40 protein-coding genes, 2 tRNA genes and 2 riboswitches (1 of these 44 running past the window's edge) are annotated in these 48,640 nt (G+C 47.7%); of the genes, 16 read left to right on the plus strand and 26 right to left on the minus strand.

Annotated elements, in window-relative coordinates; genetic code table 11:
* From JIE71_RS09870 to queC, 4 genes are all read right to left on the minus strand, one after another.
* Positions 1 to 892 carry the 5' portion of a dihydrolipoyl dehydrogenase gene (locus tag JIE71_RS09870; protein ID WP_199508545.1) on the minus strand. Its footprint begins 611 nt before the window's first position, so only the first 892 of its 1,503 coding nucleotides appear in the window; the start codon lies at positions 890 to 892; its stop codon lies beyond the left edge, outside the window.
* Between the two features lie 87 nt (positions 893 to 979).
* Entirely contained in the window at positions 980 to 1,477 is a 498-nt protein-coding gene (locus tag JIE71_RS09875; protein WP_199508546.1) for a peroxiredoxin, read from the minus strand.
* A gap of 201 nt (positions 1,478 to 1,678) precedes the next feature.
* Positions 1,679 to 2,008 carry a hypothetical protein gene (locus JIE71_RS09880; protein ID WP_199508547.1) on the minus strand — a complete coding sequence of 110 codons (330 nt, stop codon included), beginning with the start codon at positions 2,006 to 2,008 and terminating at the stop codon, positions 1,679 to 1,681.
* A gap of 220 nt (positions 2,009 to 2,228) precedes the next feature.
* Complete coding sequence (queC, locus tag JIE71_RS09885; protein WP_199508548.1) at positions 2,229 to 3,005, minus strand: 7-cyano-7-deazaguanine synthase QueC; 777 nt, start codon at positions 3,003 to 3,005, stop codon at positions 2,229 to 2,231.
* 214 nt (positions 3,006 to 3,219) lie between these two features.
* Here queC and ttcA point away from each other — a divergent pair, with 214 nt between their 5' ends.
* Entirely contained in the window at positions 3,220 to 4,296 is a 1,077-nt protein-coding gene (gene ttcA, locus JIE71_RS09890; protein ID WP_199508549.1) for a tRNA 2-thiocytidine(32) synthetase TtcA, read from the plus strand.
* Between the two features lie 105 nt (positions 4,297 to 4,401).
* On the opposite strand, the gene JIE71_RS09895 is transcribed toward ttcA, so the two are convergent.
* From JIE71_RS09895 to ccoN, 6 genes are all read right to left on the minus strand, one after another.
* Positions 4,402 to 5,004: a FixH family protein gene (locus tag JIE71_RS09895; protein WP_199508550.1), complete on the minus strand. Its 603-nt coding sequence runs from the start codon at positions 5,002 to 5,004 to the stop codon at positions 4,402 to 4,404.
* A gap of 151 nt (positions 5,005 to 5,155) precedes the next feature.
* Positions 5,156 to 6,562, minus strand: coding sequence for a cytochrome c oxidase accessory protein CcoG (gene ccoG / locus JIE71_RS09900; RefSeq protein ID WP_199508551.1), 1,407 nt, complete (start codon positions 6,560 to 6,562; stop codon positions 5,156 to 5,158).
* A gap of 311 nt (positions 6,563 to 6,873) precedes the next feature.
* The gene (gene ccoP / locus JIE71_RS09905) at positions 6,874 to 8,037 is read right to left on the minus strand and encodes a cytochrome-c oxidase, cbb3-type subunit III (protein WP_199508552.1); all 1,164 of its coding nucleotides are present in this window, start codon (positions 8,035 to 8,037) and stop codon (positions 6,874 to 6,876) included.
* Positions 8,034 to 8,213: a cbb3-type cytochrome oxidase subunit 3 gene (locus JIE71_RS09910; protein WP_199508553.1), complete on the minus strand. Its 180-nt coding sequence runs from the start codon at positions 8,211 to 8,213 to the stop codon at positions 8,034 to 8,036. The genes ccoP and JIE71_RS09910 overlap by 4 nt, the downstream gene beginning before the upstream one ends.
* Positions 8,213 to 8,851 (minus strand): cytochrome-c oxidase, cbb3-type subunit II, encoded by a 639-nt coding sequence (gene ccoO / locus JIE71_RS09915; RefSeq protein WP_199508554.1) that lies wholly within the window; start codon positions 8,849 to 8,851, stop codon positions 8,213 to 8,215. The genes JIE71_RS09910 and ccoO overlap by 1 nt, the downstream gene beginning before the upstream one ends.
* A gap of 9 nt (positions 8,852 to 8,860) precedes the next feature.
* A complete protein-coding gene (gene ccoN, locus JIE71_RS09920; RefSeq protein ID WP_199508555.1) occupies positions 8,861 to 10,336 on the minus strand; it encodes a cytochrome-c oxidase, cbb3-type subunit I in 1,476 nt (491 codons plus the stop codon).
* A 934-nt stretch (positions 10,337 to 11,270) separates the two neighbouring features.
* On the opposite strand from ccoN, the gene JIE71_RS09925 reads away from it, so the two are divergent.
* Complete coding sequence (locus tag JIE71_RS09925) at positions 11,271 to 11,660, plus strand: SCP2 sterol-binding domain-containing protein (RefSeq protein WP_199508556.1); 390 nt, start codon at positions 11,271 to 11,273, stop codon at positions 11,658 to 11,660.
* A 94-nt stretch (positions 11,661 to 11,754) separates the two neighbouring features.
* On the opposite strand, the gene JIE71_RS09930 is transcribed toward JIE71_RS09925, so the two are convergent.
* Positions 11,755 to 12,720 (minus strand): hypothetical protein, encoded by a 966-nt coding sequence (locus JIE71_RS09930; protein ID WP_199508557.1) that lies wholly within the window; start codon positions 12,718 to 12,720, stop codon positions 11,755 to 11,757.
* A gap of 437 nt (positions 12,721 to 13,157) precedes the next feature.
* Between JIE71_RS09930 and JIE71_RS09935 the strand changes: the two genes are divergently transcribed.
* Complete coding sequence (locus JIE71_RS09935) at positions 13,158 to 14,393, plus strand: lipoprotein-releasing ABC transporter permease subunit (protein WP_199508558.1); 1,236 nt, start codon at positions 13,158 to 13,160, stop codon at positions 14,391 to 14,393.
* 57 nt (positions 14,394 to 14,450) lie between these two features.
* The gene (gene lolD / locus JIE71_RS09940) at positions 14,451 to 15,137 is read left to right on the plus strand and encodes a lipoprotein-releasing ABC transporter ATP-binding protein LolD (protein ID WP_199508559.1); all 687 of its coding nucleotides are present in this window, start codon (positions 14,451 to 14,453) and stop codon (positions 15,135 to 15,137) included.
* 92 nt (positions 15,138 to 15,229) lie between these two features.
* Here lolD and JIE71_RS09945 read toward each other — a convergent pair whose 3' ends face one another.
* Positions 15,230 to 15,805 (minus strand): DUF2062 domain-containing protein, encoded by a 576-nt coding sequence (locus JIE71_RS09945; RefSeq protein ID WP_323126930.1) that lies wholly within the window; start codon positions 15,803 to 15,805, stop codon positions 15,230 to 15,232.
* A gap of 223 nt (positions 15,806 to 16,028) precedes the next feature.
* On the opposite strand from JIE71_RS09945, the gene JIE71_RS09950 reads away from it, so the two are divergent.
* The 4 genes from JIE71_RS09950 (at position 16,029) to JIE71_RS09965 (ending at position 22,097) form a co-directional block, all read left to right on the plus strand.
* Entirely contained in the window at positions 16,029 to 18,746 is a 2,718-nt protein-coding gene (locus tag JIE71_RS09950; protein WP_199508560.1) for a ComEC/Rec2 family competence protein, read from the plus strand.
* Between the two features lie 295 nt (positions 18,747 to 19,041).
* Positions 19,042 to 20,097 (plus strand): signal peptide peptidase SppA, encoded by a 1,056-nt coding sequence (gene sppA, locus JIE71_RS09955; RefSeq protein WP_199508561.1) that lies wholly within the window; start codon positions 19,042 to 19,044, stop codon positions 20,095 to 20,097.
* 230 nt (positions 20,098 to 20,327) lie between these two features.
* A complete protein-coding gene (locus JIE71_RS09960; RefSeq protein ID WP_199508562.1) occupies positions 20,328 to 21,221 on the plus strand; it encodes an alpha/beta fold hydrolase in 894 nt (297 codons plus the stop codon).
* A gap of 111 nt (positions 21,222 to 21,332) precedes the next feature.
* Complete coding sequence (locus tag JIE71_RS09965; RefSeq protein WP_228284635.1) at positions 21,333 to 22,097, plus strand: CPBP family intramembrane glutamic endopeptidase; 765 nt, start codon at positions 21,333 to 21,335, stop codon at positions 22,095 to 22,097.
* A gap of 96 nt (positions 22,098 to 22,193) precedes the next feature.
* Here the strand turns inward: JIE71_RS09965 and dusA are convergent, their stop codons facing one another.
* The 3 genes from dusA to JIE71_RS09980 all read right to left on the minus strand — a co-directional run bounded on the left by dusA (position 22,194) and on the right by JIE71_RS09980 (position 26,482).
* Entirely contained in the window at positions 22,194 to 23,168 is a 975-nt protein-coding gene (dusA, locus tag JIE71_RS09970; protein ID WP_199508563.1) for a tRNA dihydrouridine(20/20a) synthase DusA, read from the minus strand.
* A 223-nt stretch (positions 23,169 to 23,391) separates the two neighbouring features.
* Positions 23,392 to 24,696: an MFS transporter gene (locus JIE71_RS09975; RefSeq protein ID WP_199508564.1), complete on the minus strand. Its 1,305-nt coding sequence runs from the start codon at positions 24,694 to 24,696 to the stop codon at positions 23,392 to 23,394.
* A 136-nt stretch (positions 24,697 to 24,832) separates the two neighbouring features.
* Complete coding sequence (locus JIE71_RS09980) at positions 24,833 to 26,482, minus strand: phospholipase D family protein (protein ID WP_199508565.1); 1,650 nt, start codon at positions 26,480 to 26,482, stop codon at positions 24,833 to 24,835.
* 603 nt (positions 26,483 to 27,085) lie between these two features.
* On the opposite strand from JIE71_RS09980, the gene JIE71_RS09985 reads away from it, so the two are divergent.
* From JIE71_RS09985 to JIE71_RS10000, 4 genes are all read left to right on the plus strand, one after another.
* A complete protein-coding gene (locus JIE71_RS09985; RefSeq protein WP_199508566.1) occupies positions 27,086 to 28,348 on the plus strand; it encodes an O-succinylhomoserine sulfhydrylase in 1,263 nt (420 codons plus the stop codon).
* A 101-nt stretch (positions 28,349 to 28,449) separates the two neighbouring features.
* Positions 28,450 to 28,779, plus strand: coding sequence for a YbaB/EbfC family nucleoid-associated protein (locus JIE71_RS09990; protein WP_199508567.1), 330 nt, complete (start codon positions 28,450 to 28,452; stop codon positions 28,777 to 28,779).
* Positions 28,780 to 29,014: 235 nt separating this feature from the next.
* Complete coding sequence (recR, locus tag JIE71_RS09995; protein ID WP_199508568.1) at positions 29,015 to 29,608, plus strand: recombination mediator RecR; 594 nt, start codon at positions 29,015 to 29,017, stop codon at positions 29,606 to 29,608.
* Between the two features lie 182 nt (positions 29,609 to 29,790).
* On the plus strand, positions 29,791 to 31,041 hold the full coding sequence (locus JIE71_RS10000; RefSeq protein WP_323126931.1) for a ribonuclease D: 1,251 nt from the start codon (positions 29,791 to 29,793) through the stop codon (positions 31,039 to 31,041).
* A 60-nt stretch (positions 31,042 to 31,101) separates the two neighbouring features.
* On the opposite strand, the gene JIE71_RS10005 is transcribed toward JIE71_RS10000, so the two are convergent.
* The 6 genes from JIE71_RS10005 to gcvT form a co-directional block, all read right to left on the minus strand.
* Entirely contained in the window at positions 31,102 to 31,812 is a 711-nt protein-coding gene (locus JIE71_RS10005; protein ID WP_199508570.1) for an esterase/lipase family protein, read from the minus strand.
* Between the two features lie 315 nt (positions 31,813 to 32,127).
* Entirely contained in the window at positions 32,128 to 35,019 is a 2,892-nt protein-coding gene (gene gcvP, locus JIE71_RS10010) for an aminomethyl-transferring glycine dehydrogenase (RefSeq protein WP_199508571.1), read from the minus strand.
* A 92-nt stretch (positions 35,020 to 35,111) separates the two neighbouring features.
* Positions 35,112 to 35,855, minus strand: a complete 744-nt coding sequence (locus JIE71_RS10015; RefSeq protein ID WP_199508572.1) for a nitroreductase family protein — start codon at positions 35,853 to 35,855, stop codon at positions 35,112 to 35,114.
* A 161-nt stretch (positions 35,856 to 36,016) separates the two neighbouring features.
* Positions 36,017 to 36,397 carry a glycine cleavage system protein GcvH gene (gcvH, locus tag JIE71_RS10020; protein WP_199508573.1) on the minus strand — a complete coding sequence of 127 codons (381 nt, stop codon included), beginning with the start codon at positions 36,395 to 36,397 and terminating at the stop codon, positions 36,017 to 36,019.
* Between the two features lie 89 nt (positions 36,398 to 36,486).
* Positions 36,487 to 37,077, minus strand: coding sequence for a hypothetical protein (locus JIE71_RS10025; protein WP_199508574.1), 591 nt, complete (start codon positions 37,075 to 37,077; stop codon positions 36,487 to 36,489).
* A gap of 28 nt (positions 37,078 to 37,105) precedes the next feature.
* Positions 37,106 to 38,266, minus strand: a complete 1,161-nt coding sequence (gcvT, locus tag JIE71_RS10030) for a glycine cleavage system aminomethyltransferase GcvT (protein ID WP_199508575.1) — start codon at positions 38,264 to 38,266, stop codon at positions 37,106 to 37,108.
* An 83-nt stretch (positions 38,267 to 38,349) separates the two neighbouring features.
* A riboswitch (glycine riboswitch) is annotated at positions 38,350 to 38,469 on the minus strand.
* Between the two features lie 23 nt (positions 38,470 to 38,492).
* Positions 38,493 to 38,587, minus strand: a riboswitch (glycine riboswitch).
* Between the two features lie 231 nt (positions 38,588 to 38,818).
* Here gcvT and JIE71_RS10035 point away from each other — a divergent pair.
* The 3 genes from JIE71_RS10035 to JIE71_RS10045 all read left to right on the plus strand — a co-directional run bounded on the left by JIE71_RS10035 (position 38,819) and on the right by JIE71_RS10045 (position 41,626).
* Positions 38,819 to 39,139, plus strand: a complete 321-nt coding sequence (locus JIE71_RS10035) for a YcgL domain-containing protein (RefSeq protein WP_199508576.1) — start codon at positions 38,819 to 38,821, stop codon at positions 39,137 to 39,139.
* 209 nt (positions 39,140 to 39,348) lie between these two features.
* Positions 39,349 to 40,002: a hypothetical protein gene (locus JIE71_RS10040; protein ID WP_199508577.1), complete on the plus strand. Its 654-nt coding sequence runs from the start codon at positions 39,349 to 39,351 to the stop codon at positions 40,000 to 40,002.
* Between the two features lie 313 nt (positions 40,003 to 40,315).
* Complete coding sequence (locus tag JIE71_RS10045) at positions 40,316 to 41,626, plus strand: lytic murein transglycosylase (RefSeq protein ID WP_199508578.1); 1,311 nt, start codon at positions 40,316 to 40,318, stop codon at positions 41,624 to 41,626.
* A 206-nt stretch (positions 41,627 to 41,832) separates the two neighbouring features.
* On the opposite strand, the gene JIE71_RS10050 is transcribed toward JIE71_RS10045, so the two are convergent.
* From JIE71_RS10050 to JIE71_RS10060, 3 genes are all read right to left on the minus strand, one after another.
* Complete coding sequence (locus JIE71_RS10050) at positions 41,833 to 43,131, minus strand: serpin family protein (protein ID WP_199508579.1); 1,299 nt, start codon at positions 43,129 to 43,131, stop codon at positions 41,833 to 41,835.
* Between the two features lie 139 nt (positions 43,132 to 43,270).
* Complete coding sequence (gene ppc / locus JIE71_RS10055; protein ID WP_199508580.1) at positions 43,271 to 46,048, minus strand: phosphoenolpyruvate carboxylase; 2,778 nt, start codon at positions 46,046 to 46,048, stop codon at positions 43,271 to 43,273.
* 296 nt (positions 46,049 to 46,344) lie between these two features.
* Complete coding sequence (locus tag JIE71_RS10060; RefSeq protein ID WP_228284636.1) at positions 46,345 to 47,004, minus strand: GntR family transcriptional regulator; 660 nt, start codon at positions 47,002 to 47,004, stop codon at positions 46,345 to 46,347.
* A gap of 281 nt (positions 47,005 to 47,285) precedes the next feature.
* On the opposite strand from JIE71_RS10060, the gene JIE71_RS10065 reads away from it, so the two are divergent.
* Positions 47,286 to 48,203 (plus strand): DMT family transporter, encoded by a 918-nt coding sequence (locus tag JIE71_RS10065; protein ID WP_323126932.1) that lies wholly within the window; start codon positions 47,286 to 47,288, stop codon positions 48,201 to 48,203.
* A gap of 185 nt (positions 48,204 to 48,388) precedes the next feature.
* Here the strand turns inward: JIE71_RS10065 and JIE71_RS10070 are convergent.
* Positions 48,389 to 48,465, minus strand: a tRNA-Asp gene (locus JIE71_RS10070).
* Between the two features lie 38 nt (positions 48,466 to 48,503).
* A tRNA-Val gene (locus JIE71_RS10075) sits at positions 48,504 to 48,579 on the minus strand.
* Positions 48,580 to 48,640 lie beyond the last annotated feature (61 nt).

Below are 48,640 nucleotides of genomic sequence, written 5' to 3' on the forward strand. Positions count from 1 at the left end.
CTGTGGCGACCAATACGCGCTCGCCTTGCCATTGTTTTTGATTGCCGTGATGATCACTATAATCAAGCGTTGCTTGCGATATACCGTCTTTGGTACTGCACGCCACCTTATTGATTTTACTGTCTAATTTTAAAGTCATCTCATTAGACAAACAGCTGATGGCTTGATGGTTAATTTCTTTATCTTTTAAACCGCCGATGCGCCCCACACGGTTGAATAAAGTTACTTCAACACCAAGGCGAGTAAAGGCTTGCGCCAGCTCCAAACCAATAGCGCCTGCACCGACCACAGCCAGTGAGGCAGGCAGGTCATTAAGCTCAAACACGGTATCTGAGGTAATCAAACTATCGCCCAATGCCTCGGCCCAACCCTCAGGAATAAAAGGCGAGCTGCCAGTCGCAATGATAATATGCTCCGCCTCAATGCATTCATCACTGACTTCAATATTGCCATCGCTATTGATGTGGGCGCGCCCTGAGATTTTTTTATCGTCATCCCAACCATCGACCTGTCGTTGTGAGAAGCTAGTAAAGTGGTCACGCTCTGATTGTACGCGCTGCATCACAGCCTTACCGTCTATACTGGCAGTCGCTTGAATGCCAAATGTGTCCGCGCTCTTTACCGCGTGCGCACGTTGAGCGGCGGCAATCAGTAGTTTGCTTGGCATACAGCCAACGGTCGCACACGTCGTCGTCCAAAAGCCATCATTGATAATAACGATATTGTCGGTTTGCTTGCTGGCTTGGCGAAAGGCGTTTTGTCCTGCTGTACCCGCGCCGATGATGGCGACGGCAACTTTGCGTGTGACTTGACGCAGTGCAGTGTTGGTTTGATCGTTATTCTTACTGCTGTTTTCGCTGTTGCTGTTATTTTCGTTATTTTTATCAGTCATAAAAAGTCCGGACCTTACATTCAGTACGATATAAAAAGTGATATAAAAGAAAACCCCAGTCTTTATTAAAATGTGTTGACTAAGGGGTTATCGAGCAAGTGTTTCTAGCAAGCGTTGGACATAGCCTTTGGCGCGTAGGTTACGCTGCGCGTGGGTCAAGTTGCCATCGGCATCAAAAATAAAGGTTGAGCGTACCAAGCCAAGCGTGGTCTTACCGTACATATTCTTTTCACGAATCACATCAAAATGTTTGCACAGCGCTTCGTCTTCATCGCTAATCAGTGCAATCTGTAAATCGTGCTTGTCCATAAACTTTTTATGCGACTCAATACTGTCACGCGATACGCCCACCACACGGTAACCAAGCGTATCAAAGTCTTGCAAATGCGCCGTAAAATCAATCGCTTGTGTGGTGCAACCTGACGTATTGTCTTTGGGATAAAAATATAAGATAAGGCCGCGCTGGGTGTTTTTAATCATATCCGCGAGTATGACTTCATCCGTAATAAAATTGTCGTCTAGCTTGCGCACCATGGCGACAGGAAAGGTAGGTAGGTCAATGGTTTCATCGGTAGGCTTTGCCATTATAGAGTCCTCAAATATGGTTTTATAATAGTAAAAAGGATAAGTGCTGAATAAATATTTTAATTAGAGTAGCAGGTTCTATAGAAGCGTGCTAGCGGGGATACCAAGCAACAAAAAAAGACCAACCAAGGTCAGTCTTTTTGTAAAAAGGGTGTGTCGTTTTGTAGCACCTATGAGGAAAAGGCGCAGAAAATAAACGACTTACGCAGGCTTTTGTGGCTGCTTTAAATCCAAACCTTGCGTGCATTGCTGCAAGTCTTTTTGCATAGTTTTTACATATGGTAGGCCTGATGGGTCTTTTTTGTTCTGCGCGTAGCTTTCGATTTCCCACATTTGACCAATAGTCATTTTGCTGCGTACACCGATAGTGCACGTACACAATTTATTAGCCGTGCTTTTATCCGCGACTTTATATTTAACCGCGCCATTGACACACTTATTAATATTGTCTTGCTTGATATCGACAGCATTCGCTTGAGTGACGCCCATCAAACCAACGATAGCGAATGGGATTAACTTTAACAGCTTCATAATTATCCTCTACAATAAACAATCTGGATCAGGCATCTCAGAGCCGTACAAACGGCCGTTCATAGAGATGAAAATCGTCATTACGATAGCAAGTCTACTTACCAAAGCCAACAAATAACATGCTGTGCCTATGCAAGCAAATGTTACGCATTTGTGTAACGGCACTTCATAGGCTGTTTAGTGTGCGGCGCGTGGCTTTGATGAGTCGCTGAGTTTGTGCTTATGCCACTTGATAACGGGTTGGATCAGGGGTGCCTGCTTGTTCAAAGCCTTGACGACGTAGGGTGCAGCTGTCGCACACGCCGCAAGCACGACCATTGGCATCGGCTTTGTAGCACGAGATAGTTTGGCTATAATCGACGCCGAGCGATACCCCAAGCGCGATGGTTTGCGCTTTTGATAAGGTTTGTAGCGGGGTCTGAATGTGCAGTTTGTGCCCCGTTACGCCCGCTTTGGTCGCAAGGTTCGCCATGGTTTCAAAGGCCTCAATATATTCAGGGCGGCAGTCAGGATAGCCTGAATAGTCAACTGAGCTGACGCCAATCACGATGTGCTTGGCTTCGGTGACTTCGGCCACGGCGAGCGCATAAGACAAAAAGATAGTATTGCGCGCAGGCACGTAAGTGTTTGGAATGGCGCTATTATCAGGCGCGCTGTCACCATCGGTCGTGAACTTATCGGCATCGCCATCAGGGACAATCATGCTGTGGTCGGTCAGCGATGAGCCGCCGAGCTGGGCAATATCAATATCAATAATGCGGTGACTGACGCCTGCACGCTCAGCGATGGCTTTTGCTGCGACCAGCTCGCTGTTGTGGCGCTGACCGTAGTTAAAGCTGACCGCAGTGACCGACTGATAGCGCGCCTTTGCCCAATACAGACAGGTGACCGAGTCCAAACCGCCCGAGAGCAATACCACCGCATTGTCGCAGGCGGTGCTGTCTGTTGCGGCGTTTAAGTCAGAAAGGTTTTGGGTGCTGGGGCTGGCGTGCGTCATGGTTGGCTCTATTTTACTCAGAAAAGCCGCTATTTTACCAAACTTGCCGCCAGCACAAAACCATCGGCAGTGTACCCGTGCGCACAGAGCGTATCGCGCGCCCGATTGCGGCAGACATGCGCACACTATTTTTCAAAAAAGGCATTATTTTTGTTATAATCTCAAGCGCTTAGCCCCTTTGATTTGTCTTTTTTATCGTTATATTGAGTAGTTTATGACCTCAGCCAGCCTTTTTGTTCCTCAGCCTGACACCACCGATGCCCCTGTAGCGACCCCCACTGACAGCGCTCAAGCGGCTACCGATACCACGAGCGAAACCGCTGCCGCCGCGACCGAGCTAAAAAAGCTACAAAAAAAGCTGCGCAAACAGGTTTCGTGGGCGATACGCGACTTTAATATGATTGAAGATGGCGATGTGGTGATGGTCTGCGTCTCAGGTGGCAAAGACAGCTACACCTTGCTCGATATTTTGCTACTGCTCAAACGCATTGCGCCGATTAACTTTGATGTGGTTGCGGTCAACCTTGACCAAAAGCAGCCAGGCTATCCTGAAGACATCTTGCCCAACTATCTTAATGAGCAAGGCATCGCGCACTATATCTTAGAAAAAGACACGTATAGCATTGTCAAAAGTGTCGTCCCTGAAGGCAAAACCTACTGCTCAGCCTGCTCACGTTTGCGCCGCGGCTCACTATACGGCTTTGCCAAGCAAATTGGCGCAACCAAGATTGCGCTAGGGCATCATCGCGATGATATTTTGGCGACGTTTTTCTTAAACTTATTCCACGGTGGCGCACTCAAAGCCATGCCGCCCAAGCTATTAAGCGATGACAAACAAAACGTCTTGATTCGTCCGCTGGCCTATGTGGAAGAAAAAGACATCATCGAATACGCGCGTCTGCGTGAGTTTCCGATTATTCCGTGCAACCTGTGCGGCAGCCAGACCAATCTACAGCGCGCCATTATTAACGACATGCTGCGCGAATGGGATGGGGCGCATCCACAGCGTTTGGCCTCGATTTTTAAAGCCATTCAAAATGTCGCACCTTCACAGCTGGCTGACCGCGAATTGTTCGACTTTGAAAACCTAAGCCTTGACCGTGATGAAGACGAGCGCTTGTTTGAAGGGGACAATATCCAAGTCGGACAAAGTGAGCGTTTGGCGCAGATTGGCTTGCCGACCACGCCGCAAACCCAAGATTACAATCCTAAATTCGCTGAGCGCACCAATGCCAATAAAGCTGCCAATAGCGAAAGCCAAAAAATTCCTGTGATTAATCCGATGATTTAATCATTTGTCAGTCAACACACTTTAATAAAAACCAGCGTTACTTTATCGTAAACGCTGGTTTTCTTAGAGCTTAATTTTTTGAGTGTCTTAACTTTCAAAATAAAGTTATTGGGCTTTGGCGGCTTCTTTAGCAAAGACTTGTAGCGGGTTAAAGCTGACCGACTCACGCGGTAATTTTGCCACATCCTGCATGCGCCAATCATCCACGCCATCATGACTGACTTGTAGATAATATTTTGCAGGCACGCTATCAAGCGTGACATTGGCAGTGTATTTATTGCCTTCGACGTGTTTGAGCATCACATCGCGGTCTTTGTGTACGTCGGTTGCGTGCGAGATAGACAGCGCCAGCTCAGCAGGATAGGTGAGGGGGTCGCCGTTTAACAGCTTGCCAGATTGCAGACTTTCTTGCGGATAGTCTAAATAAAACGTCACATTGCCATTGTCCGCAAAGTTCATTCTGCCATGCAAGTCCAAGTCATAGGTCAGCTTGTCACGCGACACGTCTTGGTACAATGTCTTGCCATCCATATACCAATCATCACGCACCACACTGTCACGGATTTGATAAGAATAATAGACGAACCACAGACACGCCAATACTACAAACGTAGGCATACCAATGACAAAGATAATCACCATGTAGTTTTTGTACCATGGCTGAGCATCTTTAGGTTTAAAGTCGGCTGATGAATCCGCTGAGGACATAACTCACCTATATAGATAGCGACCCAAGTTATATTTGGGTCAAAAAGAAAAGCACCGAGCAATGATTATACGCTGATTACTCGGTGACGTCATGCTAAGTGCTTGCTTTCACGGTAAATAATCACGCTACTTAAAAAAGGGCGCACAGGTACTATTGTCCTTGTGTGGTAAATACGTTTTGATGGCTCGCGCTGTACTGTCCATCTTCACTGGTCACTGTGAGCGTAACAGGCGTCTGACCCTCATTTACTACCGCAGGATCGCCGTATATACTGACAGGTAAGTCAAAGTTTTCACCCGCAACCAAAGACACGGTTTCAAAACGTGTCTGCAAGCTCAAACCATCAACAGGCTCCAGCGTCAGACGATAGTCGTGCGCTTCTTGCGTTTTATTGGTAATCTTCACCACGTAGCTGTTTTCAATCATGCCTTCAGCATTGGTCGAAGACAATTGATTGCGGTCACGGCGAATGTCAATCTCTAATGGCACGCGATCCACAAGCGCATAAATCAAGCCCCCAAACAATACCGCCAACACGGCCAAATACGCAAACAGACGTGGACGTAGCAGCTTGCTTTTTTTCTTCTCGACCAACTGGTGCTCGGTAGTATAGCGAATCAGTCCGCGTGGGTAGCCGACTTTGTCCATAATATCATTACACGCATCAATACAAGCCGCACATTGGATACAAGCCACCTGTAAGCCATCACGAATATCAATACCCGTTGGGCATACCTGCACACACATCGTACACTCGATACAGTCGCCCAAATTCTCAGGATGCGTGCCTTTTTTGCGCGCACCGCGTGGCTCACCGCGCTCATAGTCATACGAGACAATCAACGTGTCTTTATCAAACATCACACTCTGAAAGCGGCCATAAGGACAAATCTGTACACACATCTGCTCACGCATGTAGCCTGCATTGGCATAAGTTGTGAAGGTAAAAATAAACATCGCCACCCATACCCATGCTGGCCAGTCAGGTACAGGAATGCCGTTCATACTTTGCCAGCTTTGATACATCAAATCTGTACCCGCCACATAGCTGACAAAGGTCGTTGCGGTGACAATCGATAGAATCAACCAAATACTATAGACAAGGGCGCGCTTTGCGGCTTTGCTGGCACTCATCGGTGCTTTATCGAACTTAATACGCTTGTTTCTATCGCCGATGACCAGCTTTTCGACATACTGATACATATGCGTCCAAATGGTCTGCGGACAGGCGTAGCCGCACCATACGCGCCCCGCATAAACGGTCACCATAAATAAGCTAAAGGCGGCAATCATCGCAAAGATGGCAATAAAATAAAAATCTTGAGTTAAAAACGTCAGTCCAAAAATGTAATAGTGCTGCGAGGGCACATCGAACCAAATGGCCTGCCGACCATTAAAGCGTAGCCAAGGCAAAATCAAAAACAAAGCCAAGAAAAAATACATACTGACAATGCGAATGTTTTGATAAAAACCAGTAACAAATCGCGGATGAACGCGCTGGGTATTGGCATTTAAATCGACTTCTTTGACAGGGATTTTGTTAGATGGTGCTGACATAACGTGCCTCTTTAAAAAAGAATCAGTTTGCTGGCATAGTTAACCGACATCTTTGTGACGATAAGATGTATGAATAAAATGTGTTATCAATGTCAGTAGATCTCTTGCAAAAGTACCAGTTCATTGACTTCCACTGACGGAGTTACAAGGGCTGACGATGACTTATGCAAGAAATCTAGTATATAAAACAGTAAAAGAAAATATTAGAAATAAAAAAGGAGAACTGTCATAACAGCCCTCCTTTTTACTGATCGTCATCATACGATAAACAATCATTTTACCAAACAATGTAAGCTAATGGTATCTATACATTAGCTGGTAACAGTCTCAGTAGTCGCTGCTGTGTCTGTTTGCGCTTCAGCATCGTTTGCAGGTTGCGTAGTTGCTACAGGCGCTGCTGGTACGGCTTTTTTGTCTGATAGTGAGTAGACATAAGCAGCCAATAGCATGATACGCTCATTGCCTAACTTAGTCTGCCACTCAGGCATCACACCTGCACGACCATAACGCAAGGTCTCACGAATCGTTTCGCGATCGCCACCGTATAACCAAATTTTATCGGTTAGATTCGGTGCGCCTGCGCTAATCATACCTTTACCTTCTGGACCGTGACACAGTACGCAGTTGGTCGGCTCATGGAAGATACGCTCACCTTGCGCCACCTTGGTTTGATCAAGCTGATAATTGTTTTGATTGCCAGACATTGATAGCACATACTCAGCAACGGCACGTACGCCATCTTCACCAAGCTGATCACGCCACGCTGCCATACCGCCCACACGACCATTATGTAAGGTAGTCAAGATGTTCTTTGGCTCACCACCATACAACCAATCATTATCGGTTAGGTTCGGGTAGCCAGGCGCACCTTTGGCGTTTGAGCCATGACAAACGGCACAGTTTTGTAGGAATAAACGGCTACCTACTTTTAATGCTTCTTGGTTCTGTGATAGCTTTGCCACGTATGGATCAAGCTCAGCCACTTTAGCATTGATTTGATCTTGCAAATTGGCAGGTGGGTTATCGTCACGACGCAGGGTCGTTTGTAGCTTGTCCAGCTCGTTTAATGTACCCACTGCGCCAGCGGCATCAGCCTTGACCAAAATGCCATTTTCAAAGCTTTTGGTAAAGACTTCATTGTTTTTTTCAAGGTCACTGTACAGCTCGTTTTTTGAGGTCCATGGTACTTCTTCGCCATCGACAGTAACTGTTGCTGCACCGCCCCAGCTTGCTGGGAACATCGCTGGGAAAAATACCCAGTAAACAGCGCCCCAAATGATAGAGCCAATAAAAATCACTACCCACCATTTCGGTAGCGGTTTGTCGTATTCTTGGATACCGTCATAGGTATGCCCAGTGGTACCGTCGTCTTTTAGCGTTGGCTTATATTTTAGGACAAAGAATAAGACCCCAACGATAAACAACCAGCACGCAAAGCTGAATAACGTAACCCAAGAACTCCAAAAAAATGTCATCGTTCATCCTTATTGCGCTGCTCGTCAGACGAGGGGGTGACCTCGTCGTCAAGCGCAAGTTTTGCATCTTCTTCGAAGCGTTTTTTGTTTTTTGGCGAATACGCCCACCATGCAACCCCCATAAAGGCCACAAAGGCAGAAACGGTTGCAATTGTTTGTAATTCACCAATACCCATTAGCGTTGCCCTTCCATCGCGGTACCCAGCTGCTGTAGATAAGCAACCAAGGCATCAAGCTCGGTCTTGCCCATAACTTCATCAGGAGCACCTTCGATTTGCTCATCAGTATAGGGAACGCCAAAACGGTCACGGAATAAACGCATTTTTGCTTGGATTTCTGAACCGTTAACTTCGTTGGTCGCAAGCCATGGGAACGCTGGCATGACTGACTCAGGCACCAATGAACGCGGCTCAATCAGATGCTGCTTTTGCCAGTCGTCTGAGTAGCGTCCGCCAACACGTGCAAGATCAGGGCCTGTACGCTTAGAACCCCATAGGAATGGGTGATCCCACGTTGACTCTGCGGCACGTGAGTACGGTCCATAGCGCTCAACTTCAGCACGTAATGGACGTACCATCTGTGTGTGACAAACGTGACAGCCTTCACGGATATAAATATCACGACCTTCAAACTCAAGTGCTGTCCAAGGTTCCATAGAGGGGAGGGGTTTGTTCACACCACCGTCCTCTGGCGACTTATTGTCATATATTAAAGGCACAATCTCGACCAGCGTTGCAAAGCTGATAGCGATAACGATAAAGATGACCAACAAGCCTGTATTTTTTTCAATAATTTCATGCGGTGTACCAGCCATGATCGCTCCTTATACGTTCGCTGTCTGTGCATCAACAGGTTTATGATCAGTAGGATCCGCGCCTTCGATAGGCTTGCCCTCTGGCATTTTGATGGTGCGATAGCAGTTATAAGCCATAACCAGCATACCTGACACATACAATAAGCCGCCGAACGCACGACCTATGTAAGGACCATGAGAGAATGCAACCGTATCCACAAAGCTATAAACCAAAGTACCGTCTGGGTTGGTCGCTTGCCACATCATGCCTTGGCCAATACCTGAAATCCACATAGAAACGATATAGAAAACCGTACCTGCAGTTGCCAGCCAAAAGTGTGTGGTAATTAGACTGATTGAGTACATTTTTGGTTTGTTAAATACACGTGGCAATAGCACGTATAGTGAACCAATGGTAATCATACCAACCCAGCCAAGTGCGCCAGAGTGTACGTGACCAACCGTCCAGTCAGTGTTGTGTGACAAGGCGTTGACCGTCTTAATAGACATCATCGGACCTTCGAAAGTTGACATGGCATAAAATGACAAAGCAACAATCATAAAGCGAATGATAGGGTCAGTACGCAATTTGTCCCAGCTGCCTGATAGCGTAAGTACACCGTTAATCATACCGCCCCAAGATGGCGCAAACAGAATGATTGAGAATACCATAGCCAGTGACTGGGTCCAGTCAGGTAGCGCTGAGTAGTGCAAGTGGTGACCACCCGCCCACATATAGGCGGCAATCAGTGCCCAAAAGTGCACGATAGACAAACGATATGAATAAACAGGGCGACCAATCTGTACAGGGACAAAGTAGTACATCATGCCCAAGAACGCTGCTGTCAGATAAAAACCAACCGCATTGTGTCCGTACCACCACTGAACCATGGCGTCAGTTGCACCACTAAAGATTGAGTACGATTTAAACGCACTGACAGGGATAGCCATGCTATTTACAATATGCAATAGTGCAATCGTAATGATAAAGGCGGCAAAGAACCAGTTCGCCACATAGATGTGTGACGTTTTACGCTTAATCAATGTACCAAAGAAAACGATGGCGTAAGAGATCCAGACCAAAGCGATAAGAATATCAATCGGCCACTCAAGCTCAGCGTATTCTTTTGTTGAGGTTAGACCTAGTGGTAGCGTAATCACCGCCGATACAATAACGGCTTGCCAACCCCAAAAGGTAAACCAAGCCAAATACGGTGCAAACAGACGCGTCTTACACGTGCGCTGAACGATATAATAAGAGGTTGCGAATAGGGCACAGCCACCAAACGCAAAAATCACCGCATTGGTATGCAGTGGTCTTAGATGACTAAATGTCAGCCATGGAATGTCAAAGTTCAGTGCTGGCCAAGCCAACTGTGAAGCAATGAATACACCAAGACCCATGCCGACGATGCCCCATACCACGGCCATGACAGTAAAAAATCGCACGATGGTGATTTCATACTCACGGTCAACAGGGGCGAATGCTGTGTTTTGTAAACTCATTGGATGATTCCTTTACAGCCCGAATTATCAACAGAATTAACTAACTCACCACGATATTTGTGCTATAAATGAATGCAACTGCAAAAACGCGTGTCGTTTTTGGGCATCATTCACTAGCCACAGCGTATCTGTGGTACATGTTGATGTATGTATTTTCACTACCGTAACGGTTTATTAACTCATTGACTCATCAAGGTGGTTGTTATCACAAATACAGCAATAACAAGATAAATCCACACCACAAGAAATCATACGACATATGATATGGTGATGATTAGACAATTAATACATCGTTAAAGTGACTAGGAAAAAGCACCGTCTTTGGGCATCTTTGATAATAGGTGGTAGGAACGACGAATACGGACATCCATCTACAAAATAACGTGACCTATTAACGATAACACTATGCTAGCGGCGGCTGACAACAAACATGTTTACGTAACGTTTAGTTAAAACTCCCGACTCTGTTTAAGGTATTGTAACGCAATATTAATTAAATATCATCAGAACTATGCGCTAAAATACAAACTCTTTGGTAAATAGCAACAATCTCTGTCGCTACTTAATCTCTCATAAAGTACTGATCAAGCTGCTTTAAGCGACGCAAAAGATGCTGCTTATTTGCGCCAAAATGACTGTGCTACATTCTGCACAGCCCCAATAAACACGATAGTAACGTAGTGTCTACATCTAAGCCCTTATCATAGCAAAAAAACGGTATATATCAACATTAATAGTAAGGAATTGGTGGCAGATTTCGCCAGATAGTCACAGTAGATACTCATCAATTAAAGGCAATGTGCTTAAAGAATTTGTTACGATTTAGCAATTCATCGTGATTTTGGGTTTTACTTATTGAAAAACCGCGCCATAATACGGCACACTTGCTTTCATTATCAATGAAATTATCAATAATTAACCAAAGGATAAGATTATGGCCGTTTTTCTGACTGACGCTTGGTTTGACGAAGTAGATACCTTAGCGCGTGATGCAGGTGAGCTAAACCTACCGCCAGCGCTCGCGAATATGGTTATCAATGCCAAAGTTTCAGACGCTAATGGTGATGTTGATGCCCATTTTGCGAATGGTTTGCTGCACAAAGGCTTGAATCCTGAAGCGAGCACCACATTGGTTCTAGACCGTGACGTATTACAATCTATCGTCACTGATTTTGACACCAATGAAATCATGGGCGCGTTTATGAGCGGTAAAATCCGTGTTGAAGGCGATATGTCACAACTAATGGCGCTACAAACTGCGCGCCCAAGCGATGAGCAAAAACAGCTGTTTAAGCGCATCCGCGATGTGACGCAAATGGCATAATACGCTAATAACACATTAAGTAAGCGAAAAAGTACAAGCCAAAAAAAAGCCTCTTTGATTAGAGGCTTTTTTATGCGATACGCTTGTTCAGCGTTTAGCTTGCCGCGCGCGCTTCATCTTGATTTTCTTTATAAATTGCTGCTTGTAGCCAAATATTGGCTTGCACATAGTCATTTACAGCAATGGCTTTGGTAATGTCCGTTTGACACGCACCAATACGCACTACGAATGGCGCAGCATCAGGCTCGCGTAAGATGACCACGTCAAACAAATACATAGGCTTGTCATTGAAGGTCACTTCTTGCTTGCCAAGCACTTGCCCTTGACACCATGCTTCGTCTTCTTGACCCAAAGTGTCGCCAAATAAATACGCGCACATGTGACCTAAGTTAATCTCAACAGGCGCAAGCTCACCGTCAGTATCAGGCTGCCATGCATCGATTTGCGCTTGTAAGTCATCAGGGACTTCGCCGTTATTGTTCGCCACGATGTCGTTAAAGGCGCGGTGATAGCGAATGGCATCTTGGTCTTCGATAAGAATGACCTCGCTGTGGTCACTGGGATGAATCTCGTACGCCCACGCGCTAAAATTTACAAAGTAAGGCGTGTTTTGTTGGTATAAATGACGGTTGGCAGTGTAGAGCTGGTCAAACGCATAAATCACACTGCCATCACTGCTGCGCAAACGCAGTACTGCATCTTGGGCGTTTTCATTAACAATCACACGCTCGATGGTGCAATTCAAGCCGTAGGGGCCATTGACGCACGGATAAGCATTGATAAAGCATTCAGGCTTGCCGTCTTTCATGGCCAAAATCTGATTGATGTGGCAGGTCTCATTTTCTGACAATAATAAGCGACTGTCTTTGTCCAGTGCGCCTGAGCCCAGACCTTTGGGTATGGTCGCTTTTTCAATCATGGCTTGTAGCCAGTTGGGCACGTCATGACTGACGTTGTCGGTCAAAATACGCCAATGGTCACCGTGACCTGCGGCCTGCTCGTCAGTTAGGGTAATTTTGGTTGGCGCTTGTACATTTTTATATTGATATTGAATAGTCATGAATATACTCAAACTCTAAGTCATGGATGCAGCAGATATAAAGCGCGGCTCATCTGCCATAAAGCAGCAGGTAACATAAGCACATCGCAGCGCAATATTTGGGTAGCGGGCAGTATGCTATGGTGTGTGCTGTTAATCGTACCGCACCATGATAGGTGAATGTGTTGCCCCCTAGCATACAATATATAGGTATGGTGGCAAAAAATAGCAAGTGCTGGCTAAAAAAATAATAACAAAGCGGCGCATCGCTGTAGGAAATCTAGACAGTTTTTATGAATGATTGGCACAGAATGGATAAACTGTGTCAAACTATCCCCTTTTTGAGCGCGCTTGCTGAGCGGTCTAAAACCCTATTTGTAATAATACAGTCATTGATAAGGCCAATATTTTGGTGCTTATGCCGCTTATGTTATGCAAATAAAACAAAGAGTTTGAATATGTTTCGTCCTTTAGCGTTATTTATCGGCTTGCGATACACGCGTGCAGAGCGTAGTAATCGCTTTATCTCTTTTATCTCCTTAATCTCAATGCTTGGCTTGACGCTTGGTGTGGCGGTACTGATTACTGTCTTATCTGTGATGAATGGCTTTGACCGTGAGTTGAAGACGCGCATTTTGGGCATGGTGCCCCAAGCTACGGTGGTGTCGCCTGAGATTATCAGCGATTGGGAAGACTTGGCGACCGAGATTAAAAAAGACCCTGAGGTCGATGCGGTCGCGCCTTTTATTCAGCTCCAAGGGATGCTTACGGCCAACAGTCAAGTGTCTGGCGTGATGGTCACAGGTATCGAGCCTGAATATGAAAAAAAGGTCTCTATCATTAATCAGCACATGGTTGAGGGCAGTATCGATACCTTACAAAGTGGCGACTTTAGCATCGTTTTGGGTCAAGACATGGTGCAGTCTTTAGGACTAAATATCGGTGATAAAGTCACGCTGGTATTGCCTGAAGCGTCACCATCGCCCGCTGGCGTGATTCCACGCTTTAAACGCTTTACTTTGACAGGCGTATTTAACATCAGTCCTGAAGTGGATAGCCTCATGGCATTTATTCCGATGCATGATGCAGCCAAGCTTTTGCGTCTGCCTGATGGGGCGCAAGGCGTACGTATGAAGCTCGATAATATCTTTAATGCACCGATGGCGGCACAAAAAGCAGCGGCGATTGCCCCTGATCAGCTGTACCCCAACAACTGGACGCAAACGCACGGCAACTTGTTCGGCGCAATTCAGATGGAAAAGGCCATGGTGGGCTTATTGCTGTTCCTCATCATCTTGGTGGCTGCCTTTAATATCGTTTCAAGCCTTGTCATGCTCGTTACCGATAAAAAAGCGGATATTGCAATTTTAAAGACGTTTGGCGCATCACCGCGTCTCATTACCCAAGTATTTATGGTACAAGGTTTGGTTATTGGCGTTATTGGTACGGTCGCAGGTACGATTCTTGGCGTGATTTTCGCGCTGACCATCAGTGACATTTTAGGCTTTATCAATCAGACCTTTGGTTTGCATCTGTTTGATGCGTACTTTATTAATTATTTGCCATCGCAGCTGCGTTTGGTTGATGTGGTGCTGATTACAGGCGCGTCATTTACCCTAAGCTTTTTGGCGACTATTTATCCTGCGCGTCGTGCGGCACGTATTCAGCCAGCACAAACGCTGCGTTATGAATAATAGCGCGATGATGGTAATAAATAGGCAAAAAGCATTGGCAACAATAAAGGACAAATTATGAGCGCCATTTTAGAGGCAAAAAATATCAATAAAATCTATGACGAAGGCTCAGTACGCACACAAGTATTGACGGGTCTGGATTTGAGCGTACACGCAGGCGAACGCATTGCTATCGTCGGCACGAGTGGCTCAGGCAAAAGTACCTTGCTGCATTTATTGGGCGGCTTGGACACGCCAAGCAGCGGGGAAGTGTGGCTGCATGGCAAATGTTTAAACACCATGAATGAGACGCAGCGCGGTGACATGCGCAATCAGTACTTGGGTTTTATTTATCAGTTTCACCATTTGTTATCTGAATTTACCGCGGTAGAAAACGTAGCCATGCCGCTACTGATGCGTCCAAAAGTTACACCGAGCGAAGCGCGCGACAAAGCCATATCATTACTGAATAAAGTGGGATTAGAGCATCGCCATACGCATCGACCCGGTGAGCTGTCGGGCGGTGAGCGTCAGCGTGTCGCCATTGCGCGTGCATTGGTGACGGACCCGTCGGTTATCCTAGCTGATGAGCCAACAGGCAACCTGGATTATGACAATGCGCAAAGTGTCTTTGGGATGCTCTCTGAACTGCAAAGCACGCTAAAAACGGCACTACTGATGGTTACGCACGACCGTAATTTGGCGGCGCTCGCGGACAGACAACTTTTGCTGCGTAATGGACATTGGGCAGAATTTGATGAGTAAGTGAGGTGAGTTAAAGCGCTTACAATGTGAACCAAAAAAAAGCAGGCATTGCATTAGGCGCAATGTCTGCTTTTTTAGTCGACTTTTTTGTGCTATTTTACTCGGCGCGCTTGACGTTCTGTCTTTTGGCGCTTTTGCCATGTGCTGACCGTTTTGTAACGCCAAATAATACGAAAAGCAAGGCCACATACTAAACTTGTGACGATAGCCAGTAAAGTTAGACCCAAGCAAAAAGCAGATAAAGAAAAGCTGTCTTGATAAGTGACAAAGGGATTGGCGCCGTTTGATAATAGCCATAAGCTAAAATCGGCAATCATCCGCCCGATTAAGCGCAGGCTAATCATGGGCTCGCCGAGCAGCTTGGCGCCCACATAGTAACCTGCATAAAAAATAGGCAAGGTGGTTAATGGGTTGGTAATCCATGTCAAACCCAAAGCCATGGGCACGTTGGCGCGCCACATCAGCGCACCAATCAAAGCCAGCAGCATTTGCCCAGGTAGCGGGAAAAAAGCGCTCAGCACGCCGATATAGACGGCTTTATTTAAACTGTGGCGGTTAAAATGCCACAAGCGTGCGTCCACCAGATGCGGCGCAAACCACTTTAATGAGCGGCTCTCCATGATTTTCTCTGGTGTCGGAAGCAGGCGTTGTAAACGTTTTTTGGGCACACGGTTGCCTTTTTAATCATCATAAGCGGCAGCAAGAGGGGTGTCGGCTTATCTTAGGTTATTGCAGAAAATTACTGGCAAGAAAGGAAGACTGCATCAGGTGCAGTGGCAACGCCATTTTGTAGCAGTAACGCTAGTATAGGGCAATATGTAAGCAAATACTATCGCTAGCCGCAAGATATACGCTCGGATAATAGCGTCATCAAAAAGACAAGGGACAAGGATGTATTGGCTAACAGGCGCGCTATCACTGCTAATTATGTTGGGTGTGTTGAGCGCGGCTGAAATGGTGGCCGTACCTTTGATGCCTTCATGGCTAATGACGCTTGCCAGTTCCTATTTGTTATTGCTCTTTTTATGTATGGGCGCAGTGCTGTTTTGTCAACAGCTGGCAAAGCGGCATTTTATCCTTTTGCAGACATCCGCATCAAAAACGTCTCAATCACTATGGTCTCATTTTCGCCTTACTGGTTTGGCGCTGTTACTTATCATTGGGAGCGCTATACAAGCACTAGCGTATAAGCAATCAGTAGATGAGCACGATATCACTGCGCCCATGCAGGTCTATGCCTTGGTCCAGCTAGATGGCATCAGCGATAGTGTGAGCGGTAGCAGTACCGACCAAGGCTATCGTCAAGTCGCGCGCATTCACCGTATGATGCCTGTCACTGACGCGCCGCACCCTTTAAATAGCGAAAACGCGCAAGCGATAGTATCAGCGTTGAGTGAGCCTGATACCAACTTGTCAACCGCAAATAGCGATGATGCCTCGCGCGTTTTGCTCAGTTATTACCCAAAACCAGAAGATGCTGCATCAGATACGCACATGCAGCGCTTAAATGCGCTACGCCCAAGTGATAGGCTGGTTATGCGCTTGATGGTGCAGCCACTGGATGCCAAGACTGTCAGCGCCACAGGCTTTGACAGCTATCAGTGGTTAAAAAGCCGCCATATCAATGGCACGGCAAAAGTCATAGACACTAGTGGCGTGTTGCCACAAGATATGGACACCACATCATCATTGGCGTCACGCATGAGCGCTACTATTGATAATTGGCGCTGGACACTGCGTCAGTATCGCTATCTTGGTTGGACAGACAAAAGCCCTGCTGAGCAGCAAGCCACGGCGGTGGGGCTGAGTCTACTGACGGGCGATCGCAGCTTAATCACCCGCGATACCAAAGATTTGTATCAGTTGGCGGGCATTTCGCACCTGCTCGCCATCTCAGGCACGCACGTTTTGTTTTTGGCGATTGTGCTGGCTGGCGCTGCAAGTATGCTGATTGCACGCGTACATCCGCAACTGTATCAAAGGTTAGCACGATGGCAAGTACGCTGGCTGGTAATGATAGGTGCGGCTTTTGTTTATGCGCTATTTACAGGCTTTGACGTACCTGCGGCGCGTACGGCTTGGCTGCTGCTGGTGGTCGGTATGGTGCGCTTGACGCTGCTGCCCATCTCGACCATGCGGGTTTTGCTCGCGTTGGCGGTGCTCATGGCTTGGGCTGACCCTGTTGTGCTGTGGCAAGCAGGCTATTGGCTGTCGTTTGTGGCGGTGGCGCTATTATTGCAGTACGAAAGTCGCCGTCAATATGTTGATGACAATCAAGCGCCTGATGCGTCCTTGATGCAGCGATGTTGGCACACATTACTGTCAGTCGTGCGTTTGCAGTGCTGGTTATTTGTGGCGCTATTGCCATTGACCTTATTGCTGTTTGGCAAAATCTCCTTATGGGGATTGCTGGTCAATGTGGTGATGATTGGGCTGTTTGGCTGGGTACTTGTACCACTCAATCTGCTGGCGGGCGTGCTGTATCCTATTATACCTACGCTTACCGATAGCTTGTGGTCGGTGCTGGACATGCTATTGCTGTGGGTACATGGCTTTATGGGTATGCTTGCTGATGCGTCCGCCAGCAGTGTGTGGTTGTATACACCATTGACGGTCGGCGGCTTATGCGTGGCGGCTTTGGTGCTATTGCCGTGGCTGTTGCCGCATGGCTTTTTGCACCGTGGTTGGAGCGCGCCGCCATTATTATTGCTTGTCTTTATTTTGGCGCAGCAGCAAACGCGCTTAATAGGAGCACCTGTCTTGTATGTGCTGCCGCTGGCGGACAACAAGCTCAGTGCGGTACTGCTGCATTATCCGCAGGCATCGACGCAGGCGACATGGCTGATACTTGCTGACCACCGTGACCGTGCTGCGCGTATGTTGCCCAGCCACGTACGGCAAAAAGCATTAACGCAGCAGCTAAGCACGCAAATACAAGCGCTCGGTGTGACAAGGCTGACAAGCATCATCGTTCAAACGCCAAATACGATGCCTAAAAACTCCCAAGAAGACAGCACGCTACAGCTAAGCGGCGTCGCCCAAGACATCGCCACACGCCTGCCAACTCAGTATTATTGGCAAGCAGGAAAGATAGATAGCACGAGCGCCACTATAAATCATCAGCCAAACACGCTGCCTATTACGCCTTGCCAAGCAGGCCAAACGTGGCAACTGCCTAATAACGCCCTGACGATAACGGCGCTGACAGGTTGGACGATGATAGATGATGACGCAGTGTGGGATTGCAGTCTGAGTATCCGCAGTCACGAGCCAATAACGCTTAAGCGATATAATGCACAAGACAATGCACGCCCTTTAGACTTATTATCTGCCAATCACGGCGCGCAGAGTATTGCTGCACAAACGCATATCTTGCTTGATGCCAGCACCCAGCCCAAAGTCTGGCAGCTGTGGTCGCTATTGTGTCCTGATGTTAATAATAAGGCAGCGACCGATACTATGTCTGAGATGCTGTGGCTTGGGCACAGTAGCACGCCGATCAGCACTGAGCTATTGCAGCAGCACAGCACAAGCGCGGTTGCCACCTATGATGGCGCGCCCTTACCAGCAGCGTGGTCGTTGCCTGCTGAGCCGTCACCAAGTAAGTAAAATACTGATATAGTGCAACCTAAATACGCGTAGTACAACCTGACGACGTGCTGCTGGCATAAATTTTACTCGCTTGCTGTGCGCTAGGCGCTCCAGAGGCTTCGCAAAATTCACACCAGCAGCACTGCATTCATTTTATAGTGGATTGATCAATAAGCTTTATAAAAAACGCGCGGTTCACGCGATTACTATTGAACCGATAGAAAAACGTCACCATACTGGTGCGTGATTGCTGAGCAAACCGATTGCCCTTATTTTTGTTTTATCTTTAGCGTAAGTCACCGTAGGAAATGCTATGCCCAACTGGCCACCAGACCCCAATAAACGCCCGAACAACCCCATTCAGCCACCACAAAACCAGCCGCAAAACTACCAGCAGCCGTCTGGTCAAGAGTGGCGACTGATTGAAAAAACCCTACTTGCCAGCGTAGAAGAGCAGCGCCGCGCCCGCCGCTGGAGTATCTTTTTCAAACTATTGACCTTTGGTTATATTCTATTTTTATTCTTGATACTCGGTCGCGGTTGTAGCTCTAGCGATTCTACGGGTATCGAAATTGATACCAGCTCGCCGCATTTGGCCGTGGTTGAGCTGCAAGGCACCATCAGCAATGACGACCCTGCCAATGCTTATGAGGTCAGTAAAGCGTTGACTGCTGCCTTTGAAAACAGCAATTCAAAAGCGGTCGCGCTGGACATCAACTCCCCAGGTGGTTCGCCTGTACAGTCAGATGAAATTTGGCAAACCATGATGGACTTGCGCCAAGAGTATCCTGACAAAAAACTGTACGCGGTCATCGGTGATATTGGTGCCTCAGGCGCGTATTACATTGCATCGGCTGCCGATGAAATCTACGTTAATCCGTCAAGCTTGGTTGGTTCAATCGGCGTGATTATGCCCAACTACAATGTCGAAGGGCTAATGGACAAGGTCGGTGTTGAAGACCGCACCATTACTGCTGGCGAGTACAAGGACATCTTGAGCATGTCGCGGCCATTGACTGAGTATGAAGAGCAGCATGTTGAAAAAGTCTTGGCAAATACGCATCAGCACTTTATCAATGCGGTCAAAGAAGGTCGCGGCGACAGACTCAAAAACCCAGAACAAAACAAGCTGTTCTCTGGCTTATTTTGGACAGGTGAGCAATCTATCGCGCTTGGTTTGGCGGACAAAAAAGGCAGCATCGCAAGCCTTGAAAAAGAGCTTGGCGTAGATACCGCTGTCAACTATACGCCTGTTGATCCGTTTTCATTATTTATGGATCGCTTTGCTGTGAAGATGGGCGCAGGCATTGGCTCAAGCTTAGACCTTGATATGCTTTCTAAAGAAGAAAACACCGCCGAAATGCGTTAAGCATAAACGACGTATGCAAGCGATTAGCGTCACAAAGTCCTCATCACTTTGTGGCGTTTTTTGTATCACAAAGACGCTGGGTGATGAATACCAAGGTCTGCCTTTTACCTTGCATTGGTTGCACTTGCGGGTAACAATAGGCTAGCGCGCTTTGCTATCGCGAGCAATGCGCTGTCAATGTCAATAACAAGTATGACAATAACAATGATGGATACCAATACGAGTTTATTATGGATACGTTATCTGCGCTCAGCCTTGAGCATCTACCAGCCTCCACAATCACGGGCAAACCTGTACTGCATTTTGCACATGCCAATGGGATGCCAAGCGCGGTCTATGCGCCGCTGTTTGCGAAGCTTGAGCCATTTTTTACCATTGAATATATTGAGCGTCTGGGCACGCACCCAAATTATCCTGTTGACAACCATTGGCAGCGATTAACTCAGCAAGTGGTCGATAGCATCGCACAGGCACGTGCAAAACATGGCGTGGCGCAAGTGGTGGCGCTTGGGCACTCGCTTGGGGCGTTGTGTACGTTGCAAGCGCTGTATAAAGCGCCTGAGTCTGTGGCGCAAGCCGTGCTGCTTGACCCACCATGGATATATGGTAAGACCAGCTTTTTGTGGCACGTCGCTAAAGTGACTGATAAGCTGCCGATGATGAATCACCGCCTTATGGACAAGCTGTCGCCCGCTGGCGTGTCCAAGCACCGCCGTGATGTGTGGGCGAGCCGTGACGAAGCGTATGAAAAATTGCGCCATAAAGGATTTTTTAAAGATTTTGACGAGCGTAGCTTTCAAGGCTATATCGAACATGGACTTGATGAGCGCGTAGATGGCCGAGTAACGCTTGCCATTCCTAAAGCAGTCGAAGTCGCGGTGTTTCGTACCAATCCGTCATGGTACTGGCTCAAACCCAACGAAGCGCCCAAGCCACCAGTGACACTTATCATTGGTGAAGAAAGCTTATTTTTAAAGCGCCAGTTTCCGCAGCAAATCAACAAACGCTTGGGCATCCCTTTTGAGACGCATGCTGGCGGGCACATGTTCCCATTAGAGTATCCCGATGCAGTCGGAGACAGAGTGCTGTCTATTATTGCCAAGCAATTAGCCGCCGCTGTGTAGCTGTTGTCTGTTTTACTAGCCCATTTAATTGTTAACGTTTGAATTGAAGACACGCCCTAGATAATATGCGGTTTTCCGCCGTTATTCTGATTTCTACGTACTGAGTTTTTTATGTCTGCATCTGTGGCCAATGCGTCCAAATCGCCTGTATTTTCGCGTACTGCTACGGTGGTACTGGTCATCGGTATGCTATTGCTGTTTTTGGTTGCTCAGCTGGTTGGGGTGTATTTGGCAGGCGCGCTCTTGTTGCCGAGTGCCGATACCCTAAGCGTGGTCGATATTTTGTCCTTGGGCGGTAGCGATGGCACTATTGTCAGTCTATCGGTGCTGTTTAGCGCAGTAATGTTGAGCGCGGTCAGCATCGCATTGGTACGTATGCGCGGTGCGTCACTAAAGCACTACTTGGCAGTGCGCTTGATAACGTGGCGCACGACCCTTGTCATGCTGGGACTTTGGCTACTATATGCATTGATTAGCCAAAGTCTGACCTATTTATTAGACGAAGACACCATGCTGTTTATGGATGTCTTGTACCGTTCGGTCAATCATTTATGGCTCTTGGTTCTTGTGGTGGTGATTGTCGCGCCAATATACGAAGAGTTGGTGTTTCGTGGCCTGCTGTGGTCAGCGATAGCCGAGCAGTTTGATTCAAGCGCACATCCCAAGCGCGGCGCACTCGTTGCCAGCGTGTTGACCAGTGTGCTTTTCGCGGCGATTCATCTACAATATGGGTTTTATGAGCTTGGTTCGCTCGTGGTGTTGGCGCTACTGTTTGCCTATGCGCGCTACCGCTCAGGCTCGATACTGCTGCCGATTGTCTTGCATATTGTTAATAATGGTATGGCTATGTGGCAGTTTGTCAGCCAAATGCCTTAATACTTATTCTTTTTAGCCAGCCAATCAAAAAAGCGCGCCCAGTCATCACTTGGCGCGCTTTTTATGTATTCAAAATCAAGCTTTGCAGCATTAAAGTTAAGCCTCAGGATTAAGTGCCAAAACCTCGTCAGCAGCCTGCTTGATGTCTGCAATCTTTAAATGTGGCTTGCCACTTAAAGCCTGTCGCCATTTGCGCGCGCCTGTTAAGCCTTGAAACAGGCCCAAATAATGACGCGTCATCGTTGGCAGCGCTTCGCCTTGTGCCACTTGTTTTTCTAAATACGGATACAGTACGGCAAGCACATCAGCGCGCGATGGCACAGGCGTGCCCCACAAGCGATTTGCTTCAGCAAGCAGATAGGGATTGTGATAAAACGCGCGCCCAATCATCACGCCATCGACATGTTGTAGATGCTGCTCAATGTCCTCAATCGTGGTCACGCCGCCATTAATCTCAATCTCAAGGGTAGGGAAGTCTTGCTTTAAGCGGTACACATCATCATAGCGCAGCGGCGGAATCTCGCGGTTTTGCTTGGGACTGAGCCCTTGTAGCCATGCGGTACGCGCATGCACGATAAAGCGCTCACAGCCAGCAGCAGCGACCGTCTCCACAAACTGATGCATAAACTCATAACTGTCAAAGTCATCAATACCGATGCGATGCTTGACCGTCACAGGGATGTCAACCGCTGCTTGCATCGCAGAAAATGCCTTGGCTACCGTCTCAGGCTCTGCCATCAGACATGCCCCAATTTTATTGTGTTGGACACGGTCAGATGGGCAGCCGACATTGATATTGACTTCATCGTAGCCGTACTCTTGCGCCAGTATCGTGCATTGCGTCATCTCGTCTGCATCTGCACCGCCAAGCTGTAGCACCAGCGGATGCTCAAGGGTATCAAAGCGCAGATGACGCTCACGATTGCCAAAGAGCAGCGCACCTGTGCTTATCATCTCGGTATACAGATAGACATGCGGATTGAACAATCGCGCAAAGTAACGGTAGTCAGTCGTGGTCCAGTCAATCATCGGCGCAATCGACAATCTCTTATTTTTCATTAAATCAATCATTTAGCCTGAAAGCCTTGCTAGGTATAGGTTTGCATTATTTTGTCCTCTGCAATGTAAGCGGCGCCATACCGATTCATATCAATTAAAATGAGCAGGCATGACACCATATTTACACCACAGCCACTAAAACTCGTCATGGTACAAATGGACAGGATAATAAAGCGCCTATTGTAAAAGGTTTTGCCAATAAATGCAGCCCAGTCCATCACCCCATGAGCCATACCTAACGCAGTACATGATCAATGCCCTTAAACTCAGGTAGGTTGTAAAAATACAACCCCATAATGATACCGATAATACTGACGAACGCTGTATATAGCGCAGGCGAAAAGCTGATAATACTTGTTAAATAACTGATGACAAAGGGCATAACGCCGCCAACAAAGGCATACATGACGTTATAAACAATCGACAGGCCACTCACACGCACGTTGGTCGAGAACATCTTTACAAACACAGCAGGTACCATACCGATAATGCCTGCCGCAAACCCTAAAAGCGCATACATAATCAGCAGATAATCGCCCCCTGCCTGTAACTGGTAGAAAAAGGCAAACACTTGTAAAATCAGAAAGGCGCAGCCAATGATTAATATCTGGCCGAAGTTATTGTTGTTAGAAATGACGCCATAAAATACACAGCCAATCATCATAAACACCAAGCCTAAACTGTGCGAAAAGTTAAATAAATCATTATCTACAGAAAAATTCAGTGCCGTCAGCTCAGGCATCAATAGCACCACAACCAAAGTGATGCTGGAGATAACTAATGTGAGCATCATGGTGACAAATATTGCCTGACGACAATGGGTTACCAACAGCTTTAAAGGGCGCGGTTTATAGTCGGCAGGTAGCGTTTTTTGCATCTGCAAAAAGTACGGTGACTCCTTAATATAACGCCAGCCTAAAAGCGGTAGACAACTGATTAGTGCGGCTAACATAAATGGAAAGCGCCAGCCGTAGGCCAGCATCTCACCAGGGCTTAATGTATTTGTCAACCAGCTGAAAAATGCATTACAAAACAGCACGCCCAAAATGAAACTGGCAGTAATATAACTACAACCAACCGTTAAATACTGACGTGGTAGATGCTCAGAGATGAATATCCAAGACAAAGGCACATAGACCCCAAACGCCATGCCCTGAATCAAACGCAGCACAATGAATAGCAGTGGTGCAGCAACCCCCCATTCGGCATAAGAAGGGATTAACGCCATCGCAAACATTGTGCCTGCTGTCACCATCAGTGTCGCAATGAATACAGGTCTACGCCCGACAATGTCTCCATAACGTCCAAAAAAAAGTCCCCCTAATGGGCGAGCTAAATAACCAGCGGCAAATAGCCCTAGGCTTTGTACCCCCGAAAACTGCTTATCCATATTGGCCGAAAACATCGTGGTTGAAATAATGTCTGCTAAATACAAATAAATCAGAAAATCAAAAAACAAGACCGCACTACAGGTGCAGGTAAAAGCAACCATATTTTTATCTTGTGTTGACATCAAGGCGTATGGTGAACGATTTGGCATAAACAAACACACTTATTAGAGCGTGTGGCGCAACAGAGTATGGCCACAAAAGTAAAACAACAAGGCAGCCACAAACGATAAGCTGCCCTAAGCTATATAGCACCTACCGAAGTAGCGTAGGCATGTATCATTATGGTTATAACAGCCAATCAATCGGCAACCACGACATGATGGTCAGCCAAATATGATCGGTAAAGTCTACACGTGGCTCACTGTCATAGACCATAGGCTCACCGTTTTCAAGCGTATGCCACTCAAGTCTATCTGCATCTGTCAGTTTGACTTCATAGGCTTGGTTTAGCAGATCGTTACTGAGCGCTTCGTGCAACTGGCGCGCCAGCTCGTCATCATTAATGATAACGCCCATTTCTGTATTGATATTCGCAGAGCGTGGATCGACGTTATATGAACCGATAAAGACTTGATGGTCATCAACAGCAAAGGTCTTAGCATGCAGGCTCGTTGACGACTGACTGCGCGCTTTCCACAGTTTGTTGTCGCGCTTTTCATCACTGGCTGTTGATTTTAGCTCGTAGATTTTGATACCTGCTCTTAATAGCTTAGGACGCCACTGGCTATAGCCAGAATGCACCGCAGTCACATCGGTTGCATCAAAAGAGTTGGTTAAAATTTTGATATCAATCCCTGACTCAGCCAGCTGAACTAAGGTATCCACACCATTTTTGGTGGGTACAAAGTAAGAGGAGATGATGGTCAGCTTGTCTGAAGGGCGACCGAGTAGGGTGCGCAGCTGATGTACCAAGTTGGTCTCAGCGGGGGCGGTTTTGCTGAGTTTTTTGACATCGTCACTCAAAAACTGCATGTCTGTCCAGCGAAAGAGAATCCGCTTACTGATTAAATCGGTATCAATCGTAGAGTCCTCAATCGCCGATTTATAGACCGAAAGACTGCTTTGTAGATGCTCCGCCTCATCAACACTGAGCTTATCAAGACCTGCAATAAAATCTTTGGGCGGATTGTCCTCAGGTTTTATCAAGGTTTCTATATCAAAGGATAGATTGGATGACCAATAGTTAACGAAGCTGTTATCAATATCGCCAACCACTTTACCAATCAGCAAAACATCAAGATCCGCAAACTGGCTGCGCTGGTCGTTACTCATGTATTCATTGCCAATATTGCGCCCACCAATAATGGTAATTTGCTTATCAAAAATCATGCTTTTATTGTGCATACGCCGATTGATACGCGGTAAACCTGTCACAAAATTGAGCGCTTGAAATTTACGATGCATCAAAGGATTGATGATACGTACGGCAATGTTTGGGTGGCTAGAAAAACGCAATAACTGTTGGTCAAGCTCAGGACTGCTATTAAAATCATCGAGCAATAAGCGCACAATCACCCCGCGCTCGGCCGCATCCCACAAGTCTCTAAGCAGTAATTGGCCTGCTTGGTCATCGTGCCAAATATAGTACTGCACGTCAATGGTGCGCTTGGCCATACCCGTTAAAATACTGCGCGCAGCAAAGGCATTCGCACCTGTTACAATCGGATGATAACCTGATAAATCGGGGTGGATTTCGTTTTGCTCACTGATGGCCGCGACCAAATCAGTCGCTTCGGTAGACGCGCCGCCCACGGTATTGTCTTGGGCGGCCGCATCGTTTGTTTTTTGGTACAGTGTATTGATGCGCTCAGAGAGTACCAGACTTTTGGCCAAATGTGGTTCTGGGGGGAGACTTTGGCAAGCGCTTAACGGCACTATCAGCACCAACACCAGTATCAGCAGTAAGTAACCAGAATCTATCTCAAACATTGGCATAATAAATGAACCCTAACTGTACTGAAACCAAAGCCAACAAAAAGCAAGTTATAAAAAGTTAATAAAACGTCTATCAATATGGTTATAAGAAAATCTGATAAACGGTAAAATATGACAAAAAATAAAATCAATCGTCCCAAACGATGAGCGAAACATTATGTTTCATAATAACGACTTCTTGGTTTTTAATATGTAGCAGACTGTTATCAAACAAGCCTTTGAGCTGCCAAAATTGTAATAACAGTGTAGTTACCGCCGTTCTTACGCACTATTTGTGCTGGGATAACCATGCGATCATGACGCTAATATAAAAATATATGAATTAAAATCGGCTTATTGTACCCAAAAAAGCAGTTGTCTCAGACAAAATGTCGTTTTTGTTGATTGTTAAACAAAAAACATATCCTATAAAAAATCAATTACCGTGCTGATTTGACCAGACAGTAGCCTGATGACCGTCTGCAAAGTCGCTGCTGCGGTGCATAAGCGAGCGTGCTATGATAGGTGGCATTTACACACACAGCCAAATGATACAACATGCACGCATAAGTGAGCGTGGCTGAGAGGCTGTCAGTCAGATACCAACAAAAAAACGGACGATTTATGAGTCAAAATACCCAAAATGCTACCAACCTCGATGCCAACTGGCGTGATGATGCCTTAGACTTAAGCCAAGATTACGGTATGCAAACCATCGCCGTACGTGCAGGTCAGCACCGCACCGATGAGGGCGAGCACGCCGAGCCGATTTTTACCACCAGCTCTTATGTGTATGAGTCTGCCGCCGATGCTGCCGCGCACTTTGATGGTGGTAAGACGGGCAATGTCTACTCACGCCACACCAACCCAAGCGTGCGCACCTTTGAGCGCCGTCTTGCTGCGCTCGAAAACGGTGAGCGTGCGGTAGCGACTGCCTCAGGCATGGGCGCGATTTTGACCATGTGTCTGGCGTATTTAAAAGCAGGCGACCATCTGCTCGCCGCCAATCAGCTGTTTGGCTCATCAATTGGTTTGTTTAACAACTATATGGCAAAGCTTGGTATCGAAGTCAGCTATGTCGATTGCTTTGACAATGACGCGTGGGCGAATGCCGTGCAGCCGAATACCAAAGTGATGTATTGCGAAAGCCCAAGCAATCCGTTAGCGCAAATTTGCGACATTAAAGCTTTAAGCAAAATCGCCCGCGCCAATGATATCTTATTGGTCGTGGACAACTGCTTTGCTACGCCAGCCTTGCAGCGTCCGCTAGAGCTGGGCGCGGATGTGGTCATTCATTCAGCGACCAAATATCTGGACGGTCAAGGGCGCGTGCTTGGCGGCGCATTGGTCGGCAGCGATGCCTTGATGCAAGAAACCTTTGCCGTGGTGCGTACGGGCGGTATCAGCATGAGCCCGTTTAACGCGTGGGTGTTTACCAAAGGGCTTGAGACGCTTAAACTGCGTATGCAGGCGCATTGCCACAATGCCAACCAAGTGGCGGCATTTTTGGACGCGCATCCAAAAGTCAGCAAAGTGCATTTTTCAGGACTTACTGACCATCCTGCGCACGCATTGGCGCAAGCGCAGCACCATCTCAAAGACAGCTACGGCGCGATTATGGGCTTTGAAGTTAAAGCCTCAGCGGATAAAGACGAAAAAGCCGCCGCGTGGCATGTGATTGACAACACGCGCATGATATCTATCACTAATAATCTTGGCGATGCCAAAACCACCATCACCCATCCTGCGACCACCACGCATTTTCGCTTGACGCCAGAAGCGCGTGCAGAAGCAGGTGTCAAAGACGGCTTAATTCGCCTATCGGTCGGGCTAGAGGACGCTGATGACATTATCAAAGACTTGGCGCGTGGTTTAGACAGTTTATAAAGATGGCGGTATAATCAGCGCCAGCGCATCGTTATGATGCTCACGATTACAACGAATTTAGTTTTTAGGTATTCCCTTATTCACCAGCACTCGAGGCAGTTATGAACATTCAAGCATTGATGCAGCAAGCACAAAACATGCAAAAGAAAGTCGAAGCCAATGTCGAATCGGCAAAAAAAGAATTGGCAAATAAAGAAGTCCACGCAGAAGCGGGCAGCGGTCTGGTCAAAGTGACCATGACAGGTCGCCATGTGGTCAAGCGCCTAAGCATCGACCCAAGCCTACTTGAAGACGAGCCTGATATGATTGAAGACTTGATTGCTGCGGCAATTAACGATGCGGTACGTCAAGCGGACGAGCTGTATGAAGAGACCATGGCGGGCGCAACTTCGGGCATGGGCTTGCCACCAGGCATGCAAGGCTTGTTCTAAATAAGTCTTTTGATCAAGCATAAACATAAGCGATTGACTGCTGTTTTTTTAGTGTAATAAAACGGCAGTCAGCGCGGATTTGGGGTTGTTATCCATAGGATGCGACCCCATTTTTATAGATGGGCTTTGTGATTGATACCATTTATTTTCAATAACTTAGCAGTATTATAAACAAGAATAACCGCAATCACAGACCGCCGATGACTACTAATCGCAACAGATAAAGGAAGCCGCTTTGCTTACAGCCAAGTTTGATGCACTGGTACAACAGCTGCGTATCCTCCCAGGGGTAGGACAAAAGAGCGCCCAACGTATGGCGCTGCATTTACTGAGCAAAAAACGCCCACAAGGTATGGCGCTCGCCGCCGCGCTTGATGAGGCGATGCGCGGTATCGTTGAGTGTCAGCACTGCCACAGCTTTAGTGATGAGGCGGTGTGTCCACTGTGCCAAGACCCGCGCCGTGATGACAGCGTGTTGTGCGTGGTTGAGACGGCGGCGGACGTGATGGCGATTGAGCAGACGGCGGGCTATCAGGGGCGCTATTTTGTGTTGGGCGGGCATTTATCGCCCATTGACGGTATCAGTGCCGATGATTTGCATATCGACCAGCTGGTACAGCGCGTGCAGCAAGAGCCGATAGATGAGCTGATACTCGCCACAGGCACGACCGTTGAAGGGCAGACCACCGCGCATTTTATCAGCGAGGCGGTCAGCCGCCATGTGCAAAAGGTCACGCGTCTTGCGCAAGGCGTACCTATGGGCGGCGAGCTTGAGTATTTGGACAGCATGACGCTGGGTCAAGCGCTACAAAACCGCGCTTTTTTATAAGGTATTTTTTAAATACAAGTGTTAAACCATGAGATGATAACCCCTTTAGTTGTACTTTTTGTGCGTGTTATCTCTTTGTCATAAAGATGTTATTATACTGGGCAAGCGCGCCATCTTACGTGGCTTTGCTTGCCCTTTTTTATATGCGTCCTATTTTTATCCTGATAATAAGGTATTGTTCTGTGTCTGAACCGTCTTCTGCCTCTACCTCTTCTGCTTATGAAGCGCTGCGTGCGCCCGGTGCTGCCGCTGTCGTGGCGGCTGCCGATGCGCTGCCTGTCACATGGGTGTCAGAGCAAACTAAATTAGACGCAGTCATCGATGCTATTGAAGACAGCCAAGTCGTGGCGCTCGATACCGAGTTTATTAAGCGCGATACCTACTATCCGCGCTTGGCACTTATGCAGGTGAATACAGGCAGCCGCATTTATTTGCTCGATGCACCAAAATTGCGCCTTGATGCGCTATGGGAAGTGCTTGCGTCTATCAAAGTTGCCATTTGGCACGCGTGCGGTGAAGACTTGGGCATTTTTTATTTGCTCTCAGGCTGCGCACCGCTCAGCAATATCTTTGATACCCAGATTGCTTTGTCGTATTTGACAGGTGATTTACAAATCGGCTATCAAAAAGCCATCAGTGATGTCCTAGACATCCATGTCGATAAAGAACAAAGCCAGTCTGATTGGCTCCAGCGCCCACTGTCCGATGAGCAAGAGCGCTATGCGATTGCCGATGTGCGCTATCTGGTTGCTTTATATGAACGCTTGCAAATTTGTTTAGAGGAACAAGGGCTGATGGATGCGGTATGGCAAGATTGTCAGATGTACGCCTATGAGCTGCACGGCGTACAACACATTAAAGACGAAGACATGTATCAGAGCATGGCGGACTTTCGCTACAATCCTGTGCAGATGACCATCTTGCGTGACGTGGCGGCGTGGCGCGAATCGCTGGCACGTGCCACCAATCAGCCACGTACCTTTATTATTAAAAAACAGGCGATGCGCGAAATTGTGGAGATGCAGCCCAAAAACATCCGCGAGCTGATGCACAAGACCACCATGCATCGACAAATCATACGCCTGTATGGTGAAGAGCTGTTAACCGTGATTAAGACCGCCAAAGACACGCACCATGCTGAGCAGCCCGCGCCGCCATTACCGCCGTATCGTTCAAAAAATAAAACCTTAAGCAACGCGGTACAAAAGGCGGTCAATCAGCATGCGGCAGCCATTGGTGTGCCCAAAAATGTCCTAATGCGTAAAAAGTGGCTGAACGATTTATACGAAGTCGTCGCACTGGGCAAAGAGCAAGATGCCGAGGCGCTGCCTGAAGGCTTGCAAGGCTGGCGTCAAGCATGGGTCACAGACACGCTGATTCCATTAATCAAAACCCATCAAGCGGAGCTAAAGCAAGGGATGGGCTTGGCTTAAGCGGTTTCTTTACTTATTTTTAAATGCGCTACAGCCTTGATAAGCTTTGTTCATTGCCGCTTATAAAGGCTGCGCCCGTTTGGCGTGGTTAAACTCCCCATGCTGCAAAAAATGCAGCGTTTGCCGCGCCACTTCAGGATTGACCAGCATCCCCGTGTGTGTTACAGGCAATACCAAATGGTCGCACGCGCCCTCAATTTTGGTTTCACTCACATACACGGTGCCATCATGCGCACGCTCGCCGAGCGGTAGCGGTTGACCATGGCGACGCAGTTTGCGATTGTGGTATTCCAAAAACAGCTGCCCGACCCCGTAAGGCTTGTCCCCTGCAATCACCCCAAGCATAATGTGCGCGGGCAAAGCAGGCACGCCGCCATCAAGCGCCCCTTTATAAGCCCGTCCCATCATCACAGGCGAGAGGCGCTTAATATATTCAGCGCAAGTGCTGCCAGTATGCGGCGTGCCAAGTGTCACACAGCGTCCAATCATCCATTTGGAATACCGATAAACAAAATCACGGATAATCAGCCCGCCCAAGCTGTGCCCGACAAGGTCAATCGGCTGCTCAGGGTCGTGATACTGCGTGAGCCAGTCGTTTAGGCGGCGGCTATTGGTCTGGACGTCATCGCGCATGCTGCGGTACGCATATTGATGGGTGCGAAAGCCTTGCGCTTGTAAGCGTTTTGCCATCGGGCGCATAACCCAGGCGGTCTGGTGCAGACCGTGAATTAAAATGACGCGGTTGGCTTTTGGAGTGGGTGGGATACTCATGAGCTTCTTCCATTGGGCAATATAAATAAAGCAAACGGTTAAAACCGCTAAGCGAACACACAAAAATAAAATACAGTCGATAGCCTAAGCGTAAGAAAAACAAAGCCCCTAAGTCAAGCGCTGACGTAGGGGCTTTTGTATCGTTGAGCCTGACAAAATAAGATACAGCGCGATACATTCGCTCAATCGAAGAATATTTTTCTTGCTTGCTGTGACTGCGTCTCCAGAGGCTACGAAAAATACCCTTCAATTTCGCTGTATTAATTTTCTCTTAGGTTGACTGTATGTATTTTTAGCAATTACTTATGGCTAAACTTACATATAGTTTTCAATACTTGGGCATGAGCACATCAGATTCTTATCCCCATACACATCATCAATACGGGCAACGCTTGGCCAGAACTTATGCGCACGTACGTACGGCAGCGGGAAGGCGGCTTCGTCGCGGCTGTAGGCATGTTCCCATGTGTCTTTGGTAATCATGGACGCGGTATGCGGCGCGTTGACCAGCGGGTTATCCGTCAAGCTCCAGCCATCGGTTTCGCTATGCGCTTTTAACGCTTCGGCTTTGATGGCTTTGAGCGCAGAGATAAAGCGATCAAGCTCGGCTTTTGGCTCAGATTCTGTCGGCTCAATCATCAAGGTGCCCGCGACAGGGAAACTCATAGTGGGCGAGTGGAAGCCATAGTCCATCAAGCGCTTGGCGATGTCAGTTTCGCTAAAGCCTGTTTTCTCTTTTAGCGGACGGATATCAATGATGCACTCATGCGCCACACGACCGCCTTTACCTGTATACAGGACGGGGTAATCGTCTTTAAGCGCATTTGCCACGTAGTTGGCGTTGAGCAGCGCAAGATTGGTGGCTTTTAATAGACCATCGCGACCCATCATAGTGATGTACATCCATGAGATAGGCAAGATGCTCGCCGAGCCATACGGGGCAGCCGATACCGCCATGCCTTCTTTTTCAGCATTGTGTACAGGGCTGACCACGTGGTTTGCCATAAATGGCGCAAGGTGCGCTTGCATACCGATAGGCCCCATACCAGGACCGCCGCCGCCGTGCGGGATACAGAAGGTTTTGTGTAGATTCATGTGCAATACGTCCGCGCCCACGTCCGCTGGCTGCATGATGGCGACCTGCGCGTTCATGTTTGCGCCGTCCATATACACTTGACCGCCGTGACTGTGGATGAGGTCGCAGATATGACGGATGCCCTCTTCAAATACGCCGTGCGTCGATGGGTAAGTAATCATCAGTGCGCCCAAGCGTGCGCTGTGTTCTTCACATTTGGCGGTCAGATCAGCAACATCAACGTTACCATTGTCATCGGTATTGACCACGACCACTTGCATACCCATCATCATCGCGGTGGCGGGGTTGGTGCCATGTGCCGATTTTGGAATCAAGCACACATCGCGTTCGGTCTCGCCCAGTGACTCATGATAACGGCGAATAGCGAGTAGACCTGCGTATTCGCCTGACGCGCCAGAGTTTGGCTGCATAGACACGGCGTCGAAGCCTGTGATGGCTTTGAGCTGGTCTTGTAGGCTATCAATCATTTCGATATAGCCTTTGACTTGGTCACGCGGGGCGAACGGATGCACATTGGCAAACTCATCCCACGTAATCGGCAGCATCTCGCTGGTGGCGTTGAGCTTCATGGTGCAGCTGCCAAGTGAAATCATGCTGCGGTTCATCGCAAGGTCTTTGTCCTCAAGCGATTTTAAATAGCGCAGCATCTCGTGCTCGGTATGGTGCGAATTAAACACAGGATGCGTCAAAATGTCATCGGTACGCAAATGCGCACTGTCCAGTGAAAAAGTAGCGTCAGCTGGCAAGTCTTGCGCTTTATTGGTAAACAGCTGGGTTAAGACCGCAAAGTCTTCGCTGTCGCTGGTTTCGCTAAAGGATACCGCAATTTTGTTGTCGCTAATGCGCCATAGGTTATAGCCTAAGTTGTCCGCATTATCAAAGATTTGGGTAGCCAGCTTTTCTGAACCGCAATCAACCAAGACCGTATCAAAGAACTGCTGATGCACCACATTTAGCTCAGCGCTTTGATCGATAGCGCTGGCAAAGGCGCTGGCGAGCGCATGAATACGTGTGGCGATGCGCTGTAGCCCGTTTGGACCGTGATACACAGCGTACATACCTGCAAGATTGGCGAGCAACACTTGTGAGGTGCAGATGTTGGAGTTGGCTTTTTCGCGGCGGATGTGCTGCTCGCGGGTCTGTAGCGCCATGCGTAGGGCGGTGTTGCCCTCGGCGTCTTTTGATACACCGATGATGCGACCAGGCGCCGAGCGTTTTGCCTTATCACTAAAGGCAAAGTAGGCGGCGTGTGGACCACCGAAGCCCATAGGGATACCAAAGCGCTGGGTGCTGCCAAGCGCAATGTCCGCGCCCATCTCGGCAGGCGACTTGAGCAACACAAGGCTCATAATGTCGCTCACGACCGTGGTATAGGTCTTATTGGCTTTTACCGCGCTAATAACGTCGCTCAAGTCCTTAACGTCGCCTTCTTTACCCACGTACTGGAACAGCGCGCCAAAGTAATCGCCTGATGTTGCGGTGTCAAAATCACCGACGACTACTTCCCAGCCAAAGTATTTGGCACGCGTCTTGATGACGTCGAGCGTTTGTGGATACACGCGCTCATCGACAAAAAAGGCGTTTGATTTGCTTTTGCTTACGCGCTTAGACATGGCCATCGCTTCGGCAGCGGCGGTGGCTTCATCAAGTAATGACGCGCCCGCCAATTCTAGTCCCGTCAAGTCAATACACACTTGCTGGAAGTTTAATAGCGCCTCTAGGCGACCTTGTGAAATCTCCGCTTGATACGGCGTGTAAGCGGTGTACCAGCCTGGATTTTCGAGTACATTGCGCTGAATGACCGCAGGCATACGCACAGGCGAATAGCCTTGACCAATATAGCTTTTATTGACTGTGATGTTGTCCGCCATGCCGCGCAATTTGGCAAGGGCAGCGTGTTCGCTGATGGCTTTTGGCAAGTTTAAGTCTTTGTGCAAACGAACAGGCTCGGGCACGGTGTCATTGATAAAGCTGTCCATATCATCGTAGCCAATCGCAGACAGCATCTCTTGCTGAATCTCATCGTTTGAACCAAGATGGCGGTAGACAAATTCGGCATCGTTAAACAAGCCTTGGAACGTAGCAAAGGTAGGGCGTTGGGATAGAGTCATGACAATCCTTAACTAAAAGTCTTTACGAGGGGTGACACAAAAAATAAATCATTGCGCCAACGACGATGCGCTGATGCGTGGCGTAGCTTGGATCAGATATAGTGGACAAATTGTTCTTGGGCAAAGCGAAACTGCGGGTGGTAGATGCCTTTGTCGGCGCGTTCGCCTGCGGCGAGCATCATCACGATATGCTGGTGCTCGCCAAGGTTTAAGAGCTCTTTCATCGCAGGTTCATCAAAACCGCCCATCGCACAGCTGTCAAAACCATGGGCGCGTAGGGCCAATATTAAATTTTCGGCAGCCAGCGCGGTATTGTTGGTCGCCCATTGCTTGATGTCTTCAAGGGTGTAATACGGCGACTTAATCGGACCTTTAAGCTGGCGGTGCGTTTGCGTCACGCCCCATTTGGCAAGGGACAGCACATTGACAGGACCGCGTGCGAACTCCAGCGGAATCAAGCGACCGTAATAGTCTTTAACTTTTTTGGGGACAGGTGACAGCGGATATTCGCGCAGCACTTGTTTGGCGTGCTCGTGCCAATTGTCGGTACGCGCAACGATAGCGATTAAGCGCGCTGCGGTCTTTGCCGCATTTTGGCGCATACAGTTTTCCACTGCTTTGGCGCGAGCATCAGGACTGTCAATGACAAAAAATTCCCACGGCTGTAAGTTGCTGGAGTTGGGCGCAAGCATCGCAAGGCGCAAACACTCACTAAGAACATCATCAGGAATGGGCGTGTCGGTAAAACGACGTACCGAACGGCGCGATTCGACCACCGCACGAAAGCTGTCTAAATGCGTGCTGTCTATGGTGTTGGTTTGCTCTTGATTGCCCATCAATAACTCCTAAGCCGAAGCGTCTGAAACACATATAAAAATAAAAAGGTGCGCACGTATAAAAGTGCCAAAAGGTAAAAATGAGGACAGATACCAAGCGTGCCTTAGTACCTGTAAATAAATGAATATTTAGCTGTTTTTAAAATGGCAAAGCTATAAGCTTATAGCTCGTTTTGGTAATCTTCAGCGCTTAACAGCTCATCATAGTCATTAGCGTTTAGTGGCTTGATCTTAAAGAACCAGCCATCACCGTACGGGTCAGAGTTGATGATTTCTGGCTCGTCTTCTAGATTTTCATTGATAGCAACGATTTCGCCTGATAGTGGCGCGTAGACGTCTGATGCCGCCTTGACCGACTCAACAACGGCGATTTCGTCATCGACCGCGACCGAATCGCCGACTTCTGGCAGCTCAACGAAGACCACATCGCCCAGCAAATCTTGGGCGTGGTCAGTGATGCCCACAGTAATGGTGCCGTCGTCTTCTAGGCGTAGCCACTCGTGGCTGGCAACGTACTTTAATTCGGCAGGAATGTTGCTCATGTTTCATCTCCTTAAAAGGTACTTAATAAGAGTTTGTAGTATATAAGATACAATGCACTTCTCAATGAAAAACTCCGCAGCGCGTCAAGTTAGTTTGAGAAGTTACAAATAATATCCGTACGTGTCGGGTCTTTGTCATTCACTTGTATTTCCATACCAATATCTGAATTTCCATACATATCTGAGTCATGAAACTCTGAAGATTCATAATTGATAACGATATTTTTTTGTCTTAAGGTTTTTCTGACATCCGTAATGTTGGCGTTTAATACAAAGTAAGGCATGTAAATACCATTACCAACACCACCGACAAAGCCAATGCTTGCCATCGGTATACCGTAATAACTGCCGACAACATCAAAACGGGTATCAAAATAATTGGCATCACCTTTACTACTAAGGTTGCCGTCCATATCATAAAAGGTCGTGGTCAGCGCACTATCAACGGCTAGCGCATACTTTTTAGGAACGACAATACTGCCTAATGCCAAAGTTTCAGAATCAGGCAGCATGCTAGTAAACATCACCTCTTGCGGCTCAAGCTCACAAGCATTTTCCCAAGACTTAAAAAAGGGTGTCCAATCGTATTGCTGGTTTGCAGCAGAAGCAGGAACAGCCACCAATGTAGCCAATAATGCGATAAAAGCAGCGTACTTATTTTTTGATACGAAAGGCAGCATTAGTGGTCATCCTTTGAAAACAGTCTGCTTAATCAAATTGTGCCTTGCCATGACGTACAAACGGCAAATCAAGCACGCGCACATCGACAAATTTGCCTTTACCGCGCAAATCGACTTGGACGCTGTCGCCATCGGTTAGGCTGGCAGGGACACGCGCAATGGCGATAGATTGTTTTAGGGTCGGTGAGAAGGTGCCACTGGTGATGATGCCTGTCGCTTCGTTGTCCGTACCTTGATTGATGGTGACGCTCATGCCTTCACGCAGCACGCCGCGTGTCTCTAGCAGCAAACCGACTTGCTTCATCAACGTATTGTCATCGGCTTGTTTGCTGGCAAGTAGGGCGGAGCGACCGACAAAGTCGCGCTCGTCTTTGAGCGCCAATGTCCAGCTCATGCCGCAAGCATACGGGTTAATGGTCTCATCCATATCGTGACCGTAGAGGTTCATGCCCGCTTCCATGCGCAAGGTATCGCGTGCACCAAGTCCCGCTGGCTGGATGCCGTGTTCTTTTAATAGGTTAAAAAAGGCAGGTGCGTCATCAGCGTGCAGAATCACTTCAACGCCGTCTTCACCTGTGTAGCCTGTACGGGCGACAAACCAATCATCGCCTTCAATCTCGGTCAAGTCTGCACCGACAAATGGCTTGAGACCTGCTAAGGTGTCCGCCCAAGCAGGCTTGGCATTTGATAATTTGGCAATCGCGTTTGGCCCTTGAACTGCAAGCATCGCAAGCTCAGGACGCTCGGTGATGGTGACGTCAAAGCCTTCGGCAACGCGTCCAAACTGCGCCAAATCTTTTGCGCGGGTCGCGGCGTTTGAGACGATGCGGTAGGCGGTTTCTTCTTCGTTCATTAAGTAAACAATAAGGTCGTCAATCACGCCGCCTTGCTCGTTGAGCATGGCAGAATACAGCGCCTTACCGACTTTTTTGAGTTTGTTGACATCATTGGCGAGCAGCTTTTGTAGCCATGCTTTGCTGTCTTTGCCTGTCACATCGACGACGACCATGTGCGAGACGTCAAACATCCCAGCGTCCGTGCGTACCGCCTCGTGCTCGTCAATTTGTGAGCCATAATGAATAGGCAGTAGCCATCCTGAGAAGTCAACGATTTTGCCGTCGCTATCGATATGGGCTTGGTACAGTGGGGTTTTTTGTGGGGCGTCTGCTGCTTGTGTGGTGTCGGTCATAACAAATCCTAAAGACGGCAAAAGCGTCATTACATAGTGGAGAAGAACGTCAATAAAGCCAAACCAGTAAAGATACTGGTCATATAGCCCTATCTGTCCTGTGACCTGAGATTTTCAACGTCCAGCATGGTATCGCGCTGGCGTTTTCTCCCCTTCGGTGGGCAAGTCGTCATCCGTGCTTGCCGCTCTCCAGATTTGTTATGCCGTGGTTTTGTGACCATAAGGCATGGGTTATTCAGTCCTTTTACCTGAGCGATTGGCAGGGTGGATGCGCCTTCGGTGGCATGCGATAATTAGCGTGCGCTCTCCTGAATAACCGCTTTATTATGAAAGGTTGCTGCTGTTTTTACAAGGCATCAAAGCCATTAATCACGATTAATTTTATAAGGCATAGTCAAGCCATGCTCAGATATTGAGCTTTTTAGAAGCACAATCGCATCAAAATCGCCTATTTTTGCTGCTTTTTCGTGTTGCCTTTTTAGCTTATAGGGCAAATTGTGCTAGGCTTAGCGCCACAAAACAGTTACTTTTTGAATAACTTATAGGTGAGCCATGCACTGCGATATTTATAAATTTCCCAAACACGATGATATGTACGTCTACATTGCGCGTCCTGATTATCCAGACGATACTGAGACAGTGCGTGATTGGCTGTCGGTCTTGCCAAAAGACTTTCGCGCAAGTCTCGGCACCAGCAAGTTTGTGATGCATTTAGACCTTGATGCCACCGAAAAGCTAGCACGCGCGGACAAAAATGAAGTCCTTGAAAAGCTCAAATCTCAAGGATACTATGTGCAAATGCCGCCTGCTGAGGTCATGCGCCATCAAGCCAAACTGCGCGCCCTTGAGCTACAGGACAGCAAGTACCACTAAGGACTTCTGCCACTTTGACGCCGCGTCTGTGGACAGGTTATAGAGTGCATTACATAGTGCGTATGCATTTTGCCATAAAGTCGTGATAAACTAGCGTCTTCTTGTATACCAACAGATGTACCATAAAAGGTAAATGACGCTTTTTATGATGGCATTTGCAAGCGTACGCGACTCATAGATTCCTAGTATATTCAGGTAGCTTACCCCGCATGGATTGGTTAAAAAGTATTATACAAAGTTTGCCACTCGACAAAATCAGTGACATTCTCGGCGAGATTGTTATCTGGTGGAGTCAGATGGTCAAAGATGTCCCCCCTGCCGACTTACCGATGTACGCTTATATTGGCGGCTCAGTGGTGGTCTTAGTGCTGTGGATATTGGTCGCGCGTGTATTGCCACGTCCATTAGGCGGTATCACATGGGTGGCGATTTTTGCGATTTTATTTACCCCAGGTCATGCACTTGATGACCCAAGTGTGCTTGCGCCTGCCAGTATCAGCGTCGTCTATGCCGTATTGATGAAAGACATCCCTGCTGCTATTGCCAATGCTGTACCTGTGCTTGGTGTCTTTGTGGTTGGTCTGTTTATGGGCTTTATCTGGCAGCTGATACGCGGCGTTTTTGCCGTCAGTATGGACGCTGCCCGCCGCCGCACCGCGGATGATACCGTTGCCAATATGCAGTTTGCAGGCGGAAACTATATTGCCGAAAAGACCGACGATGTGCCTGTGGTGTTAGAAAAAACGCCAAAAACGCCCGCTGCAAAGCCAGAGGTCAACCTTGTCAAAGACAGCAGCGCCAAAGACAAAGTAAAAGCCAAAGCAAAAGCAAAAGGTAAAGACGATACCGATCAGACGCTATAAAAAGGGCAGTCACTGTCTGAGCCAGTGTAATAGAACCAATAAGCAGTATGATAAAAAGACACCGCCGCGTGTCTTTTTTTGTGCCTGTCCTCATATTGACCAGCACGCCTGCAATACTGCAAAGAAAACAATCAGAAACATCAAGCGAATAGGGGGTAAGGATATTGATATTTGCATATCGACATTATGGGCATTTGTTGCTACAGTAATTTGACCTTTTGAGGGTAAAGTTCCTTATCTTTCAAAGTCATGCGAGTCATCTACCTTGCTTTATATTTGATTTATTTTGTTTCTACTCCTATCCGAGATGATTATGATGTTAAAAAAGTCCCATATCGCGGTGTTATCGGTGCTGGCATTAACAGGCTGTGCGACCCAGCCGACCATGCAGCCACAAGTGCAAAAGCCTGTGCGCCAAGGCAATGTGCAGATTACCGAACAGCAAACGGTGCGCGTCACACCAAAACCTGCGCCCCCTGCGCCAAAGCCCGTACCCGAACCAAAAGCCAGTTACACCAGCTTTGATGATTGGAAAATGGACTTTATCCGCCGTTCTGCGGCTCAAGGCTACAATGCCAATGACTTACAGCGTCTGTTGGCTTCAGCGTCGCTTAGAAGCAGCGTTATCTCCTTAGATTCAGGGCAGCCTGAATTTTCAAAAATGCCATGGGAGTATGCCGATTCTGCCGTATCGGATGGCCGTGTGAGCCGTGGTAAAAGTAAATTCTCCGAGCAGCGCAGTTATTTATTAGGGCTTGAGTCACGCTACGGCGTCAATGCCGAAATCGTTGCGGCCATTTGGGGGATGGAATCGGCTTATGGCGCGGTGACAGGCAACACGCATCTACCCAGCGCGCTGGCGAGCCTTGCTTATGACGGTCGTCGCCAAGACTTTGCAGAAAACCAGCTGCTTGCACTCTTAACCTTGCTTGAGCGCGGAGATGTGTCGTGGTCGCAGCTAGAAGGCTCATGGGCAGGCGGTATGGGACAGACGCAGTTTATTCCTGCAACATGGCTCAAAGAAGGCATCGATGGCGACTATAATGGTCATAAAAATCCATGGGCGACCGCTGATGCACTGGCCTCAACTGCCAGCTATTTAAATAATGCAGGCTGGGTACGTGGCCTAGATCCATTTTATGAAGTCACCATTCCTGCAGGTTTTGACTATTCGCAAGTAGGCAGTAAGCAAACCGCTGCCTATTGGGCATCGACAGGTATTGATACCATAGCGGATGTGACTCTTGATGCCAATACCTTGCTTGAGCTTTGGCTGCCTGCGGGCAAAGATGGTCCAGCACTGCTGCTGAGCAAAAACTTTGATGCCATCAAGGTATACAACAACTCATCGAATTACGCGCTTGGTGTGAGTCTCCTCGGTCGTGCGATAGATGGGCAGATTGGTCTGCGCAAATCATGGCCGCGCTACGAGCGTCCGCTATCGACCAACCAAGTACGCACATTGCAAGAGCGCCTAACGCGCGCGGGCTATGACACCAAAGGCGCGGATGGCGTCATCGGTACCAACACCAAAAAAGCTTTCCAGCAATGGCAAAAGGCCAACGGCCAAACGCCTGATGGCTTTATCAGTCAAAGTAGCGCTGGCGCATTGACCTCATGGTGAAATCCAGAGAATAAGCTGTGGGGCAGTATTGGCGACTTAATTGATTATATCAAGTCTTGGTTTTGAGACTTGAAGTGTTTTATTTAACATCTAATTTAAACATATTGGATTCACAGCCACAAGAAAGCCCTCTATCATTGGACTGACCCCCATAAGTTGAACACAACTTATGGGGGTCGGTTCATTTGAACAAAAAGTATTCTTAATCAAATCTCATTTACTTGTCCTAAGAATAAGATAGCATCTGTCTTATTGTCTTTAATCATAAACATAAAGGGATGGTCGGCTTTGACGGGTACGCTTGCAAACTCAGTAGAGACAGGTCTTATTGTCACGCCTGTGCCTGCGGCGGCCTTGGTGCCTTTTTCATCCACTTCAACCACTGCCTTATGCACGATAGCATCTACCGTCAATGGCATAGTGTCGCTAAAGCCACTAAAGTCCGCACGACTACTAAAGGTAATCGGCATACCCATTTTACTGAGCAGCGGTTTCATCTGATAGTCTTCGCTAAGCTTAAATTTCGGCATGATCACGCGTACGTATCGAGACTTTAACTGTGCTGTCCAGCTGTTAATTTGATCCATACTGAAATTGGCATTTAGCTGGCGTATGGCGCTGGCGTTCTTCGATTTGGGTACGACAACGAGCATGGACAAATCATCGCCTTTGTAAGGCAGTGAGACCATCTGTATTTGAGCGTTTTCCATATAGTCAAATTGTTTATCTTTTACCATCATTTTGGTTTGTGTTACCGTGCCATCAAGATTATAAAAATTATCGGCAGTTCTGCTCAAATCAAATGCTTCGCCCCATTCGCCTTTAAAATAAATGGCATTGGTCAATACCGAGGCGGTATCGCGCTTGATGCTGCCAGCGGGTAGCAGTTCAGGAATCATCTGATTGGTGTGCTTAGCAATCGTATTGTTGATGGTCTGGCGCGCAGGTTCAGGGCGGCTGGCAAAGTCTAAATTGGTCACTTTGCCGCCATAGTAGCGGGTAATAGTGTCGATATAGTGCTGCTTGGGTTTGAGTGTATTGTCCAACCACAAATCATTCGCGGTGGTGATGTCATAGTCTGCATTAGACGCATTCAAGCGATTGTACAGTGCGGCGCTATTGGCATTTAAGATTAATGGCGCAGGGTAGTGAAAAGTATTTTGAATCTGTGCTTTGGTGTCGCCTTGCGCGCCTGCATAGAGCATGGCAACGGCGGTCGATAAGCTATAAGGCGAGAAAAACACATTGTCGGTCGTATTGCTGCTGACTTCTTTATACATATCAACGGCGAATTGATTATTGGCGTTGACCACTTGCGCGACGCCTTCAGGAGTTGAGATTCTGCCATCAGCGTCGTCACGGTCGCCATCATCACTGACTGGATCCGTAGGCTGGGCCGGTATGGTATTGCAGGCGGTCAGACCAATGATACTGCTAAGCGCGAGTATAGATAAGCTCAATTTGGTCAGGTTTAGGGCGGGTCTTTTTTGATAAGATGTTGTCATAATGGTATACACTGGGTTGCAAAAAGATACCCTAATTATATACAGAGGTTTGGTTTAATCACGTAACGGTATGCTAAAAACGGTATCTACAGCGCAACATATCGCACTATAGATACCGTTCATACGTTTTATGATGACTTTAGCCCGTATTACGCAGACCTGCCGCCAGCGCATTGATACTGCGGATAAGAGGGTCTTCGACATTCAGCTCATCACTGTTAAGGCTGTCGGTGTCTTGCTGGCGGGCGCGCTTGAGCAGTTCGATTTGAATGTAGTTGATGGGATCAAGGTTGGCATTGCGCCATTGTAATGAGGCGGCAAGGCTTTGCTGCCCTGACAACAGATGGTCTTGATCAAGCAGTGTATTGAGTCCCGACTCGGTCAAGTGATGCTCTTGTAGAATCTCGCCCATGATATGCTCACGCAGCGTCTCATCGTCACACAACTGACTGTATGCCTTGGCAATATTCATCTCCGACTTGGTAAAGGCCATTTCAATATTGCTGATAAACACACTAAAAAACGGCCAGTTGTCGTTCATCTCTTTCATCAGTTCGCCATCGTCAGCGACGCTGTGTAGCGCACTGCCGACGCCGTACCAAGCGGGCAGGGTAAAGCGCGCCAGTGACCAGCCAAACACCCACGGAATAGCGCGTAAGGTGGTTTTGCTGGGTAGACCTTTTTTGCGGTGTGCAGGGCGTGAGCCAATATTGAGCAGTGAGATTTCTTGCACTGGCGTGACTTGCGAATAAAACTGATAAAAGCCATCCGTATGGTCGGTCAACTGGCGGTAGCGCTGCTCACCTGCATCAGCAAGGCGCGCAAATAGCGCTTCGTAATTGGGCAGCGCCTTAGGCTGTACCACAAAGCGGCTGGAGCAAGCTTTGAGCGCACCTGTGATACCCATCGTCAGCTCAAACACAGCGGTGTCAGTATTGGCATATTTGGCGTACAGTACTTCGCCTTGCTCGGTGATTTTAATCTGACCGTGTAGAGTGCCTGCTGGCTGCGCGGCAATTGCCTTATGCGTGGAGCCGCCGCCACGACTGACAGAGCCGCCACGACCATGGAATAGGCGAGTTTTGATGCCATATTTTTCGGCAATACGATTGATGGTTTGCTGTGCGCTGTACAGCTGCCATGCCGAGGTGATGATGCCGCCATCTTTGGACGAGTCCGAGTAGCCAAGCATAATCTCTTGCGTGTTGTCCCCGTGCTGTAGCAGCCCGCGATACAGCGGATTGTCGAGTACGGCAGGCAAGATGGTGTCGATGTTTTTTAAATCTTCAATGGTTTCAAATAGTGGCGCGACAGGTAAATCGGCTGACAAGACGCCATCATCATTGATACTGCATAATCCCGCAAAGCGCATCAGCAGTAAAACTTCGAGCAGCTGGCTGGCATTGTTGGTCATTGAAATGACATAGCTGCCAAAGGTGTCCTTGCCGACAAGCTTGCGCAGCTTGGCGATTGAGTTCATTAAAGACAGTTGCTCGCGTGTCTTATCGCTAAGATTGTCAGTATAAATCAGCGGCGTGCCCTGATGTTGCAGTAATTGAGTTAGCCACGTTTGCCGTTCCTCTTCGCTCAAACTATGGTAATCGGGCAGGTTCGAGGCACTGGCAAAAATATCGGCAATCACCTCGCCGTGATAAGACGACTCTTGGCGAATATCAAGCGCCGCCAAATGAAAGCCGCAGGTTTTAATCAAACGAATGGTATCAAGCAGCAGACCGTCCGCATGTGCCTTGTCGTGCGTACTGACGCTTTGGCGAATCAAACGCAAATCATCGAGCAGTGCTTCTGGGTCGGTATAAGCGTCTTGCTGGGCGTCCGCGTCTGCGCCTTTACTTTGAATCAAGCGGTTGGTGGCATTGATTTTGGCAAAAATAAGCGACAGCAAACGGCGATACGGCTCGTTATTGTAGTCATCTAAATTATAATCAAACACCCGCTGCGCCAGCGCATCGTAGCTGTCGATTTTGGCATATACTGCTTTAGATACGGTGACGATGGTGTCACTGTGAATCAACTGGCGACGCAGCTGACGAATCAGCACTTGATAGTGACGCAGCACGGTATCTGCGTGCTTTAATACCGCAAGCTCAGTGGTCTCATGAGTCACAAAGGGGTTACCGTCTCTATCGCCGCCAATCCACGAGCCAAAGCTCATAAATGCGGGCAGCGGATAGTCGGTCAGCTCAGGATAAATATCGACGATGGCATTTTTAATGTTGCGATAGACTTTAGGAATGGCATTAAACAAACTGGCATTAAAATAATGCAATCCGTTGTTAATCTCATCATACACTAAGGGCTTGCGGGTGCGCACCTCATCGGAGAGCCACAACAAGTCAATCGCTTCTGCAATCTGTTTTTTGGCCGCCTCATAAGGATAGCTGCCTTCGCTAAAGGTATTTAAGACATCACTGTGCGTAAACAGTCCTTGTAGCACGTTCATGGTCGTGCGGCGGCGCGCCTCAGTGGGATGTGCGGTAAACACAGGGGTATACTTGAGATGGTCGAGCATCTCTTGCATTTGAGCAGGCTCGATATTACGCTCACGACACTCAAGTAAGGTGCGGCGAAATGAGCCTTCCCAGCTTTGCTCCGATTGCATACGCAGGTTGCGGCGCTCAGCACGTAGGTAATTTTCTTCGCTCAAATTGGCCAAGAAAAAATAAATAGAAAAGCCGCGAATGACGTTTTTTAGGGTCTGATTGTCAAGTGAGGTGATAAAGTCAATCAAAGCTTGCTTGTTTTCGGCATTTGGTGCGCGGCGCTCTTGCACAAAGCCCTTACGCAACTTTTCGATGGTGTCTAACATCTCTTTGCCTGACTGACGTGAAATCGTCTCACCCAGCAACGTGCCAAACAAGCTGGTACGTTTACGCAATACATCATTGTCTATCGTCATCCTTAACTCCCCTAAAGTTGATTGGTAAAAATCACGGCGAAGTACCTAAACATGCCAAGCCTGCGCCTGTGTCCTTGCTCGCGCTTTTATATTTGTAACAGGTTACGGCGCATAAAAGCGACAAGCGTTTGTATTCACCGTATGCTCTTTTATATCATAGCTGCGTGACAATACAAGCTTCTATACATATCAATATTGCTATGGAGGGTCACGACCTATTGTTTGACAATCGATTTAAAATTTAAAAAGCCAATACGAATATCTAAATGATTGCATGTGCTCATTGAAGACACGCTCTAAAAGTCGATCGATGAATTAAGCGCAGTCGGGACAACATAGTCTGTAATACGCTGTCTTGATAAATCCATATGGGCTTTAATTAAGTCTGCGACCTGAGAAGCGTCGTGATTTTCTATAGCGTCAATAATATCGTCATGCTGTTCGACTGCCTTTTCTAAGTCTTTTTTTATACTTGGTTGGCTGGGCTTTTGGTAAAAGATATGACCAAGACGCGCATGATCAATCAGTATACGCTGTAGTGTTGGCATCAAGTAAGGATTGCGTGCTATGCGTCCAATTTCATAATGAAATTCATTATTAAAATAAACGCGAGCCTCGATGTTTTCATTAGCAATCGCCTCTTTAAACTGCTGCTGAATGTCTTTTAGACGTTGTATATCAGCAGCAGTGGCGTTTTGAGTGGCGAGCTCAGTAGTTGCGGTATAAATCAGCGGCGAAACCAAAAAGAAATTATGCAGTGAGTTATAACTCATCGAGGAAACGCGTGCGCCTCGGTTTGCCTCTAGCTCTAAATAGCCTTCAGCAGCAAGCTGTCTGATTAACTCTCTGACAGGAGAGCGAGACAAACCAAACTCTTCGCATAGGGTCATCTCGTCAATACTGCTACCTGGTTCAAGCTCCATGCTGATAATACGCCGTTTTAGCGTCATTAACATAATCGTTTTCTTGTCTTTACCAGTTGTGTTCTCTTCAATAAAATTAAGCATGTCGTCAATAGACATATTCAAAAAATTTTTGACGATGTTTGGCAATATTTAGTCCATTTAACCGTAAGCGCTTGAATTGAAGACACGCCCTAATAAAATGCAGCGTTTTATCGTTTGGATATTGTTCTTGTGACGATAGAGATAATGTATAACAGCAGGTCATCTGCTACAGAATCGCTTTAAGACCATGAGTGAAACCAAGGCTTGAGCGACCGACTAAGGAGGGTGAGGTGAATAGAGTGATAGGGGCAAGACCGCGCACCAATAACGGCGCATTGATAGGGTCGATGCAAGTCATTATGGCTGGCGTATGTTGGGGTACGCTTGGTATTTTCTCAACGCGATTAGGGGATATGGGTTTTGGTAGTTTTCAAATTACGATATTGCGCGTATTAACAGCAGGCATTTTACTATTGGTTCTGGTACCACGGGTATGGCCTGTCATGAAAACCATGCAACGCGCCGAGTGGATAAATCTAGCACTGCAATCACTCATTGGTGTGCTGGGCATGACGCTGTGTTATTTTTTTGCGGTTGCACATGTTGGCGTCAGTATGGCGGTCGCGCTTTTGTATACTGCACCTATTTTCAGTTTGATTTTTGCGAGAGTTATTTTAGGCGAGGCCGTGTCTATCAAGTCAGCATTATTGGCAATAGTGGCGGTTATGGGGGTGGCGTGTCTGATGCTTGGGGATAAGATCAGCATTAACATCGGTATGCTGGTCGGGCTACTCGCTGGAGTGTGTTACTCACTCTTTGGGATTTTGGGCAAAAAAGCACTGTCATACCATCACCCCTCAAATCTTGTACTCTTTAGCTCAGTAGCGGTTAGTGGCGCTGTGCTATTATTTATCCCGCAAACGTATCAAACTTATGGGACGCTGATTCAGTTACCGATGTCTGCATGGGCATTGGCGCTCGGTTTGAGCGCAGTGGGTACGATTGCACCGTTTTTTTTATATACCAGTGCGCTCAAAAAACTCTCCGCTACCCAAGCTTCTGTATTTACCATTATTGAACCATTAACCGCTATTACGCTGGCAGTCGTACTGCTGGGTCAATCTTTGAAGCCGTTACAGACTTTTGGGGTGGTGCTGATCGTGTTTGCAACTTTAGTCAATGCGTTGGGTGCAAAGTCAAAGGCATAATAAGATATCAAAGCATGGTCATATCTATCGTACCTGATACCGATAGGGTATGACTTGCTATGTGTGTGATAGACAAAAAAGTAGGAGTAAGCAATAGAGAAAAAGCATAAAATCAACACGCACAAAAAAACCCCAAACAATCTAATGTTTGGGGCGAAACTTGTATAAAACTTAAGTTTTAAATATGGCGCAGCGGACGGGACTCGAACCCGCGACCCCCGGCGTGACAGGCCGGTATTCTAACCAACTGAACTACCGCTGCTTAGGTCGCTTAGATTATTTAACCACTCCTAAATTAAGTGGTGGGTGATGACGGATTCGAACCGCCGACATTCTGCGTGTAAGGCAGACGCTCTACCAACTGAGCTAATCACCCTGAGCGAGGATATAGCGAAGCACTGCTTCGTCCGAGCGCAAGAGAATTTACATTTTCGTAA

This window comes from Psychrobacter sp. bablab_jr014 (assembly GCF_016464015.1).
Classification (GTDB): Bacteria; Pseudomonadota; Gammaproteobacteria; order Pseudomonadales; family Moraxellaceae; genus Psychrobacter.

Excerpts from the sequence above, each read along its gene's own strand:
- JIE71_RS09875 (WP_199508546.1), bottom strand. The coding sequence starts at position 1,477 with ATGGCAAAGCCTACCGATGAAACCATTGACCTACCTACCTTTCCTGTC.
- JIE71_RS09880 (WP_199508547.1), bottom strand. The coding sequence starts at position 2,008 with ATGAAGCTGTTAAAGTTAATCCCATTCGCTATCGTTGGTTTGATGGGC.
- queC (WP_199508548.1), bottom strand. The coding sequence starts at position 3,005 with ATGACGCACGCCAGCCCCAGCACCCAAAACCTTTCTGACTTAAACGCC.
- ttcA (WP_199508549.1), top strand. The coding sequence starts at position 3,220 with ATGACCTCAGCCAGCCTTTTTGTTCCTCAGCCTGACACCACCGATGCC.
- JIE71_RS09895 (WP_199508550.1), bottom strand. The coding sequence starts at position 5,004 with ATGTCCTCAGCGGATTCATCAGCCGACTTTAAACCTAAAGATGCTCAG.
- ccoG (WP_199508551.1), bottom strand. The coding sequence starts at position 6,562 with ATGTCAGCACCATCTAACAAAATCCCTGTCAAAGAAGTCGATTTAAAT.
- ccoP (WP_199508552.1), bottom strand. The coding sequence starts at position 8,037 with ATGACATTTTTTTGGAGTTCTTGGGTTACGTTATTCAGCTTTGCGTGC.
- JIE71_RS09910 (WP_199508553.1), bottom strand. The coding sequence starts at position 8,213 with ATGGGTATTGGTGAATTACAAACAATTGCAACCGTTTCTGCCTTTGTG.
- ccoO (WP_199508554.1), bottom strand. The coding sequence starts at position 8,851 with ATGGCTGGTACACCGCATGAAATTATTGAAAAAAATACAGGCTTGTTG.
- ccoN (WP_199508555.1), bottom strand. The coding sequence starts at position 10,336 with ATGAGTTTACAAAACACAGCATTCGCCCCTGTTGACCGTGAGTATGAA.
- JIE71_RS09925 (WP_199508556.1), top strand. The coding sequence starts at position 11,271 with ATGGCCGTTTTTCTGACTGACGCTTGGTTTGACGAAGTAGATACCTTA.
- JIE71_RS09930 (WP_199508557.1), bottom strand. The coding sequence starts at position 12,720 with ATGACTATTCAATATCAATATAAAAATGTACAAGCGCCAACCAAAATT.
- JIE71_RS09935 (WP_199508558.1), top strand. The coding sequence starts at position 13,158 with ATGTTTCGTCCTTTAGCGTTATTTATCGGCTTGCGATACACGCGTGCA.
- lolD (WP_199508559.1), top strand. The coding sequence starts at position 14,451 with ATGAGCGCCATTTTAGAGGCAAAAAATATCAATAAAATCTATGACGAA.
- JIE71_RS09950 (WP_199508560.1), top strand. The coding sequence starts at position 16,029 with ATGTATTGGCTAACAGGCGCGCTATCACTGCTAATTATGTTGGGTGTG.
- sppA (WP_199508561.1), top strand. The coding sequence starts at position 19,042 with ATGCCCAACTGGCCACCAGACCCCAATAAACGCCCGAACAACCCCATT.
- JIE71_RS09960 (WP_199508562.1), top strand. The coding sequence starts at position 20,328 with ATGGATACGTTATCTGCGCTCAGCCTTGAGCATCTACCAGCCTCCACA.
- JIE71_RS09965 (WP_228284635.1), top strand. The coding sequence starts at position 21,333 with ATGTCTGCATCTGTGGCCAATGCGTCCAAATCGCCTGTATTTTCGCGT.
- dusA (WP_199508563.1), bottom strand. The coding sequence starts at position 23,168 with ATGATTGATTTAATGAAAAATAAGAGATTGTCGATTGCGCCGATGATT.
- JIE71_RS09975 (WP_199508564.1), bottom strand. The coding sequence starts at position 24,696 with ATGCCAAATCGTTCACCATACGCCTTGATGTCAACACAAGATAAAAAT.
- JIE71_RS09980 (WP_199508565.1), bottom strand. The coding sequence starts at position 26,482 with ATGCCAATGTTTGAGATAGATTCTGGTTACTTACTGCTGATACTGGTG.
- JIE71_RS09985 (WP_199508566.1), top strand. The coding sequence starts at position 27,086 with ATGAGTCAAAATACCCAAAATGCTACCAACCTCGATGCCAACTGGCGT.
- JIE71_RS09990 (WP_199508567.1), top strand. The coding sequence starts at position 28,450 with ATGAACATTCAAGCATTGATGCAGCAAGCACAAAACATGCAAAAGAAA.
- JIE71_RS10005 (WP_199508570.1), bottom strand. The coding sequence starts at position 31,812 with ATGAGTATCCCACCCACTCCAAAAGCCAACCGCGTCATTTTAATTCAC.
- gcvP (WP_199508571.1), bottom strand. The coding sequence starts at position 35,019 with ATGACTCTATCCCAACGCCCTACCTTTGCTACGTTCCAAGGCTTGTTT.
- JIE71_RS10015 (WP_199508572.1), bottom strand. The coding sequence starts at position 35,855 with ATGGGCAATCAAGAGCAAACCAACACCATAGACAGCACGCATTTAGAC.
- gcvH (WP_199508573.1), bottom strand. The coding sequence starts at position 36,397 with ATGAGCAACATTCCTGCCGAATTAAAGTACGTTGCCAGCCACGAGTGG.
- JIE71_RS10025 (WP_199508574.1), bottom strand. The coding sequence starts at position 37,077 with ATGCTGCCTTTCGTATCAAAAAATAAGTACGCTGCTTTTATCGCATTA.
- gcvT (WP_199508575.1), bottom strand. The coding sequence starts at position 38,266 with ATGACCGACACCACACAAGCAGCAGACGCCCCACAAAAAACCCCACTG.
- JIE71_RS10035 (WP_199508576.1), top strand. The coding sequence starts at position 38,819 with ATGCACTGCGATATTTATAAATTTCCCAAACACGATGATATGTACGTC.
- JIE71_RS10040 (WP_199508577.1), top strand. The coding sequence starts at position 39,349 with ATGGATTGGTTAAAAAGTATTATACAAAGTTTGCCACTCGACAAAATC.
- JIE71_RS10045 (WP_199508578.1), top strand. The coding sequence starts at position 40,316 with ATGATGTTAAAAAAGTCCCATATCGCGGTGTTATCGGTGCTGGCATTA.
- JIE71_RS10050 (WP_199508579.1), bottom strand. The coding sequence starts at position 43,131 with ATGACAACATCTTATCAAAAAAGACCCGCCCTAAACCTGACCAAATTG.
- ppc (WP_199508580.1), bottom strand. The coding sequence starts at position 46,048 with ATGACGATAGACAATGATGTATTGCGTAAACGTACCAGCTTGTTTGGC.
- JIE71_RS10060 (WP_228284636.1), bottom strand. The coding sequence starts at position 47,004 with ATGTTAATGACGCTAAAACGGCGTATTATCAGCATGGAGCTTGAACCA.